Origin of the sequence: Pseudomonas sp. BTN1 (assembly GCF_001907715.1) — a bacterium.
Lineage (GTDB): Bacteria > Pseudomonadota > Gammaproteobacteria > Pseudomonadales > Pseudomonadaceae > Aquipseudomonas > Aquipseudomonas paracarnis.
On the sequence record NZ_MPBM01000039.1, the window covers coordinates 1 to 54,644 of the forward strand.

Sequence of the window (54,644 nt, forward strand, 5' to 3'; positions counted from 1 at the left end):
GTCTGTGGCGCTGTTTGGTCTCAACAGTGATCGCTTCCCGCCGGTCTCCAGCGTGGCGACGCTGACCCGGCGGCGCCATCAAGACGGCACCCAAAGCGACTACGACGATGCCAGCCATACCTTCAACTGGGCCAACGGCCCAACCACCGTCAGTGGCTCCCGTGAACAGGTCGACATTAAAGTCGGCGCTGCCAGCCTGACCATGAATGCCCAGAGCATCACCCTGCAAATCGGCGGTACCAGCCTGTTGCTGGATGCCGGCGGCGCGCACTTCAGCGGCCCGGTGGTGGACCATCAAGGACGCGTCATCAGCCCCCGATAAGGACACCCCATGCTCGGAATCGATAGGAACACCGGGGCGGCCGTCGACGACTGGCTGCAATTTGTGCAGCGCGCCACCCGAGCGCTGACCACCCCCATCGGAACGCGGCAAAAGCGCCCGCTGTACGGCTCACTGATCCCGCAATTGCTCGGCCAGAACCTGGGCGATGACTTGCTGATCCTCGCCCAAAGCCACGCCGCCCAAGCGTTCTACAACATTCATAACGGCATTGGCGATTTTGACCCTCAGGTCATTGTCGCTACCCGCCAGGGCGCCGGCCTGCTGCTGCGGTTTGCCGGCACCTGGAAAAACCGCCAACAATCCTTCGAGGTCGTGACATGAGTATGCTGATCCCCGGCCAGAACCAACTGGCGGAACCGGCCATCATTAAGGTCGATGAGTTCGAGCCGTTGCTGGCCGAATTCAAAGCGTTTGTCATCGACTACGTCGCCACTCGCGCGCCGCAAAGCGCAGCCAAACTCCAGGTCAGCCTCGACAACGAAAGCGAACTGCTGACCCTGGCCCTGGAAGCGTTTTGCGTGCGCCTGCAAACCCATGAGCGCAAATACAACGCCCGCATCAAGCAGATGCTGGCGTGGTGGGCCACCGGTAGCAACCTGGATGCGCGCCTGGCCGATATGGGCCTGGAACGCCAAGTGCTCGACCCAGGCGACCCGGCCGCTTTCCCGCCGGTGCCGCCCACCTTGGAAAGCGACGACGACGCCCGCCTGCGCTACTACCTGGCACCCCACGCCCCAGCGGCGGGCTCGCGCATGCAGTATCGCCGCGAAGTGTTCACCTTGGGCGAGCGCCCAGCAGTGAAAGTACAAAGCGCGACGCCCGGTGTGGTCACGGTCACCTACACCTTCGACCCCGACGGCTACGCGGCCCAGGTCAAGGACGGCAACGCTCGCCGCACCGCACCGGGGGAAGTCATGGTCACCGTGCTTTCCAGGGAGGGCGACGGCACGCCATCTGTCGACTTGCTTGACGGTGTACGTCGACATTTCGCACGGCCGGATGTACGGCCAGAAACCGATCTTGTCAGCGTCCAAGGCGCGCAGATTCAACCCTATAAAATTCGTGTGGTGGCCAAGATCAACGCCGGCCCGGACTCGGGGCTGACCCAAGTGGCCGCGCAGAAACTGCTGCAAGACTACGCCGAGTCCTGCCACCGTCTGGAAGGGCGGGTGGACCCCAGCTGGATCGACTACGCCATCCACAGTGCCGGGGCCGCGCAACTGCACATCCTCGAACCGCTGGCGCCGATTGTCAGCACGGCGTTCCAGGCCCCGTATTGCACGGGCGTCGAGGTGGAGGTGCGCACACTATGAGTGAACCCAAAGCGAGTTTGCTGCCCGCCAACAGCTCACCGCTGGAAAAGGCGTTGGACCTGGGCTTCGGCACATTGCTTGAGCGTGTCGCCCCGCCGTTTCCGGCGCTGATGAACCCGCTGTATACCCCTAGCGAGTTCCTGCCTTACCTGGCCGCCGACCGTGGCGTCAGCGAATGGGATGCCGAGGCCAGCGAAGCGGAAAAACGCCTGACCGTGGCCTTGTCCTGGCAGATCCAACGCCAGGCCGGCACACCCAAGGCACTGAGCCATGCGGTGGAGTCATTGGGCTTCACGCCGAATATCAGCGCCTGGTACCAGCAACGTCCGCTGGGCGTGCCTTACACCTTCGACGTGCAGGCGATCATCGGGCGCAGTTGGTCCAGCGGCGACCACAACCGGCTGATCCGTCGCATCAACGCGGCGAAAAGTGAGCGCGATCAGGCGACGATTACCATCGTGCATGAAACCGAAGGCCAGCTCGCGCTCACGCAAGTGCTCGACGCGCCTTTAAGCGACGGCGAGTTCTACCTGAACGGCGCATTGCCGGACCTGGCGCTGGTGGCTCGCCTAAACAGTGCCGGGGTTGCCCAGCACTACACCATTAACGATTACGACCTCAGGGCGCAGCCATGACAGATGAAATCACGCGCCTGGTGCGCTTCACCTCCAAAGGTTTGGATGAAGTGCTGCAGGCAAAGAACCAGGGCCTCAAAGGCGAAATCACCCACATCGGCGCCGGCACCGGCCGCTACAACCCCGACGGCACGGAAGTGGCCTTGCGTGACGAGCGCCAACGGGTGGCCATCGTCGATTACGAAGACCTGGGCGAGCGCCAACTCAGGATGGCCGCGCTGTTTGATGGCGACGGCGAATATGAGATTGGCGAGTTCGGGTTTTACCTCGCCAGCGGCACCTTGCTGGCGGTGTATTCCGTGGCGGGGAAGTTGCTGACGTATAAAGCGGCGGCGGCGCGGGTGCTGCAGAAGTTTACGCTGGATGTTTCGCCGTTGCCGGCGGATAGCGTGATGATTGTGGTGGGGGAGCACAATCTTAATTTGCTGTTGACAGAAGAACTGGCAACTATTGCCGCTGCTAATGTAAATAATATGTGGCGGCATCTAGACGTGTTGTTTCGAGTAATGGCGCTGGAAATAACAGCTCAATGAGGGTTCAAGGATGATTCGCGAAGCTCCCTTCGTATTTAATAAATCAGAGGTCAAGTATGGGTATTGAGCAAAAAATTGGTGACCTGGTCACTGCCGCGGACAACCTCACAACTGCGGTTAACGGAAAAATTTCTCAAATAGACAACCGTATGGACGTTGCACGCGCGGAATTTGATGATTTTCGCAGCAAAAAGGATATGGTTGGCGTAGTCGGTGCGGCAGGCTCAGTACAGCTCAACGTCTTCCAAGGCGGTGTGTGGGGTACGGGCGGCCCTCAAAAGACAGGCGCGTCAGGTGGGTTCTCCGTCGTCGATCTAGGAACGTCAGCTGAAGTTTACATGCACTTCAAGTTGCCGGTTAATATCAATACTCACGATCAGATGTTCTGGTTCAATATTCGTGGGTATAGCTATGGTAGTGCGAGCATAGTAGATGAGACCGTAGTGGGTTATTGCTATTCGCCTCAGCGTGCGGTGTTGAATAAGTCTGTATTTGGGAATATGTCTCCGGGTATTTATACGGATGCCAGTGGTAATGTGATTATGCGGCTGAAGTTTCCAAGTATCTATGTGACTACGATCCGTATTGACACTATGCAAGTCGGTATTGGTGGCTTGTTTGCGGTTGGTAGCATTGAGTCGAAGCTGTCGCTTACTGATAAGGTGGAGTTTTAAGTGAACGAAAAAGTTGAGCTGGATTATCAATATAAACCTAACCCCGAGTCTATTGCTCTTGCTGAATGGGCCTCTATTCGCACTCGTCGTCAACAGCTATTGGCTTCCACAGAGGCAATGCAGTCCTTAGACAGCTCACTGACTGAGCTGCAACGTAGTGAGCTTGCGCTTTATCGACAGGCAGTGCGCGACGTTCCACAAGACTCGGGCGATCCCTACAAAGTCGAATGGCCAGAGTTGCCTGATTTCCTGAAATAACCCACCGCGAAAGCGGTTTTTTTTCGCCTCCCCAAAGCCCCTCCCCGCAGGGGCTTTTGCATTTCCCACTCGGAGATTTCCACCCATGCCCACCCGCCAAACCTACACCGTCCTCATCCCATTCCCCATCGGCAACGGCCATTGGTCCACCGCCGGCGAGGAACTGGAACTGCTCGACGTCGAAGCATCCGCCCTGCGCACCGCTGGCCGTCTGGAACTGACCAGCGTCCTCAACTCCACCCCCAAGAAGGCTGAATAACCATGGCAGAAGTCCTGAACTTCGAGCACAACGGCATCACTGTGAATGCCACTGAATCCCCCGAGGCCATGGGTGGCCTTGGCGATAACGTCATCGGCCTGGTCGGCACTGCGCCGAATGCCCATGCGTCGATCCCCAAAAACGCCCCGTTTCGCATCAACAGCTTCACCGCCCAGGCGCTCCTGGACCCTACCGGCACTGAGTCGGGCACCTTGTTCCAGGCGGTGTACCAGATCCTCAAAGTGGTCAAGGTGCCGGTCTATGTGGTCATCGTCGAAGAAGGCGCCACCCCGGCCGATACGATCAATAATGTGATCGGCGGCAACGACCCGGTCACCGGTCGCAAGCTGGGCCTGGCGGCCCTGAGCAGCGTGCCTGAAGACCTGACCATCATCGGCGCTCCAGGCTTTACCGGCACCAAGGCCGTGGCTGGTGAGTTCGCCTCCTTCGGCAAGCGCATCAAGGCCCGTGTGGTACTGGATGGCAAGGACGCGTCCGTTGCCGACCAAGTGACCTACAGCGGCGAACTGGGCGGGGCCGACCTCGGCTTCGACCGTTGCCTGCTGGTGCACAACATGCCGTCGGTGTACTCCAAAGCCGCGAAGAAGAACGTGTTCCTGTCGCCATCCTCGCTGGCCATCGCCGCATTGGCCAAGGTCAAGCAGTGGGAGAGTCCAGGTAACCAGGTGACGTTCGCCGAGGACGTTTCCCGCGTGGTCGAGTACAACATCCTCGACACCTCCACCGAAGGCGACCTGCTCAACCGCTATGGCGTGAGCTACTACGCCCGCACCATCCTCGGCGGCTTCTCGCTGTTGGGCAACCGCTCCATCACCGGCAAGTTCATCAGCTACGTCGGCCTGGAAGATGCCATCAGCCGCAAGCTGGTCAAGGCCGGCCAAAAAGCCATGGCCAAGAACCTCACCAAGTCCTTCATGGACCAGGAGGTCAAGCGCATCAACGACTGGCTGCAAACCCTGGTGGCCGACGAAACCATCCCCGGCGGCAGCGTGTACCTGCACCCGGAACTGAACAGCGTCGAGAAGTACAAGAACGGCACCTGGTTCATCGTCATCGACTACGGCCGCTACGCGCCGAACGAACACATGGTTTATCAACTCAACGCCCGCGATGAAATCATCGAGCAGTTCCTGGAGGACGTTCTCTAATGTTTACCAACCGAGTCAGACAGGCCATTGCGGCCACCCTTCAAGGCCTGCCGTTGTCCGCAACCGTGGAAGAGTTCACCCCGCCGAAGATCGAGTTCGACATGGAGGCCATGTCCGGCGGGCGCTTTATCGCCGAGGAAATGGCCAAGAGCGGCAAGGTGCTCAATGCCAAGCTGGTGCTGCAAGGTGCCGGCCCGCAAATCATGCTGGCCCTGGGCGTGCGCATGGGCGACGACATTTTGCTGAACGTGCGTGAAGCCGGCCAGGATCAAGACGGCAAGACCTATTTCACCTACCACACCGTGGGCGGCAAGCTCAAATCCCTGGAGGAGGCGAAGCTGAAAATGGGCGACAAGGCCACCACCACGCTGGAGCTGTCCTGCCGTACCTACAACCGTCTGGAAAATGGCATTTCGGTGATCGATATCGATGTGCGCACCCAGAAGTTCGTGCTCAACGGCGTCGACATCCTTGGCGATGCCCGCCGCGCCGTGCTGATGCCTTAAGGGCCGGCGCAATCTGAAGCGAGCACGGTCAAGGTGGGAGCTGGCTTGCCTGCGATGCAGGCGACTCGGTATCTCTGGAGCATCGAGTGGATGCCATCGCAGGCAAGCCAGCTCCCGCAGGGGCCGTGCTCAGGTTTAGATTTTTTGCACTTTTCAACACCGCTCAACAAGGAATTCCCCATGGCCTGGATGCCACCGTTGCACATCCTGCTGTCCCCGATCACCGCCGACACCGGTGCAATGATCGAGCAGGTTCAACTCAAACCGTTGTTCTATGCCGCGCAAAAAGACGCGCTGGCCCGGGCCGGTGATGACGAGGACGACCAGTTCTTCGAACTGGCGAAACTCGCCACCGGCCTGTCGGAAAAAGAGCTCGACCAACTCAAGCGCCCGGACTACGTGAGCATTGCGCAGTACGTACACGAAATGTCGACACGCCCGGCCTCGTTCTTCCTGAAAGAACAGGACGTGACGACCCACGACCAGCCTGTCCACCTGCTATTACCCCTGGAAGCCGCCGGCCGAAACCTGTCGGAACTGCCCCTGGAAATGCCCGCCCTGCGCGCTACCAAGGTGATGAAAAAACTCGCCACTAACAAAGAGCGCGCCGAGTTCATCACCGCCCATTGCACGGGCCTGATGATTCCCGATCTTGCCGGCCTGACCGTGCCCGACTGGACCGAGCTGCAGGAGCGCATCGACGATTTTTTAAACAAACCGGCGGACTTCTTTCGGAGCGCGACATCGAAGTGATTCTCGATGTAGTGCCGCTGGTTTACTCGGTGAACGAAGCGGAAATCCTCGATTGGGAAGCCGGCAAAGCATTGCGCCGCTACGACATCGCAATCAGTCGTCTTGGCGTCAAACAGGAGTAGAGCGCAATGGCAGATAGTAATCATGGAGCAGGGTCAGCCATTGCCAAGGACGGCGTGATGACTCAGGGCGCCCTTCAGATGACAGGAATGCAGGCCAGTCTCAAACCTATCACCCAAGCGCTGCCGAGCCCGCTTGAGGTGGCCCCGGGGAGTGCGGCGAGTTTGGCCCTGGCATTGGCCGATGCCAGCTTGCAGATCAAGCATCTGGCGGACGGGCAGGTACGGTTGGTCGATACGCTGGAGCTGTTCAACGTCTCGTTGCTCAAGGTGATGGACGCCCGGCAAGCTCAAACTGCCGGGAACGCAGAGGGTACGAAGACCGTCGCGGCTACAGACAAGCGCACACCCTCGCAGGCGCTGGACGCCGCGATGACCGATATTGATCAACTGTTGATGTTTGCCCGGCATGAGCGCAAGGCATTGCGTGAAGCCAACCTTGCCATGGCGTCCGAGCCGGTGGTGGCTGCCAGTGGTGCCAGTGCCGTCGACCTCGCGAAGGTCGAGTATGCCGCCGCCCGTTCCGGTATCGGCAGTGATCGTAAGGACGCTTCGGGCAATATCGACCCCGTTGGGCGCCGGGCAGACCTGCAGCAGTTCGCTCGCGACGCTGCGATCATGGCGACGGCGTTCAAGATCGACGTCAAAAATGCCGGCGAAATCATGGGCGGCTGGCGCGAGTCAATGCACCTTGATCGCGCACAAGCCTTGGACCTTGCCGACGCAACAAACGTGCTGGGCACCCAGGTATCGCTCAAGGCCGAATCGGCGGATATCGGCGCTGTTGTGCAACTCCAGGGCGCTGCCGCGAAGGCTGCGGGCATGAGTCCCGAACAGGCTGCAGCGCTTTCGGCGGCGTTGTTGAGCGCAGGTAACAGCAAGGCTGTTGCTGGTGCCGGGCTGGAAAAAATCAGCACCGTCCTGGCTAAAGGCGACAACGCCTCTGCAGGGCAACGCAGTGCCTGGGCAGAGCTCAAGCTTGATCCAAAAGTACTCGCGGCGGGCATGAAACAGGACGGCCCACAGGCCGTGCTTACGGTGCTGGAGGCGCTCAAGTCGCAACCTGCCGAAAGGCAGGCGGTGCTGGCGACGCAGTTGTTCGACGGCAACCAGACGATTCTGAGCCTGGTACCGGTGATCGACAGCGTGAAACAGGCCTTTTCGCTGGTCGCAGAAAAATCCACCTACGCCACTTCGACGCTGGGCGACCAAGGTTCGGTGCTGCGTTCGGCCGCGGTTCGTGCGGACTCTACTTACGCGCGTCGGCAAGCCTACGAGGCCAGTACCACACGCTTGAGCACCGCCTCTGATACAGCGCTTGCCCCCGTTGTAGATGCCTCGCTGACCGCAATGAACGGCCTGGTCAGTGGCGTGGCTTGGCTCGCGGAAGGCCTGCCCAAGGCTGCCGCTGCCGTCGCCCTGGCGGGGGCGGTGCTGATCCCGGTGGTTTCTGGTGTTTTCGGTGCCGTGAAGGACAAGATTTTCGAAAAGGTCGCAGGGAAAGTGCTCGGAGAGGGGCCGGCAGCAGGGAATAAAACCACACCGCCGGACAGCCAGCGCAAAGCCCCGAGCAATGACGAGCACAGCGGTAATCGCCCGCCTGCTTCCGGCCCTGGCATCTCTGGCAAAGCGGCGAAGGTGAGCAAGCTGGCCAAAGGGGTCCCCCTGGGTTTGGTGGTGGCCCAGGCCGGTGTCGAGATGACGCAAGGCGCGATGACCGGAAACCTGGGTCAAGCGGTTGGCACTAGCGTGGGCTCTATCGGCGGCGGTGTTGCCGGCGGTGTCGTCGGTGATGTGGCTGGGATGGCGATAGGCCGAGCGGTCGGCACGCTGGCGGGAGCTGTTATCGGTTCGGTCGTTCCGGGTGCCGGCACAGTGTTGGGCGGTGTGATGGGCGGCGTCGCCGGGGGCGCAATCGGTAAGGTAGTCGGTGGTGCCGTGGGCACTTTCGTGGGCAGTGACGTCGGTGCGTGGCTGGCTGAAAAAGTGATGGGGGCGGGCGATCGCCTGCCATCCCCCACAGAGGTCAGCAAAAACCTCAACGCCCCTCAAGCCGACAACCGCCAAATCAACTTCGCCCCGCAAATCACCATCACCGCGCCTGAGCAAGCCAGCCATCAACAACTGGCGGCGCTCGTGGTGCAACAGATCGAAGCGCAATTTACCCCGCTGTCGATGGACAACCTGCTGGCGACCCGACGCGGCGCAGCACTCACCGATGGAGCTGTGTGATGCGACAACAGATGGTCTTGGGTACTTTTATTTTCGGGCTGTCCCGTGGGTTCGCCTACGACACGCTTGATCGTGGTAGCAGCGGGGGCTGGGTCAGTCTCGACATCATTGCCGGCAAACCTAAATCCAGCCAGGTCGGCCAGGGGCTCGAAACGCTGGCATTGGGCGGCAAGGCTGCGCGTGCCAATGGCATGGCGCGCCTGGATGAGTTGCGCACCCTGCAGGCCCTGCGTGCGCCGTTGCCTTTGGTGGACGGGTTAGGGCGTAACTGGGGGCTATGGACCATCCAGTCGATCAGTGAAAAACAAGCCAGCGTGATCGACGACGGGACGGCCATGGTGATCAATTGGACATTGTTACTGGAGGAGTTCGTCAATGCGTAGGGTTCGAAGTATTGCCGGCGACTCGGTGAACCTGTTGCTCTACCGTGAACTGGGGCGCAGTGATGATGCCGCAGAAGAAGCGTTGTGGCGCTTGAACCCGGAGTTGGCCGAACAGGGCGCGGTACTGCCGGCGGGCGTCAGCGTGCTGGTGCCCGAATTGGACGCGCAACCAGTTGCGAGCCGGCCGGTTTCCGCCTGGGATTAAGGAGCCATCATGGCACTCGGATTTACACCTGTAGTGGAGCTATACGGAGCCAATGCCGCGTTATTCAACGAGCGGCTCTTGGAGTGGGAGCATACCGACGCAGCGGGGTTTGTATCTGATCAACTGAAGCTGACTCTCGATATCGAGGGGCTTGAAGGGCTGCCCGATCTGGGCGGCAAAATTGGCCTGCGTATTGGGTACCTGGAATCGGGCCTGGTGGATAAGGGCGTGTTCAAGATCACCCAGCGCACGCCCTCGATGTTCCCATTGCGACTGGTGCTGGTGGCCACGGCGGCACCGTTCGACGAGCACGAATTCAAACAGCGCCGCACCGCCAGCCATGGGCCGATAACCCTGGGTGCGCTGTTTCGCCAACTGACCACCCGATACGGTTTTTCACCGCGTGTGGCGCCCGAACTCGACGGTGAGCCGATCGCGCACATCGATCAGACCAATGAAAGCGACATGGCCTTTCTGACGCGCCTGGCCAAGCGCTTCGATGCGGTGGCCAAGCCTGTCGATGAGCTGTATGTACTGGGGCGCAAAGGCCAGATCAAGACGCTGTCGGGCAAGGCATTGCCGGATGTACGGTTGTCGATCACCCACGACAATCGTCCAGGTGACCGCGCGTTCATTAGCGCCAGTTTCACCGAAACCAGCCGTGCCAAATACAACGGTGCGCAAACGTCATGGTGGGACGCGGCAGCCGGAAAACAGCGTGTCGTCAAGGTGGGCATCGCACCCTTCAAAGTGGTGACACAGCGCTACCAGAGCGAGGACGAAGCACGCTCGGCGGCGCAGGGAGAGATGCGGCGGGTGGGGCGCGAAGGGTTGCAGATCGATGTGGTCTGCCCTGGTAATCCTTCGTTGGCTGCTGAAGGCCTGTTGCTGCTGGATGAGTCGTGGCCGGGGTTTATGCAAGGGCGCTGGTCGATTAAAACGGTGAAATCCAAGGGCGAGCGAAAAGGTGGCTATCGGAGTACGGTCCAGGCCAGCGGTTTGTCGGTGTAGATCCTTCCTTAGAGTAAAACCCATGGTAATCACACATGCTCAGCTTCTGGGTGTCATGCCTGGAGCCCGCCTTCGCGCGGGCATTTTTTTAACCTTTCTAAATGCGGCCTTTGCGGGGCATCAGATCAATACGGCCCGTCGCGTCGCCGCCTTCCTCGCCCAAATCGGCCACGAGTCTGCCCAGTTGCAGTACGTGCGCGAATTGGGCAGTGATCAATACTTGAGCAAATATGACACCGGCGTCTTGGGCGCGCGCCTGGGCAACACCCCGGAAGCGGACGGAGATGGACAAAAGTATCGCGGCAGAGGGTTGATCCAGATAACCGGCCGCCGTAATTACCTTGCGTGCAGCCAAGCACTGTTCGGCGATGATCGCCTGCTGCTCCAGCCGCAACTGCTGGAACAACCGCAATGGGCCTGCGAGTCCGCCGCCTGGTTCTGGCAAAGCAACGGCCTTAACGAACTTGCCGACAACGATCAGTTCACCACCATCACCCGTCGGATCAACGGCGGCCTCAATGGCCTGGACGACCGTTTGCAGTTGTGGGCGCGGGCGAAGGCGGTGCTCTGCGTTTCTTAGGTGCGTTTCGCCTGATCGGTGCGCGCCTGCTCATGGCGCATGTGTGGCAGGTGCAGGCCGTCGCGCATTAGCCTCTTGATGCACTCTGTACCTTGCATGGCCGATAGGCTCCTGTAGGGTAGGCGAACCCCCGCCCACTCCTGGAGACGACTGTGAAGGAAATCACTCAACTGGCTGCCGAACTGGGTCGCCGTTTGCAGGTGCTCAGTGCTCACGTGACCACTGCCGAGTCCTGTACCGGCGGCGGCATTGCCGAAGCCATCACGCGAATTCCGGGCAGCTCGGCCTGGTTCGAGGCGGGCTATGTCACCTATTCCAACCGGCAGAAGACCCGACAGTTGAATGTGCCGGAAAAACTGATCGTCAAGGTCGGGGCTGTCAGCCAGGAAGTGGTGGAGGCGATGGCCCGCGGTGCGCAGGAAAAAAGCCTGGCGCGATTTGCCGTGGCGGTCAGCGGTGTGGCCGGCCCCGATGGCGGTTCGCCGGACAAGCCGGTGGGCACCGTTTGGCTGGCCTTTGCCGTGGGCGACGAGGTGACCGCCGAGCTTGCGCACTTCCCCGGCAACCGCGACGAGGTCCGCCGACAAACGGTAAAAGCCGCGCTGGAGGGCTTGTTGCGACGAGCTGCAGCAGAAATAGACAATCAGGGGTAGGCGATCACCGATCTTTGTGGAACAATACTGTCTACTTATACAGGTGTTGGCCGTCAGGCCTTATTGATTACGTGAGGACTTTAATGGACGACAACAAGAAGAAAGCCTTGGCTGCGGCCCTGGGTCAGATCGAACGTCAATTCGGCAAGGGTGCCGTAATGCGTATGGGCGATCACGACCGTCAGGCGATCCCGGCTATTTCCACTGGCTCTCTGGGTCTGGACATCGCGCTCGGCATTGGTGGCCTGCCAAAAGGCCGTATCGTTGAAATCTACGGTCCTGAATCTTCCGGTAAAACCACCCTGACCCTGTCGGTGATTGCCCAGGCGCAAAAGATGGGCGCTACCTGCGCGTTCGTCGACGCCGAGCACGCCCTGGATCCTGAATACGCCGGCAAGCTGGGCGTCAACGTCGATGACCTGCTGGTTTCCCAGCCGGACACCGGCGAGCAAGCCCTGGAAATCACCGACATGCTGGTGCGCTCCAACGCCATCGACGTGATCGTGGTCGACTCCGTGGCGGCCCTGGTGCCCAAGGCTGAAATCGAAGGCGAAATGGGCGACATGCACGTGGGCCTGCAAGCCCGCCTGATGTCCCAGGCGCTGCGTAAAATTACCGGTAACATCAAGAACGCCAACTGCCTGGTGATCTTCATCAACCAGATCCGTATGAAGATCGGCGTGATGTTCGGCAGCCCGGAAACCACCACCGGTGGTAACGCGCTGAAGTTCTACGCTTCGGTCCGTCTGGATATCCGTCGTACTGGCGCGGTGAAGGAAGGTGACGAGGTTGTCGGTAGCGAAACCCGCGTCAAGGTCGTGAAGAACAAAGTGGCCCCGCCATTCCGTCAGGCTGAGTTCCAGATTCTCTACGGCAAGGGTATCTACCTGAACGGCGAGATGATCGACCTGGGCGTACTGCACGGTTTTGTCGAGAAGTCCGGTGCCTGGTATGCCTACAACGGCAGCAAGATCGGTCAGGGCAAGGCCAACTCGGCCAAGTTCCTGGCAGACAATCCGGATATCGCTGCCACGCTTGAGAAGCAGATCCGCGACAAGCTGCTGACCGCAGCGCCGGACGTGAAAGCGGCTGCCAACCGCGAGCCGGTAGATGAAATGGAAGAAGCCGATACTGACGTCTGAAGCAAACGATGACTGTTGTACTGGATACACTCGTCGCCGTTCGGCGCACTGCGATGGACCTGCTCGCTCGCCGCGAGCATGGTCGAGTCGAGCTGACACGTAAGTTGCGTCAGCGCGGCGCAGAGCCAGAGATGATCGAAACAGCCCTCGACCGGTTAACGGAAGAAGGGCTGTTGTCGGAAGCCCGTTACCTTGAAAGCTTTGTGTCTTACCGCGCACGTTCCGGTTACGGCCCTGCGCGGATTCGCGAGGAGTTAAGCCAACGTGGACTGCAACGTGCCGATATTGACCTTGCGCTACGTGAGTGCGGTATCAATTGGCAGTCGCAGTTGGAAGACACCTGGCGTCGCAAATTTGCGGGGCATCTTCCGATTGATGTCAAAGAACGTGCGAAGCAAGGTCGCTTCTTGAGTTATCGCGGGTTTTCGATGGACATGATCAACCGCTTGTTGAGCGGCCGGGATATGGACGACTGAACGCCAAAAAACAAAAGGCCCACTATGAAAATAGTGGGCCTTTTTTTTGCCTGCAAAAAATCACGCTGTCTCTGGCGTCATCCGTTGCTGGGCCTTGCCCTGAGCCTCTGCCCAGTTCTCCGGCAGGTTGATGTAATCCACCAACTCCCGCAATCGCCCCTGATCGCGACCGTTGAAATTGAACACCAGGCGCGTCAAATGGCTGAATCTCGGCTCGTCATGGTCTTCGCCCGTATAGGCGAGTTGCTGGAATTCGCCACTGAGCCGCAGGCTGGCAAACGCTTGCTGCATATGGGCGAGGGCGCGCTCACTCAGGGGATGATTCATGCGCACCACAAACTCACGCTTAAGCCAGCGGGTGGAGTGGAAGTTGGCGTAGAACTGGTTGATTTCGTCTACGGCCTCTTCGGCGCTGTAGACCAGGCGGACCAGTTTGAGGTCGGTGGGCAGGATATAGCGATTGGCTTCCAACTGACTGCGGATGAAATCCAGGGCGCCTTGCCAGAACCCACCGCCCGGCGCATCCAGTAGCACTACCGGCACCAGTGGGCTCTTGCCGGTCTGGATCAGGGTCAGCACTTCCAATGCCTCGTCGAGGGTGCCGAAACCGCCAGGGCACAACACCAGCGCGTCGGCTTCCTTGACGAAGAACAGCTTGCGGGTAAAGAAGAAGTGGAATGACAGCAGGTTGTCGGTGCCATCAATGGTTGGGTTGGCATGCTGTTCAAAGGGCAGGGTGATATTGAACCCTAGGCTGTGCTCCAGGCCCGCACCTTCGTGGGCCGCGGCCATGATGCCGCCACCGCCACCGGTGATGACCATCAGGTCGGACCGTGCCAACGCCGCACCTACCTCTCGGGCTAGCGCATACAGCGGGCTTTCCACTGGCGTACGCGCCGAGCCAAATACCGTGACTTTGCGCCGGCCCTTGAATTGTTCGAGCACCCGAAAGGCATGGTCCAGTTCGCGGATAGCCCGCAGGGTGATCTTGGCGTTCCAGCGATCACGGTCGTCCTGGGCCATGCGCAGGACGGTGAGGATCATGTCTCGATAAAGGGAGATATTCGGGCTGTTGGGGGCGATCAACTGAATTTGTGCGTCGACCTGCTGGGTGAGGTCGGTCCCGTTTTCTTCAAAATGACGAAGCAACAAATCATTCGATTCATAAGGCATTCAATTTCTCCTTCTCTACAGGGCCTGGGTAGTCGACGAGAACGTCGCCTGGGCCACGACACTGCTTGTGTCGCGGCATGCCGCAGGAGGGCAGGCCTTTTTTGCCCTGAAAATGTGACAGAACAGCGTTAAAAACTGTGGTGGGCGGGCATCTGGGATGAGCTGATCATGGGCCGAAAAACCCTTGGCTGGCAACCGCTTATTGATGGCTCATTAGGCAGTTTAGTCGTTGACAGCAAACGCAGCGGGGGCGTGCGCGCCGCTGGGGAGCGGCGCGGGAGGGGCAAGCAAAGGTTACTTTTTCTTCTTCGTCGGAGCCGGGCAATCGGCCTCTGCGAACTTGACCGAGGCCACCGGGCGATTGGTCTTGTTCTCGGTGATTTCATAGCGCATCACTGCGCCCTTGGCCATCAGCTCGCGGTAGCCCGGGTTGGTGCATACACTGCGGCCCAGCTGGAAATACACAGCCTTGGGGTTGGCGCGCATCTGTTCGGCACGGTCAGGCAACACGCTGAGGTGATCGATCAGTTGCATCCCTTCAACGGTGTAGGCGACTTCCAGGGTTTTTTCGTCGATTTCCCGGGGCAGGTCCTTGTTGCTTTCGGCCGCGACGCTTTGCAGCTTCTTGTTCATTTGAGCCTCCAGCAGCGAGGCCGCGTGGGCGCCCATAGGCAAGACCAGCGCAAGGGCGACGGATGGGGCAACAAGGCGCAGCATGGAACGCAGCATGAAACTCTCCTGATTCGGTTACTGGTGCATAGACCAGCCACTGGGCTGTGCGTTCAGTGGCGCGCAATTATAGGTGAGCCCTTGCCACTACAGCCAGGCGTATCGCTGGTAAACTGCGGGACTTCTGTTTTTCATGAGTTTGTTCCGTGTCGATTTCTTCTACTTCGCCGCGTGCCCGATGAGTCACGCCGTCTCCCGTTTGCGTACCCAGCGTCTGGCGCGTGCCGTCAGGCCGTTTCTCAATCGGGGTTCCCGTGCTGAGCGCTGTCCCGGCTGTCGGGTCATTCCTGAGTACTGCCTGTGTGCCTGGCGGCCTCAGGTAGAAGCCAAGTCCGCCATGTGCCTGTTGATGCATGACGTTGAACCGATGAAGCCCAGTAACACGGGCTGGCTGATCGCCGATGTCATACACGACACCACCGCGTTTGCCTGGTCGCGTACCGAAGTCGACCCCGAGTTGCTCAGGTTGCTGGCCGACCCGCAGTGGCAACCCTACATCGTATTTCCCGGTGAATTCGTGGCGCCGCAACGGGTGGTCAGTGAAGTGCGCGTGGAGGAGGGCAAGCGCCCACTGTTCATCCTGTTGGACGGCACCTGGAGCGAAGCGCGCAAGATGTTTCGCAAAAGTCCCTATCTGGAACATTTACCGGTGCTGAGCCTGGCGCCCGAACAGTTGTCACGCTACAAACTACGGCGCTCAAAGCGCGATGACCATTTCTGCACCGCCGAGGTGGCGGCGCTGTGCCTGGAGCTGGCCGATGACCTGGCCGCCAGCGAAGTGCTGGATGCCTACCTTGATGTGTTCAGCACCCATTACCTGGCTGCCAAATTCCAACTGTCATTGGATGCGGAGGACACCGTGCATACCCGCCTTGCACCCTACATCCCGGCGGGATAACCAGACGACGTTTGCATGATGGCACTGTAAGCCCGCAACCCGCTAAAATCCCCACGGGCGTAGTGCTTGACCCTCCAGGCTACGCTGGGCATGCTGTGCGCCGATTGGGCGCAACCGTGAATTATCGACGTCGTTTCATGTGTTTTTGACGTTGAGCGGGCCCTGTGGCGATCGCTGCCTGGCCGTCGCCTCGTGTATTGGTGAACCCTGAACCCATCAGGGCTCCCATAAAAAACAGGATCATTTAACCAATGGCCACATACGAAATCCTGATTGCCGATGACCACCCGCTGTTTCGCAGCGCACTGCATCAGGCCGTAACCCTGGGCCTTGGCCCCGATGTACGTCTGGTCGAAGTGGCCAGCATTGCCGAACTGGAAGCCCGCCTGACTGAAAAATCCGACTGGGATCTGGTGTTGCTCGACCTGAATATGCCGGGCGCGTACGGTTTCTCCGGGCTGGTGCTGCTGCGCGGCCAATACCCGCAGATCCCCGTGGTGATGGTGTCGGCCCAGGAAGAAGCCGACGTGGTGGTGCGCTCCAAAGAGTTTGGCGCCAGCGGCTTCATTCCCAAGTCCAGCGCGATGGAGGATATCCAGAAAGCCGTGCGCACGGTGTTGGACGGCGATGTGTCCTGGCCACCCCAGGCGTTTGAAGAAATCAATGTGTCCGATGAAGCCAAGGCCGCCCGCGATGGCCTGGCCAGCTTGACGCCCCAGCAGTTCCGAGTATTGACCATGGTCTGCGAAGGGTTGTTGAACAAGCAGATTGCTTACGAATTGAGTGTGTCGGAAGCGACCATCAAGGCCCACGTTACGGCGATTTTCCGTAAGTTGGGCGTGCGTACGCGCACTCAGGCGGCGTTGCTTTTGCAGCAACTCGAGTCCATCTCGCAACATTAAGTTACAGCCGCTTCACGCTTTTTTGACTTTGCGTGATCTAGCTTCCCCACTTCTTTGGTTCAGTTGCCTACATCTATGTCGCCTTTCAAGGGTCAAACCGGTATCAAACGTATCTTCAATGCAGGGGGCTATTCCCTGGATGGCCTGCGTGCGGCTTTCACTGGCGAGGCGGCATTCCGCCAACTGGTATTGCTGAATGTCATCCTGATTCCCGTGAGCTTTTTCCTGCAGATCAGCCGGGTTGAACGGGCGCTGCTGATTGCAGTGTGTTTGTTGGCGCTGATCGTCGAATTGCTCAACTCAGCGGTAGAAGCGGCCATTGACCGTATTTCCCTGGACCGCCACCCGCTGTCGAAAAACGCCAAGGACATGGGCAGCGCCGCGCAATTCGTGGCCCTGACCATGATCACACTGGTATGGGCGGTGATCCTGATCTGACGATCACGCGATACTCGGCAGCACGATCTCGTCGCTGCGCTGCACCCCAGCGGTGAAGGCGCGGCACAGTTCGAGAAACTCGCGCATCGCCGAGGTCTGGTACTTCTGCTTGTGCCAGATGAAGTAGAACTGCCGGGCCAGGTCCAGGTCCGGGGTTTCTACCGGCACCAGGCTGCCACGGCGGAAGGCATCGCGCAGCGCCAGCCGCGAAATGCAGCCAATCCCCAAGCCCGACTCCACTGCCCGTTTGATCGCCTCGGTGTGTTCCAGCTCCAGGCGGATATTCAGCGCGCTGCGGTGATGACGCATTGCCTGATCAAAGGTCAGTCGCGTGCCCGAGCCCTGTTCCCGCAGGATCCACGCTTCGTGGGTCAACTCGTCCATGGTGGCCACGCCACGCTTGGCCAAATGATGCTGGGGCGCACAGAACACCACCAGCTCATCTTCTACCCACGTCTGCACCTCGATATCCGGGTGGCTGCAGTCGCCTTCAATTAGACCCAGGTCAATTTCGTAGTGGGCAACCTGATGCACGATATGGGCAGTGTTCTGCACATGCAGCTTTACCTGGCTCTCGGGGTGTTGCTGCATAAAGCTGCCAATCAGCAGTGTCGCCAGGTAATTGCCTATGGTCAGCGTGGCGCCGACCGCCAGGGAACCGAAGCCTGACTTGCCGTTGAGCAGGTCTTCGATCTCCTTGGCCTGGTCCAGCAATGCCACCGCCTGGGGCAACAGCTGGTGACCGAGGGCGTTGAGGCTCAGGCGTTTACCGGCGCGGTCGAATAATTGACAGCTGGATTGACGCTCCAGCTCGGTGATTGAGGTGCTGGCGGCGGATTGAGATAAGGCCAGAAGGCCAGCAGCGCGCGAGACGCTTTCCTGCTGGGCGACGGCGACGAAAACTTGCAGTTGACGGAGAGTAAATCGCATATCGATATAACCGATAACCCTTATCTTAATAATCCAGTTAACAGATATTGTCGCCGCCATTAGAATGCTGTGCAATTGCGCATCCTTACCTTTGGCGCAGACCCATTTCCAGGAGTCCCCCGTACATGAGCAACATGAACCACGAGCGTGTCCTCAGTGTTCATCACTGGAACGACACTCTGTTCAGCTTCAAGTGCACCCGCGATCCGGGCCTGCGCTTCGAGAACGGTCAGTTCGTGATGATCGGCCTGCAACAGCCCAACGGCCGCCCGCTCATGCGCGCTTACTCCATTGCCAGCCCGAACTGGGAAGAGCATCTGGAGTTCTTCAGCATCAAGGTGCCCGATGGCCCGCTCACTTCCCAGTTGCAGCATCTGAAGGAAGGCGACGAGATCATCATCAGCAAAAAACCGACAGGCACCCTGGTGCTTGACGATTTGAAGCCGGGCAAGCATCTGTATCTGCTCAGCACCGGTACTGGCCTCGCCCCGTTCATGAGTGTGATCCAGGACCCGGAGACCTATGAGCGTTTCGAAAAAGTCATCCTGTGCCACGGCGTGCGTTACGTCAACGAAGTTGCCTACCGCGAATTCATCACCGAGCACCTGCCGCAGAACGAGTTCTTCGGTGAGGCCCTGCGTGACAAGTTGATCTACTACCCGACCGTGACCCGCGAGCCGTTCGAAAACGAAGGCCGCCTGACCGACCTGATGCGCAGCGGCAAGCTGTTCAGCGACATCGGCCTGCCGCCAATCAATCCCGAGGACGACCGCGCCATGCTGTGCGGCAGCCCAAGCATGTTGGACGAGACCAGCGAAGTGTTGAACAGCTTTGGCCTAAAGGTTTCGCCACGGATGCGTGAGCCGGGTGACTACCTGATCGAGCGTGCGTTCGTCGAGAAGTGACTTCGGGTCACTTGTAGGAGCGAGCTTGCTCGCGAAGGACGTCAACGATAACGCTGGCATCTTGACTCAACGCGGTGCCTGTTCGTTTTTCGCGAGCAAGCTCGCTCCTACAGTTGAATGCGTTTGCAAAGAAAAGCCCGCGTTGCCTGTGAAGGCAACGCGGGCTTTTGCGTTTGTGCGATTTACTGTGCCGAAACCACTTCCAGCACACAAATCATCCCCGGCTCCGGGTAGTGCCAGCGCACATCCACATCCCAGAACCGCACACCGTATTCCCGTTCTGAGGTAGGAACCTGATACGCCGGCCGCGGATCCTGTGCCAGACACTGTTCAATCAACTCCACCAACGGTTCACCAAGGCGCTGTGCATGGCCTTGCGCCTGTTGCAGTGCAGCCTTGAGCCATTGCACGCCGATCAGCGCGGGCGCATTGCTGGCGATGTCGTTGGTGGCCGCATCCACGATATCGGCATACGGCACATACGGCTTGATATCCAGCACCGGCGTGCCATCGAGCAAATCTATGCCCGATATCCACAACCGCCCCGGTTCCACCTTGTCCAGCTTCACCACCGACTGGCCGATGCCATTGGGACGATGGGTTGCGCGGGTGGCAAACACACCCATGGACGTATTGCCGCCCAGGCGTGGCGGGCGCACTTTCAGGCGTGGCTTGTCTTCCAGGGCCTGATGAAACAGAAACAGCAGCCACACATGGCTGACCTGCTCCAGCCCCTGCACCGCCTCACCCTGGTCGAACGGCGCCACCAGCTCCAGCACGCCACGGGCAGCCGGTGCCAGTTGCGGTTGGCGCGGGATGGCGAACTTCTCCTTGAAACAGGAGCGTACGAAGCCGACGGGCGAGACCTGGTAACTCATGGGCTTAGGCACGGACCCGCAAGGTCAGGCCCTTGAGGAAGTTACGCAGCAGCTGATCGCCACAGGTGCGGTAGTTGGTATGACCAAACTTGCGAAACAGCGCGCTCAGCTCTGGCTTGGACACCGGGAACTCCGCCGCCTTGAGGATTGCATGCATGTCGTCTTCCTTCAGTTCGAAGGCCACGCGCAGCTTTTTCAGGATGATGTTGTTGGTCACCGGGGTTTCGATCGGCTGCGGCGGGCGGCTTTCGTCCTTGCCGCGCTTGAAGATCACCAGACCATCGAGGAAGTGGGCCATGACTTCATCCGGGCAGAACACAAAGCCTTCTTCCTCATCTTTCTTGAGGTAGGTCAGCAGGTCTTCCTTGGTCACGTCCATGCCGCCGAGCTTGATGATCTCGACCATCTTGTTGTCGCTGATGTCGAGCATGTAGCGCACGCTGCGCAGTACGTCGTTGTGAATCATGGTGGGCAATCCTGGTATTCAACTGATGACACCGCCGGAATCAGGCGGTGTCGGGAAAAGGGAACGGCTTAAAACTTTTCTTTGCCGGACAGGTAACGCCATTGGCCCACTGGCACCTTGCCAATGGACACGCCGCCGATGCGGATGCGGCGGATGGCGATGACTTTCAGGCCAACGGCTTCGCAGAACAGCGCGATCACGCCGGGTTGCGGGTTTTTCATCGCAAAGCGCAGGCGGTTCTCGTTCTGCCAACTGGCTTTGACGGCAGGCAGCTCTTTGCCTTTGTAGGTCAAGCCGTGGTTCAGGCGGTTAAGGCCGTGGGCAACCATGTCGCCTTCGACTTCCACCACGTATTCCTGCTCGATCTTGGCGGCATCGGCGGTCAACTTGCGCAGAATCTTCCAGTCCTGGGTAAACACCAGCAGGCCACTGGCTTTGGCTTGCAGGTCGGCGCTGGCGCTCAGGCGCAGAAAGTGCCCCTTGAGCGGACGCTTGCCGAAGCGGTGTTCTTCAGAGAGGGTTTCGGCGCTGATCGAGGCCATGGCGGTTTCAGCATCCATGCCTGCGGGGGCGTGCATCAGGATGGTCACCGGCTCTGGCGCGGTGGCTTTAGCTTCCGGGTCCAGCTCGACCTTCTCGTCAGTGACCTTGAACTGCGGCTCGTCGATCACTTCGCCGTCCACCGAGACCCAGCCGCCTTCGATAAACAGCTCAGCCTCCCGACGGGAGCAACCGACCAGTTCGATAAGGCGTTTGGAGAGGCGTATGGGGTCAGTCATGACAAGGGCCGTAACAAAAGGGGGCCACTATTGTACCTGCCTGGCGCCGGTTAATCCCGGCCCCATTTCAGCCCATGTGCCATAACAATTACTTAACTGACGCAACACGGGTCAAATGTGGGAGTTGGCTTGCCTGCGAAGGCGGTATACCAGCACCGGATGGGTAGACTGACCCGACGCCTTCGCAGGCAAGCCAGCTCCCACAGTTCAGGCATTACGGGCCTGTTGCTGCTGGCGCAGACGCAGGTGCAGCAACGGATAAGGCTGCCCAAGCCCATCATGGTCCGTTCGCCCGATCACCTCGAAGCCTTGCTTGAGGTAAAAACCCAGGGCCTGGGGGTTCTGTTCGTTGACGTCCAGTTCATCGGCGTTCATGTGTTCGATCGCGTAGCCCAGCAATTGCCGGCCCAGCCCCTGGCCACGGTAGCGCGGGTCGATAAACAGCATTTCCACCTTGCCCGCCGACACCCCGGCGAAGCCGGTAATGTGCTGGCGCACGTCCTTGGTGCAGATCAGCATGACCGCATCGAGGTAGCGGCTCAGCACCAGGTTTTTCAACATGTCGATATAGCTGTCCGGGAGGAAGTCATGGGTGGCGCGTACCGAGTCCTCCCAGATCTGCACCAGGCGTGCGTAGTCGCTGGTTTTAGGTGTGTGAATCACCGAATGCTGACGCATACCCGCTGTCCTTTGCTGTATTCGGGGTTGATGGACAATACGATAGACCTAAAAAAGCCCCGCATCTTCTCAGAGGCGAGGCTTTTTTATCACCGTGCGATCAGTCGCGTTTTTCAGCCCACAAGTCGTACTCGTCGGCGTCGGTCACGGTGCACCACACTTTGTCACCCGGCTTCAGGCCGCTGGCATCGTCGATAAACACGTTACCGTCAATTTCAGGGGCGTCGAAGAAGCAACGACCCACCGCGCCTTGCTCGTCGACTTCATCGATCAGCACTTCGATTTCCTTGCCGATGCGCAGTTGCAGGCGTGCCGAGCTGATGGCCTGCTGGTGCGCCATGAAGCGCTCCCAACGGTCTTGCTTGACGTCGTCCGGCACCACGGCCAGGTCCAGCAGGTTGGCCGGAGCACCTTCCACCGGCGAGTACTGGAAGCAACCGACGCGGTCCAGCTGCGCTTCGGTCAGCCAGTCCAGCAGGTACTGGAAGTCTTCCTCGGTCTCGCCGGGGAAACCGACGATGAAGGTGGAGCGGATGATCAGCTCCGGGCAGATCTCGCGCCAGTTCTTGATGCGTGCCAGGGTCTTGTCTTCAAACGCCGGACGTTTCATCGCCTTGAGCACTTTCGGGCTGGCGTGCTGGAATGGGATGTCCAGGTACGGCAGGATCTTGCCGGCGGCCATCAACGGGATCAACTCGTCCACATGCGGGTAAGGGTAAACATAGTGCAGGCGCACCCACACGCCCAGGCTGCTGAGGGCTTCGCACAGCTCGGTCATGCGGGTTTTCACCGGCGCGCCGTTCCAGAAACCGGTGCGGTATTTCACATCGACGCCGTAGGCGCTGGTGTCCTGGGAGATCACCAGCAGCTCCTTGACGCCAGACTTGACCAGACGCTGGGCCTCGTCGAGCACATCACCCACCGGGCGGCTTACCAGTTTGCCGCGCATCGACGGGATGATGCAGAAGCTGCAGCTGTGGTTGCAGCCTTCGGAAATCTTCAGATACGCGTAGTGGCGTGGGGTCAGCTTGATGCCTTGAGGCGGCACCAGGTCGATCAGCGGGTTGTGATCCTGGCGTGGCGGCACCACCTCGTGCACAGCGTTGACCACTTGCTCGTACTGCTGCGGGCCGGTCACCGCCAGCACACTCGGGTGCACGTTACGGATATTGCCTTCTTCCACCCCCATGCAGCCGGTCACGATGACCTTGCCGTTTTCCTTGATGGCTTCGCCGATCACTTCCAGGGATTCGGCCTTGGCCGAGTCGATGAAGCCGCAGGTGTTGACCACCACCACATCGGCGTCCTGGTAAGTGGACACGACGTCGTAGCCTTCCATACGCAATTGCGTGAGGATGCGCTCGGAGTCGACAAGCGCCTTCGGGCAACCCAGGGAAACAAAGCCAACCTTGGGGTTGGCTTTTGCGATGGTGGTGGACATGTCTAACCTCGGTATTGAATGACGCTGCCGGTCGTGCACGACAAGGCAACGGATGGGCGCTTGGTGCGCCTCTGATCAAAAAGTGCGCAATTCTATCGGTGGGCAACGCACTTGACCAGCTTTATGCAGGGAAATACGACGAGTGCTGCGCCGGGTCATCCCCATAGCCACTGGCGCGCGCTTAAGCCTGGACGTCTTGTTCTGTTCGGTGCGATACCACTTTAGACATGCCCACACCTAACGCCTGGAGGACTTTAAGCAAAGTGGAGAGCTTAGGATCGCCGCCGACGCCGATGGACCTGTAGAGGTTTGCTCTATTGAGTCCTGTGTTCTGCGACAAGCTGAGCATCCCACCACGGGCTTCCGCCACTCGACGGATAGCGACAAGGAATGCGTCCTCGCCACCGGCTTCATCTATTTCCTCAAGCGCGACAGATAAATATTCGAGGGCGAATGCTTCGTCGTTGCGAAGCATTTCCAGAACGCTATCTTCGTGCGGGCGGGTACGAATGGTCATTTTTGCTGCACCTTGTAAGATTTCCAGAGAGCCTTGGCCTGATCGATATCGTTCTGCTGTCTGGCCTTCGAACCACCGCCCAATAGGAAAATTATTTTTCGATCCTGGACTGCCTAATACACGCGAAACCCTGGGCCGAAGTCGAGCTTCATCTCAAAGACCCCATCACCCACTGGCTCGGTAACGCCAAAGTGACCAAGGGACGCCCGATCCACTCTGGTGGTGATTCTTGCTTTCGAACGCGTGTCCTGCACTGTATCCAGCCAAGCCTGGTAGATATCCACGCCGTTGATTGACAGTACGTGTTTCACTTCGTACATGAGGAGTGTACCTTAAAAGAGACAGTCCGATAGTTGAGTTTTTATATCGACTGCGCGCCCTGCGAGTGCACGATTGACTGATCAGGTAATCCGGCCAAGGCGCTCCTGCTCACACCACCCAGGCAGCACGACTGAGCCGGGCCAGGAATATACGGTTGGCCGTAAATGTGATCAATGCAGGCAAAAAGGCGCCAAAGTGCTGCTGTGCCCGCTATGACTGATTGCCTAAAACGACACCCCGTTCACTTGAACGGGGAAATACGACGAGTGCTGCGCTATGCTTCGCGCCGTTGCGCACGGGTAAAGCCCTTGGGTCAATAAAACGTCTGTTACGAGAAGTAAAACAGCGCATGCTAGGGTCAGCTTAGAAGCGCTGTTTATAAAAGACCTCAGGTCAAAGGGCAGGAGTGGTTGATGGGTCAGGCAAGTAGTCAGGCAGCAGGTGCCGAGCATTCAAAAGCCAAGCCGATTGGCATGCTAGTGGCGGCGGTCGGGGTGGTTTATGGCGATATCGGGACCAGCCCGCTCTACACCCTTAAAGAGGTGTTCAACGGCGGTTATGGGGTGCAGGTCAACCATGACGGTGTCTTGGGGATCCTTGCGCTGATCTTCTGGTCGCTGATCTGGGTGGTGTCGATCAAGTACGTGCTGTTCGTGCTGCGTGCCGACAACCAGGGCGAGGGCGGCATCATGGCCCTCACCGCGTTGGCCCGGCGAGCTGCCGGGAAGCACACGAAATTGCGCAGTTTCCTGGTGGTGTGTGGCCTGTGTGGCGCGGCGTTGTTCTACGGCGACAGCATGATCACCCCGGCAATTTCGGTGTTGTCGGCCATCGAAGGCTTGGAACTGGCGTTCGACGGCCTGGAAAAATGGGTGGTGCCCATTGCCCTGGTGGTGCTGGTGGCGCTGTTCCTGATCCAGAAACACGGCACCGACCGCATCGGCAAGCTGTTTGGCCCGGTGATGGTGACCTGGTTCCTGGTGTTGGGCGGCCTGGGGGTGTACGGCATCCTGCAGCAACCCGAAGTGCTCAATGCACTGAACCCGGCATGGGGTGTGCGCTTCTTCATGGTTCACCCCGGTATTGGCGTGGCGATCCTCGGCGCGGTGGTGCTGGCATTGACCGGCGCTGAAGCGTTGTACGCCGACATGGGCCACTTCGGCCGCAAACCCATCGCCCGCGCCTGGTTCCTGCTGGTGCTGCCGGCGCTGGTGCTCAACTATTTTGGCCAGGGCGCGATGCTGCTGGGCGATCCGGAGGCGGCGCGCAACCCGTTCTACCTGCTGGCGCCGAGCTGGGCCCTGGTCCCGTTGGTGGGCTTGTCCACCATGGCCACGGTGATTGCTTCCCAGGCGGTGATTTCCGGCGCGTTTTCGTTGACCCGTCAGGCGATCCAGTTGGGTTACATCCCGCGCATGCATATCCAGCACACCTCCAGTGCCGAACAGGGCCAGATCTACATCGGTGCGGTGAACTGGTCGTTGATGGTCGGTGTGATCCTGCTGGTCCTAGGCTTCGAATCCTCCGGTGCCCTGGCCTCGGCCTACGGCGTAGCTGTGACGGGCACCATGCTGATGACCACCATCCTGGTGTCGGCGGTGATGCTGCTGCTGTGGAAATGGCCACCGGTGCTGGCCGTGCCGCTGTTGCTCTGCTGCCTGTTGGTGGATGGCCTGTTCTTCGCAGCCAACGCGCCGAAGATCCTCCAGGGCGGCGCCTTCCCGGTACTGGCGGGGATCGTGTTGTTTGTGCTGATGACCACCTGGAAGCGCGGCAAGCAATTGCTCGTCGGCCGTCTCGACGAGGGTGGCCTGCCGTTGCCGATCTTCATCAGCAGCATCCGCGTACAGCCGCCCCATCGCGTTCAGGGTACGGCAGTGTTCCTCACCGCGCGGCCCGACGCCGTGCCCCATGCTCTATTGCATAACCTGCTGCATAACCAAGTGCTGCATGAGCAGGTGGTACTGTTGACCGTGGTTTACGAAGACATTCCACGGGTGCCAGCGGCGCGACGCTTCGAGGTGGATGCCTACGGCGAAGGCTTCTTCCGCGTGATCCTGCACTTCGGTTTCACCGATGAGCCGGATGTGCCTGAAGCGCTGAAACTGTGCCATCTGGATGACCTGGACTTCAGCCCGATGCGCACCACTTACTTCCTCAGCCGTGAAACGGTGATTGCCTCGCGCATCAAAGGCATGGCCCGTTGGCGCGAAGTGTTGTTTGCCTTCATGTTGAAAAACGCCAACGGCAACCTGCGGTTCTTCAAACTGCCGGTCAACCGTGTGATCGAGCTGGGTACCCAGGTCGAGATGTAAGGCGCTGCCTACCGGGAGCCGGCAATCGGCTCCCGCTTTCCTTCTGAACCCTGTGCAAACGATGGTTGTCGACTAGGCTGGTAGGAGCGAGCTCGCTCCTACAAAAATGCCTATGAAGCCCAGAAGAGGTGCGCCATGAGTCAGCTGCTCGAACCTTACACCCTGCGCCAATTGACCCTGCTCAACCGCATCGCGGTTTCACCCATGTGCCAATACTCCAGCGACGATGGCCTGGCCAATGACTGGCACCTGGTGCATCTCGGCAGCCGGGCCGTGGGTGGCGCCGGGCTGATTTTTACCGAGGCCACGGCGGTGACCGCCGATGGCCGTATCACCGCCCAGGACCTGGGCCTGTGGAACGACGCCCAGATCGAACCGTTGCGGCGCATCACCCGTTTTATCGCGGCCCAGGGCGCGGTGGCTGGGATCCAGCTGGCCCATGCCGGGCGCAAGGCCAGCACCCATCGGCCATGGATCGGCAAACACGGTAGCGTCAAGCCGGAGGAGGGCGGCTGGGTGCCGGTGGGGCCCTCGCCGATTGCCTTCGACCCCAATCACACCCAGCCCAAGCCACTGGACGAAGGGCAGATCCAGCAAGTGATCGCTGACTTTGTCGCCGCCGCCAAGCGCGCCTTGACCGCAGGCTTTGAGGTGGTGGAAATCCACGCCGCCCACGGGTATCTGCTGCACCAGTTCCTCTCGCCGATCAGCAACCAGCGTCAGGACCACTATGGCGGCTCCTTCGAAAACCGCATTCGCCTGGTGCTGGAAGTGACCAGGGCCGTGCGTGCCGTGTGGCCAGAGGAGCTGCCGCTGTTTGTGCGCGTGTCGGCCACCGACTGGGTGGAAGATGGTTGGAACCCGGATGAAACCGTGGAGTTGGCGCGCCGCCTGAAAGACTTGGGCGTTGACTTGATCGACGTGTCCTCTGGCGGCACCGCTGCCAATGCCGAGATTCCCACCGGCCCCGGCTATCAGACGCGCTTCGCCGAGCGAGTGCGCAAGGAGTCGGACATCGCCACCGGCACGGTTGGCATGATTACCGAACCGGCCCAGGCCGAGCATATCCTGCGCACTTGCCAGGCCGACATCATCTTCCTGGCCCGGGAACTGCTCCGCGACCCGTACTGGCCTTTGCATGCCGACGATGATCTGGGTGGGCGCAAGGCCATCTGGCCCGCGCAATACCAGCGCGCCACCCACCGCGACCAGCCGATTCATGAGTCGGATCTGCGCGATTGATCCTGCACACGGCCCTACCGGACCCACCCTGACACGGTGGGTTTTTTCTTGCTCGCGTTTATAGGAAGGCTGATCCTTGGCGGTTGTTAAGCAGGAGAAGCTTATGCTGGTGGAACGCGCGTTAACCGAAGACGATATCCCTTTGCTGGCAACCATCGATCGTACGGAGCTGATCCCGGCGTGCTATCGCATGGACTGCGGCGAACTGGTGTTGTATGCCACACATCATGATATGCGCGGCTGGCCTGAAGGCGAGGCTGAACAGGATGCGGTGGCGCTGCATGCCTGCCTCCAGCGCGGCGGGTGGTTGTGGGGCGTATTCGACGGCCCGGTGCTGGTCGCCGCAGTGGTGGTGGACAATCGGTCCTTCCATCACCAGGGCTTGCTGATGCGGCAGTTGAAATTCCTGCATGTCAGCCATAGTGCCCGCGGTACTGGCCTGGGCGGTCGGTTGTTGGCGCTGGCTTGCGAGCACGGCCGGCAAGTGGAGGTCCAAGCGCTCTATATCTCGGCGACGGAGTCGCGTAACACCGTGGACTTTTACCTGCGCCATGGTTGCCATTTGTTGCAGCAACCCCACGCTGAGCTTTATGCGCAAGAACCGCTAGACATCCACCTGTATCGACCCCTGCGTGAGTAATGGCTGTAGGCTTTTATTACCGACGTTATTTTTTTAAGTTAATACTCTAAAAAAATCCCACGAATGGTGAGATAGTTTCTACGCTAAGGGTAAGCCCGACTCCTGGCCCAGGGAGACAGGCGGTTGGTCCGCGAAGCCGTTGCGCTTCCCGGGAGTTGGGAAATGGGCACCAGGAGTGTTTGACTGATATCAGGAGTAGCGGTCCATGGCCAAGTCCTATGGCGTAGCGGGTGCGGTGGCGTCTTTTCTGAGTCGCCGGATGTCCTTGCGGGGTCGAAGGTTGAGTTCAGATGAGATGGAGTTGCTGGTGCAATACCGGGCGCTGACCGAGAGCGATCAGGTGGCGATGCGCTATCTGATTGGCGCGATGAAAAGCGTGTCGCGATTCTGAGCCAAATCCGATCATTCCCACGTTATTGCGTGGGAATGATCGTGCAGTGTGGCATCAGGTGTATTTGCGTTGCTCTGGGGCAGGTGGGAAGTACTGATACAGCCAGGTTTCACTGAGGGTGCGGTCCTGGGTTCGTATAAACAGGCGCAATTCGACGGGTTCCACGCTGTCGCTGGTGGGGTACCAGTCGAACAGGATGCGGTAGCCCTTGATGTTGTCCAGCACCAGCACACTGAAGTCCTTCACCTCACCATGGGAACAGGTCACCACGGGCTCGATGCCGGTGCCCGCTGGCAGGCGATCCAGGCCGCCGCCCTTGAAGTCCACGGCGAAACGCCGCGCCCATACCTTCGGATAATGCTCGCCGGGTGCCCAGCCTTCGGTAAAGCCGCCCATGCCGGAACGGGTCGCATCGACCTGTGCCAGCGGCGTGCTCACTGGCGGCAGTGCGCTCCAGTACAGCTTGTAGCCGTAGTTGAGCGAATCACCGGCGGCCACAGGCTTTTTCGGGGTCCAGAAGGCCACGATATTGTCCAGGGTTTCGCCAGTGGTGGGGATTTCCAGCAAGTCGATGGAGCCTTCGCCCCAGGCCGTGGTCGGTTCAACCCACAGGCTTGGGCGTTTGCTGTACCAGTCGACGGTGTCCTGGTAGCTGGCGAACTCATGGTCGGTCTGCACCAGGCCGAAGCCTTTGGGGTTGGTGTCGGCGAACGCGTTGAATTGCAACTTGGCCGGGTTGTTCAGGGGGCGGCAGATCCACTCGCCGTTGCCGCGCCACATGGCCAGGCGGTCCGAGTCGTGGATTTGCGGGTGGATGGTGTCGCACATGCGGCGCTCATGGGTGCCGCAGCTGAACATACTGGTCATGGGCGCGATGCCCAGTTGCTCGATGGCGGTGCGCGCATTGATGTGCGCGTCGATCGCCATCACCACTTGGTTGGCCTGGCAGTCGATGTCGAAGCGGTAGGCACCGGTGGCGCTTGGCGAGTCGAGCAGGGCGTAGACCACAAAGCGCGTGGCGTCCTTGTCCGGAGTTTCGAACCAGAACTGCGTGAAATCGGGGAACTCCTCGCGTTTTTTCGCGTAGGTATCAATCGCCAGGCCACGCGCCGAGAGGCCGTACTGGCCGGTGGAATCCACCGCACGGAAGTAGCTGGCGCCCAGAAACGACAGCACGTCATGGCGGTCCAGCTCCGGCGCCTTGAACAGCTTGAAACCGGAGAAACCCAGGTCGCCGGTCAATTGCTGGGTGTCCACCGTGGTTTTTTCATAGTTGAACAACGAAGGGCGAAAATGCACTTCGCGGGCTTCACGGGTCTTGGGGTCGACGCTGTGCATGCGCACCGGCGTCTTGAAGCCCATGCCGACGTGGAAGAAATGCACGTCCAGTTGGCCGTTCAACTCTTTCCACAGCGAATGGTTACGGTCATAGCCGATGGCGTTGAAATTCTGCGGGGTCATGGTAGCCAGGGTTGGCGGCAGCACCTGCTTAGTGTCCTGGTAGCCACGGGTGGCCAATTGCTTGGCCTGGGCCTTGAGCGCTTCGAAATCGAACGCCACGGCCTTGCCATCGGCAGCCCGATTCCCGGCCCAGGCCTGCGCGGCCAGCAGGCCACTGGCCGACAAACCGGTGTAAGCCGCAATGGCCATGGATGCTTTGAGCAAATTCCTGCGGTGCATAGAGACAACCTGTCGTGAGCAAATCCCGCGCCGTTCCTGGCACGTAGCGGATCAGAAATAACGGTTCGGACATGCCTTCGGCCAAACGCAACGGACAATAAACAGACGCCGGATAGCTTAAGCGGTTCGATGAACAAGGCAAATTGATTGATGGCGGGATGATGGCGTTGCATATGCAACAAGACATTTCCAGCATCGCAGTAGAACGTTACATCTGGAAGCACTCTAGATCGCGGCTTTTTGGCACTTAGTTTTACGCTGGAGGCCTATTGGTCCTACGAACCCAAGTGTCTGGAGGCTACGAATGAATACCCGTGGATTGCTCGATCAACTGCTTAAGTCTGGCCAGGATATGTTGCAAAACAAGGCGGGTGGGCAGCCTAAGTCGAATGACAAGGGCGCCCTCGGCGGCTTGCTCAGCGGTGGCGGGCTCGGCAGCATGCTCGGCGGTGCAGGCGGCGGGGCCCTGGCGGCGGGGGCCATGGGCTTGCTGCTGGGCAACAAGAAGGCGCGTAAATTCGGTGGCAAAGCGCTCACCTACGGCGGCCTGGCCGCACTGGGTGTGATTGCCTACAAGGCTTACGGCAACTGGCAGTCCCAGCAAGCCAGCGCGCCCCAAGGCGAGCCGCAAACCATCGACCGCCTGCCAGCGGCCCAGGTCGAACAACACAGCCAAGGCATTCTCAAGGCATTGGTGGCCGCGGCCAAGGCTGACGGCCATGTGGATGAGCGCGAGCGTGCCTTGATCGAAGGCGAGTTTACCAAGCTGGACAACGATCAGGAGCTGCAGCACTGGCTACACGCCGAACTCAACAAACCCCTGGACCCCACCGACGTCGCCCGCGCCGCAAGCACCCCGGAAATGGCCGCCGAAATGTACATCGCCAGCGTGATGCTGGTGGACGAAGAAAACTTCATGGAAAAAGCCTACCTGGACGAACTGGCACGCCAACTGAAACTTGAGCCCGGCTTGAAGCTTGAGTTGGAAAAACAAGTACGGCTTAACGCATAAACAAGGCCACACGCTCATCAAAAATGTGGGAGCGGGCTTGCTCGCGAATGCGGTAGACCAGTCACTCTATTTCTGGCTGACTCACCGCATCCGCGAGCAAGCCCGCTCCCACTTTTGCATTCTGTGCACTGCACATCAAAAGCCTTGATAAAAGCGCGCAGCCGCTCAGCTATACTCCCCTCCATTTGAATGGCCCTGCGAGGAATTACTGTGAAGAACTGGACCCTGCGCCAAAGGATTTTGGCGAGCTTTGCGGTAATTATCGCGATCATGCTGCTGATGGTCGTGGTCTCGTATTCGCGCTTGCTGAAAATCGAAATCAGCGAAAACTCAGTGCGGGACGATGCGGTGCCCGGGGTGTTTTTCAGCTCGATGATTCGCAGCGCCTGGGTCGACAGCTACCTGCAAACCCAGGAGTTGGTCGGAATCCACGAGAACCAGGGCATTTCCGAAACCGACAAACAGGATTACAAGTCTTTCGAAGCTCGGCTTGAGCAGCATATGGCCAGCTACGCGGGGACGATCAATATCACCCAGGATCGCACCGAATTCGATGCCTTCGAAAAACTGCACCAGAGCTACAACCAGATTCTCGCCCAGGTTTTGGCGGCCCATCAGAGCAATAACGCCGCCGAAGCACTGAGGTTGTTCAACGAGCAACTGACCCCCGCCTGGACAGCAGGCCGCATGAAGCTCAATGACATTATCAATGAGAACAAGCAGGTCGCCGACAACGCCACCGCCGCCATCGATGATGCGGTAGCGGCCGCGAAGATCAGCATGGGCGTCTCGCTGTTGCTGGCGATTCTCGCCGCCGCGCTGTGTGGCCTGTTGCTGATGCGCGCGATCATGGCGCCGATGCAGCGCATCGTTCAAATCCTCGAAGTCATGCGCACCGGTGACCTGAGCAAGCGCCTGAACCTGGAGCGCAAGGACGAATTCAACGCGGTTGAAACCGGCTTCAACGACATGATGACCGAGCTGACTGCCCTGGTGTCCCAGGCGCAGCGTTCATCGGTGCAGGTCACCACCTCGGTCACCGAGATTGCCGCGACCTCCAAGCAGCAACAGGCGACCGCGACAGAAACCGCAGCCACCACCACCGAAATCGGCGCCACTTCCCGCGAGATTGCCGCCACGTCCAAGGACTTGGTCCGCACCATGACCGAAGTGTCCACCGCCGCCGACCAGGCCTCGGTGGCTGCCGGCTCCGGCCAGCAGGGCCTGGCCCGCATGGAAGAAACCATGCACTCGGTGATGGGCGCCGCCGACCTGGTCAACGCCAAGCTGGCGATCCTCAATGAGAAGGCCGGCAATATCAACCAGGTGGTGGTGACCATCGTCAAGGTGGCCGACCAGACCAACCTGTTGTCCCTGAATGCTGCGATCGAGGCTGAGAAAGCCGGTGAGTACGGGCGCGGCTTTGCCGTGGTTGCCACCGAAGTGCGCCGCCTGGCCGACCAGACCGCTGTGGCGACCTACGACATTGAGCAGATGGTGCGTGAGATCCAGTCGGCGGTGTCGGCAGGGGTGATGGGCATGGACAAATTCTCCGAGGAGGTGCGCCGTGGCATGTCGGAGGTGCAGCAAGTGGGCGAGCAACTGTCGCAGATCATCCATCAGGTACAGGCCCTGGCGCCGCGGGTGCTGATGGTCAACGAAGGCATGCAGGCCCAGGCCACCGGTGCCGAGCAGATCAACCACGCGCTGGTGCAATTGGGCGATGCCAGCAGCCAGACCGTCGAATCCCTGCGCCAGGCCAGCTTTGCCATTGATGAACTGAGCCAGGTTGCGGTCGGTCTGCGCAGCGGCGTCTCGCGTTTCAAAGTCTGATGAGCGAACTCGCGGCTAAACGCGGTGCCGTCCCGGCAGCGAAAAAGGCATTGTTTCTGGTGTTTCGCATCGGCAACGAACGCTTTGCCCTCAAGGCCACGGAAGTGGCCGAGGTGCTGCCGCGCCTGGCGCTTAAACCTATCGCCCAAGCGCCCTTATGGGTGGCGGGTATCTTCGCCCATCGTGGGGCGCTGGTGCCGGTCATCGACTTGAGCGCCCTGACGTTCGGCACTTCGGCCCAGGCGCGTACCAGTACGCGCCTGGTGTTGGTCAATTATCAGCCGCAGCCTTGGAGTGAGGCGCGTTGGCTAGGGCTGATCCTGGAACAGGCCACCGACACCCTGCGTTGCGACCCCGCCGAATTTCAGCCCTATGGCCTGGACAATCAGCAGGCGCCATACCTGGGGCCGGTGCGCGAGGACGCACAGGGCTTGATGCAGTGGATTGGCGTCGCCGATCTGTTGACCGCGCCAGTGCGTGCCTTGCTGTTTTCCGCCGAGTTGAGCCTATGAGCAATGACCCGCGGTTTTTCGCGTTCTTGAAAGAACGCATCGGCCTGGACGTCGCTTCGGTGGGCGAGGCGATCATCGAGCGCGCGGTGCGCCAGCGCTGCCAGTCGTCCCAGTCGCCGTCGGCGGAGGCTTACTGGCAACACCTGCAAACCTCCCATGACGAGCAGCAGGCGCTGATCGAAGCGGTGATCGTCCCCGAAACCTGGTTTTTCCGCTATCCCGAATCCTTTGCAACCCTGGCTCGCCTGGCCCAGGCACGCTTGGCCGAGATCAACCAGATGCGCGCCCTGCGTATTCTCAGTCTGCCGTGTTCGACCGGCGAAGAGCCCTATTCGATTGCCATGGCCTTGCTCGATGCGGGGTTGGCGCCCCACCAGTTCAAAGTGCAAGGCATGGACGTCAGCCCGCTGTCGGTGGAGCGCGCGCGGCGGGGCGTGTATGGCAAGAACTCGTTTCGCGGCGCCGATCTTGAATTTCGCGACCGCCACTTCACTGAAGACGCAGGCGTTTACCGCATCGCCGACCGGGTGCGTGAACAAGTGCGCCTGCAAGTCGGCAACTTGCTGGACCCGGCACTGCTGGCGAACGAGCCGACCTACGATTTTGTGTTCTGCCGCAACTTGCTGATCTACTTCGACCAGCCGACCCAGAAACAGGTCTTTGATGTGCTCAAGGCATTGACTCACGTGGACGGCGTGCTGTTTATCGGCCCGGCCGAGGGCAGCCTGCTGGGGCGCCACGGCATGCGCTCCATCGGCGTGCCGCAGTCCTTTGCCTTCAGTCGGCATGTAGAACCGGCCGCGCCGGCTGCACCTGTGGTCAAACCGACGCCCGCGCCGCTACCGCAGCGCAGGGCGGCGCCGATACCGCCCAAGCCGCGACCGTTCAGCTCGGTCACCCCCCACGTGCCACCGGTCAAAGCTACGCATACCGATGCAGGGGATCTGCTCAGCCAGATCGCAACCCTGGCCAACGAGGGCAAAAGTGCCGAGGCCCGAGCGGCCTGCGAGCGGTATTTGAGCAGTCACCCGCCGGCCGCCCAGGTGTTTTACTGGTTGGGGCTGCTCAGCGATGTGGCTGGCAGTGCCCTGGAGGCCCAGGGGTATTACCGAAAAGCTCTGTATCTGGAACCGCAGCATCCCCAGGCCCTGATGCACCTGGCCGCGTTGCTCGAGTCCCAGGGTGACAGTGTCGGCGCGCGTCGTCTTCAGGCACGCGCCGCCCGTAGCGAGCGAGCTGACAGTGAGACCAAACGATGAGTAGCCCTGACGCGCTCGACACCGCAGGCCTGGACCTGACGCTGACCGATACCCAAGCCATTGACGACTGTTGGAACCGCATCGGTATTCATGGCGACAAGTCCTGCCCGCTGTTGGCCGAGCATATCCACTGCCGCAATTGCTTGGTGTATTCCGCCGCCGCCACACGCCTGCTCGACCGCTACGCACTGCAACAAGACGACCATCACGCGCAGGCAGCTGCCGAAGCGGATAGCGATGTGGTCACCCGTTCGCTGTTGATGTTCCGCCTCGGCGAAGAATGGCTCGGTATCGCCACCCGCTGCCTGGTGGAAGTGGCGCCGTTGCACCCGATCCACTCGCTGCCGCACCAGCGCTCCCGAGCGCTGCTGGGCGTGGCCAACGTACGCGGGGCGCTGGTGGCGTGCCTGTCGCTGGTGGAACTGCTGGGCCTGGACAGCACCAGTGCCGGCGCCAGCGGCGGGCGGATCATGCCGCGCATGCTGATCATCGCTGCCCAGGACGGCCCGGTCGTCGTACCGGTAGATGAAGTAGACGGCATCCACGCCATCGATGAGCGCACCTTGAAGGCTGCGTCGGTGTCCGGCACCCAGGCCAGCGCACGCTACACCCAAGGCGTGTTGCAGTGGAAAGGCCGCAGTCTGCGCTGGCTGGACGAAGCGCAATTGTTGTCCGCCGTGACCCGGAGCCTCGCATGACCCCCGACCAGATGCGCGATGCCTCGCTGTTGGAACTGTTCAGCCTGGAAGCCGATGCGCAGACCCAGGTGTTGAGCGCGGGCCTGCTGGCGCTGGAACGCAACCCGACCCAGGCCGACCAGCTCGAAGCCTGCATGCGCGCCGCGCATTCACTTAAAGGGGCGGCGCGGATTGTCGGCGTGGATGCCGGGGTCAGCGTGGCCCACGTCATGGAAGACTGCCTGGTCAGTGCCCAGGAAGGCCGCCTGTACCTGCAACCTGAACATATCGACGCGTTGCTGCAAGGCACCGACCTGCTGATGCGAATCGCCACGCCGGGCAATGACGTGGGGCCGGCGGATATCGAGGCGTACGTAGCGCTGATGGAGCGCTTGCTCGATCCCTCGCAGCCGATTGCCACGCCCGTGCCAAATCCCGAGCCCATCCCCGCGCCGCGGGTTGACGCATTGCTGCTGGAGCCCGAGCTGGAGCCCGCGCCGGTCAGCAGTGAAGCGCCGCGCCAGAGCAAACGCATGACAGAAGGCGGCGAGCGTGTGCTGCGGGTGACGGCTGAGCGCTTGAACAGCCTGTTGGACTTGTCCAGCAAATCCCTGGTGGAAACCCAGCGGCTCAAGCCGTACCTGGCCAGCCTGCAACGCCTCAAGCGCATTCAGAGCAACAGCTTGCGTGCACTGGATGCCCTGGATGGCCAGCTAAAATCCCTGGATCTGAACCTGGAAGCTCAGGAAGCCCTGGCCGATACCCGTCGCCTGCTGAGTGAAGCTCAGGCCCTGCTGGCGGAAAAAAACGCCGAGCTGGATGAGTTCGGCTGGCAGGCCGGCCAGCGCGCCCAGGTGCTCTACGACACCGCATTGGCCTGCCGCATGCGGCCGTTTGCCGATGTGCTGGCCGGGCAGGTGCGTATGGTGCGTGACCTCGGTCGCAGCCTGGGCAAGCAAGTGCGCCTGGAGATTGAAGGCGAAAAGACCCAGGTCGACCGTGACGTGCTGGAAAAACTCGAAGCGCCGCTCACCCATTTATTGCGCAATGCCGTCGACCACGGCATCGAAACCCCTGAGCAGCGCGTGCTGGCGGGCAAGCCGGCGGAGGGCTTGATTCGCCTGCGCGCGTCCCATCAGGCCGGGTTGCTGGTGCTGGAATTGAGCGATGACGGCAACGGTGTCGACCTCGAGCGCCTGCGCGGCACTATTGTCGACCGGAATTTGTCTCCGGTGGAAACGGCTCTGCGCCTGAGCGAAGAGGAGCTACTGACCTTCCTGTTCCTGCCGGGGTTCAGCCTGCGGGACAAAGTCACCGAAGTGTCCGGGCGCGGTGTGGGCCTGGACGCGGTGCAGCATATGGTTCGCCAGTTGCGCGGCGCAGTGGTGCTGGAACAGACGGCGGGGCAGGGCAGTCGCTTCCATCTTGAGGTGCCGCTGACCCTGTCGGTGGTGCGCAGCCTGGTGGTGGAAGTCGGCGAAGAAGCCTATGCGTTTCCCCTGGCGCATATCGAACGCATGTGCGACCTGGCCCCCGACGACATCGTGCAGTTGGAAGGCCGCCAGCACTTCTGGCATGAAGGCCGACACGTCGGCCTGGTTGCCGCCAGCCAGTTGCTGCAGCGCCCGCCGGGGCAGACCCCTTCAGATACCTTGAAAGTGGTGGTGATCCGCGAACGCGATGCCGTGTACGGGATTGCCGTGGAGCGCTTTATCGGCGAGCGCACGCTGGTGGTGTTGCCGCTGGATGATCGCCTGGGCAAGGTCCAGGACATTTCTGCCGGGGCCTTGCTCGATGACGGCTCGGTGGTGTTGATCGTCGATGTCGAAGACATGCTGCGTTCAGTGGACAAGCTGCTCAATACCGGCCGCCTGGAGCGCATCGCCCGGCGCAACCAGCAGGCCACCGAAGCGCCGCGCAAGCGCGTGCTGGTGGTGGACGACTCACTGACGGTGCGCGAGCTGCAACGCAAATTGTTACTCAACCGGGGTTATGAAGTTGCCGTGGCGGTCGATGGCATGGATGGCTGGAACGCATTGCGCTCCGAGGACTTCGACCTGCTTATCACGGATATTGATATGCCTCGCATGGACGGTATTGAATTGGTCACACTTTTGCGCCGTGACAGTCGCCTGCAATCATTGCCGGTGATGGTGGTTTCCTACAAGGATCGTGAAGAAGACCGCCGCCGTGGCCTCGACGCCGGGGCCGACTATTATCTAGCCAAAGCCAGTTTCCATGACGACGCCTTGCTCGACGCCGTGGTTGAACTGATTGGAGGCGCCCGGGCATGAGGATTGCGATCGTCAATGACATGCCCCTGGCCGTAGAGGCCTTGCGCCGTGCCTTGAGTTACGAGCCCGCCCACGAGGTGGTGTGGGTGGCCAGCAATGGCCTGGAAGCGGTGCAGCGTTGCGCCGAGCTGACCCCGGACCTGATCCTGATGGACTTGATCATGCCGGTGATGGATGGCGTGGAAGCTACCCGCCAGATCATGGCCGACACGCCATGCCCGATCGTGATCGTCACCGTTGACCGCCAGGCCAACGTCAGCCGTGTATTCGAAGCCATGGGCCACGGCGCCCTGGATGTGGTGGACACCCCGGCACTGGGCGTGGGCAACCCCAAGGATGCGGCGGCGCCCCTGTTGCGCAAGATCCTCAATATTGGCTGGCTGATCGGCCAGCGCGGCACGCGGGTGCGTGCCGAAACCCCGCCGCAGCGGGTCACCGGCAAGCGTCAACGGCTGGTGGCGATTGGTTCTTCGGCCGGTGGGCCGGCGGCCCTGGAAGTTCTGCTCAAGGGGTTGCCCCGGGATTTCCCTGCCGCCATCGTGCTAGTGCAGCATGTGGACCAGGTGTTTGCCGCTGGCATGGCCGAGTGGCTGAGCAGCGCTTCCGGCCTGCCGGTGCGCCTGGCCTGTGAAGGCGAGCCGCCTCAACCCGGCGTGGTATTGCTGGCCGGCACCAACCACCATATTCGCTTGTTGAAAAATGGCACGCTAGCCTATACCGCAGAGCCGGTGAACGAGATTTACCGGCCGTCGATCGACGTGTTTTTCGAAAGCGTCGCCAGCCACTGGAACGGTGACGCCGTCGGCGTCTTGCTCACGGGCATGGGGCGCGACGGCGCCCAGGGCCTCAAGCTGATGCGGGAACAAGGATATTTGACCATCGCCCAGGACCAACAGAGTTCGGCGGTGTATGGCATGCCCAAAGCGGCGGCGGCGATTGATGCTGCTGTTGAAATTCGCCCACTGGATAGAATTGCGCCCCGATTGCTGGAGGTCTTTGCAAAATGAACAAAAATCTCCCGCCGTGCTGGCTTGCAGGTAGTAATTCAGGTGACTGCACATGAATGATTTACAGCTCGACGACTTCAAGACCGACGAAAACGCCGCCATGGTGTTGCTGGTCGACGACCAGGCCATGATCGGTGAAGCCGTGCGGCGTGGCCTGGCCCATGAAGAAAACATCGACTTCCACTTTTGTGCCGACCCGCACCAGGCGATTGCCCAGGCGATCCGCATCAAGCCCACAGTGATCTTGCAGGACCTAGTGATGCCGGGCCTGGACGGCCTCACTCTGGTGCGCGAATACCGCAATCACCCGGCCACCGCGAATATTCCGATCATCGTGCTGTCCACCAAAGAAGACCCGCTGATCAAGAGCGCGGCCTTTGCGGCCGGGGCCAACGATTACCTGGTCAAGCTACCGGACAACATCGAGTTGGTGGCGCGCATCCGCTACCACTCGCGCTCCTACATGACCCTGTTGCAGCGCGACGCGGCCTACCGCGCGTTGCGCGTCAGCCAGCAACAGTTGCTGGACACCAACCTGGTGCTGCAACGCCTGATGAACTCCGATGGCCTGACCGGGCTGTCCAACCGCCGCCACTTCGACGAATACCTGGAGTTGGAATGGCGCCGCGCCATGCGCGACCAGACCCAACTGTCGCTGCTGATGATCGACGTGGATTTCTTCAAGACCTTCAACGACAGCTTCGGCCACGTCGAGGGCGACGAAGCCTTGCGCAAAGTCGCCAACACCATCCGTGAAGCCAGCAGCCGCCCTTCGGATTTGCCGGCGCGCTACGGCGGCGAGGAGTTCGCGCTGGTCCTGCCCAACACCTCACCGGGCGGCGCACGCCTGGTCGCGGAAAAGCTGCGCATGGCGGTAGCGGCGTTGAAAATCCCGCACATCGCCCCGGCTGAAGGTGCCAGCCTGACCATCAGTATTGGGCTGTCGACGTTGACGCCGGTCCAGGGTACCGATTGTCGGCAGTTGATCATGGCGGCGGACAAGGGGTTATACACGGCCAAGAATAATGGGCGTAATCAGGTGGGCATCGAATAATCCCAAGCGCCGGGCGCCTCTGTGGGAGCAGGTAAGCCAGCTCCCACATTTGATCGCTATCTGGCTATGGATCCTGTACAAACCACCGCCTTTTCGGCCAAGCGGACTGCCGTTCGCAGCCGTTTGCCGTTATACTCGCCGGCTTTCAAAAGTTCGCCAACGAGTGCTGCCCGCCATGGAAATCAACCCGATCCTTAACACCATCAAGGACCTGTCCGAGCGCTCCGAAACTATTCGGGGGTATCTTTGACTACGATCAAAAGCATGAGCGTCTGACCGAGGTCAATCGCGAGCTTGAAGATCCGAGTGTCTGGAACAAACCTGAGTACGCCCAGGAACTGGGGCGCGAGCGCGCTGCGCTGGCACAGATCGTCGATACCCTCGACGAACTGAACACCGGCCTGGGTGATTGCCGCGACCTGCTGGACATGGCCGTCGAAGAAAACGACGAAGGCGCAGTGGGCGATGTCGTCGCCGAGCTGGCCCGTCTCGAGGAAAACCTCGCCAAGCTTGAATTCCGCCGCATGTTCAGCCATGAAATGGACCCGAACAACGCCTATCTGGATATCCAGGCCGGTTCCGGTGGCACCGAGGCCCAGGACTGGGCCAACATCCTGCTGCGCATGTACCTGCGCTGGGCCGACAAACGCGGTTTCGACGCGACCATCATGGAACTGTCCGCCGGTGAAGTGGCCGGTATCAAGGGCGCGACCGTGCACATCAAGGGCGAATATGCCTTTGGCTGGCTGCGCACCGAGATCGGCGTGCACCGCCTGGTGCGCAAGAGCCCGTTTGACTCCGGCAATCGTCGCCACACCTCATTCTCTGCGGTGTTCGTCTCGCCAGAGATCGACGACAAAGTGGAAATCGAGATCAACCCGGCCGACCTGCGGATCGACACCTACCGTTCCTCCGGCGCCGGTGGCCAGCACGTAAACACCACCGACTCGGCCGTACGTATTACCCACGTACCGACCAACACCGTGGTCAGCTGCCAGAACGAACGTTCCCAGCACGCCAACAAGGACACCGCCATGAAAATGCTGCGGGCCAAGTTGTACGAGCAGGAAATGCAGAAGCGCAACGCGGCTTCCCAGGCGCTGGAAGACACCAAGTCGGATATCGGCTGGGGCCACCAGATCCGTTCGTACGTGCTCGATGCCTCGCGGATCAAGGATCTGCGCACTAACATCGAACGCAGCGACTGCGACAAGGTACTCGACGGCGATATCGACGAATACCTGGAAGCCAGCCTGAAATCCGGCCTCTAATACCCTCTGTGGGAGCGGGCTTGCCCGCGATCCCCCGCCGAAGGCTGGGGGCAACGAACCTGATGGAATATTTAAAGACATGAGCGACCAACAACTCGACCCGCAAGCCCTGCAACAGGAAGAAAACTCCCTGATCGCCCTGCGCAAGGAAAAGCTTGCTGCCGAGCGCGCCAAGGGTAACGCCTTCCCCAACGACTTCCGTCGCGACAACTACTGCGATGCCTTGCAGAAGCAATACGCGGACAAGACCAAGGAAGAACTGGCAGAGGCTGCGATCCCGGTCAAGGTGGCAGGTCGCATCATGCTCAACCGTGGCTCGTTCATGGTGATCCAGGACATGACCGGTCGCATCCAGGTCTACGTCAACCGCAAGACCCTGTCCGAAGAAACCCTGGCCTCGGTGAAAACCTGGGACATGGGCGACATCATCGCAGCCGAAGGCACCCTGGCCCGTTCCGGCAAGGGCGACCTGTACGTCGAGATGACCAATGTGCGCCTGCTGACCAAGTCCCTGCGCCCGCTGCCAGACAAACACCACGGCCTGACCGACACCGAACAGCGCTATCGCCAGCGCTACGTTGACCTGATCGTCAACGAAGACGTGCGCCAGACCTTCCGCGTACGCTCGCAAGTCATTGCTCACATCCGCAGCTTCCTGATGCAGCGTGACTTCCTGGAAGTGGAAACCCCGATGCTGCAGACCATCCCGGGTGGTGCCGCAGCCAAACCGTTCGAAACCCACCACAACGCGCTGGACATGGAAATGTTCCTGCGTATCGCGCCGGAGCTGTACCTCAAGCGCTTGGTGGTGGGCGGCTTTGAAAAGGTGTTCGAGATCAACCGCAACTTCCGTAACGAAGGCGTCTCGACCCGTCACAACCCTGAATTCACCATGTTGGAGTTCTACCAGGCCTACGCCGACTACGAAGACAACATGGACCTGACCGAAGAACTGTTCCGCGAGCTGGCACAGCTGGTGCTGGGCAGCACTGACGTGCCGTACGGCGACAAGGTGTTCCACTTCGGCGAGCCATTCGTGCGCCTGTCGGTGTTCGACTCGATCCTCAAGTACAACCCCGAGCTGACCGCTGACGACCTCAACGACATCGACAAGGCCCGTGCCATTGCCAAGAAAGCCGGCGCCAAGGTGCTGGGCTTCGAAGGCCTGGGCAAGCTGCAGGTGATGATTTTCGAAGAACTGGTGGAGCACAAGCTGGAGCAGCCGCACTTCATTACCCAGTACCCGTTCGAAGTGTCGCCGCTGGCCCGTCGCAACGACGACAACCCCAACGTCACCGACCGTTTCGAGCTGTTCATCGGTGGCCGCGAAATCGCCAACGCCTATTCCGAGCTTAACGACGCGGAAGACCAGGCCGAGCGCTTCATGGCCCAGGTGGCCGACAAGGACGCCGGTGATGACGAAGCCATGCACTACGATGCCGACTTCGTTCGGGCCCTGGAATACGGCATGCCGCCCACCGCCGGTGAAGGTATCGGCATTGACCGTCTGGTGATGTTGTTGACCAACTCGCCGTCGATCCGCGACGTGATCCTGTTCCCGCACATGCGGCCGCAAGCGTAACCGTAGCGAAATCCGAAGCCGCCTTTTATAAGGCGGCTTTTTTATGTGGCCTGTTCAAGTGGTGCTCGTCAGTGATCATTCCCACGCTCCGCGTGGGAATGCACCCTGTGACGCTCCGCGTCACCTCTAAAGGAAGAAGTGTGGTGAACCGCGTAATAGCTCAAGAAGGTGCCGCCGGCATTGCTGCTGCCGTGGCTGAAAGCGTTCAGTACCAGGGCCGCAAGGCCAGCCGACGGGGCAGCGAGCAACGCCGGCAAGACATCCTCGATGCGGCCATGCGTATCGTCGTGCGCGATGGCGTGCGGGCCGTACGTCACCGGGCAGTGGCGGCGGAGGCGGGGGTGCCGCTGTCGGCCACCACCTATTACTTCAAAGACATCGACGACCTGCTCACCGATACCTTCGCCCAGTACGTGGAACGCAGCGCCGCTTTCATGGGCAAACTGTGGGTGCGCAACGAAGGCCTGTTGCGCGAGATGGTCGCCTATGGCGATGGCAGTCCGGAGTCGCGCTCGCAACTGGCCGATGATATCGCGCGCCTGACCGCTGACTATGTGCTGCGCCAGCTGACCAACCGGCGCGAATACCTGATGGCTGAGCAGGCTTTTCGCCAGGAAGCCCTATTGAACCCGCGGCTGGCCGAACTGGTACGCTCCCATCAACAGATCCTGTTGCAGGGTACCGGGCAGTTTTTCCAGGTATTGGGCTCCCGTGAGCCGCAGCAGGATGCCAAGGTGTTGACGGCTATCATCAGTCGGATGGAATATCAGGGCCTGTTGGGCGGCGCAGAGCCTCTGACCGGTGACGAGATGCTTGAAATTCTCAAGCGTTACATGCACCTGGTATTGGCCTCGGTCTAGCCCTGTGCGCAATCTGCTTTGGGGGAGCTGGGCTTGCTGCTGAAGCCGTGCGCTACCTGCGCGTGGGCCAATAACGTTTAAAGAGGAAACACCGGGTGGACGATTACCAGCAGACGATACGCACCTTGTCCGATCGCATTGTGCTGGCGCAAACACCGATCCGCGTTCTCGATGCGGTGAAATGGGACGAAAACATTCGCCAGGGATTTCTCAAGGCCAAGGGCAAGGCGATGCCTGCCGTAGACCGTGATTACTACCTGAACCGACCGCTGTCGTTCGACTCCAGCGCGGTGAAGCTGGAATTCCAGAACATCGAGCGCGACATCACCCGTCGCCTTGGACAATTCAGCCCGGTGGGGCAGATCATGCGGCGCATGTGCCGCGAATACCGCATGGTGGTGCGCATGCTTGAAGCGCGCGGCACCGAGGACTTCGGTCTGATTTCCCAAGAGCTGTACGGCGCCGCCTCCGATGCGTTCCACGCCGGCGACCCGACCCTGGCCGACCTTGGCCTGATGCTCTCCGATTACCTCAACAACATCGACGGTAGGGGTGACCTCAAGGACGAAGCCAAGACCCTCACCGCCAAAGATGCGGTCAGCCTGCTGCAAACCCGTCTGAACAAGGTATTTGGCGAGGCGGAAGAAACCATCCGCGTATTCGAGTCCGATGGCATTGTCGCCGACGCAGCGGCGGGCGCTGACTACATCAAGATCCGCGCCGACGCGATGTTCAACGACCGCGACGTGCGCGCTTTGGAGGTGCATGAAGGCCTGGTGCATGTGGGCACCACCCTCAACGGCCAGAACCAGCCGATCTGCACGTTCCTGTCCAAGGGCCCGCCGTCGTCCACCGTTACCCAGGAAGGCCTGGCGATCCTGATGGAAATCATCACGTTTGCCTCCTACCCCAGCCGCCTGCGCAAACTCACCAACCGGACACGCGCCATCCATATGGTGGAGGAGGGTGCCGACTTCCTGCAGGTGTTCGAGTTCTTCCGCGAGCAAGGCTTTGAAATGGCCGAAAGCTATGGGAATGCCAGCCGGGTATTCCGTGGTTCGGTGCCCACCGGTCTGCCGTTTACCAAGGATTTGTCCTACCTCAAGGGCTTTATCATGGTTTACAACTACATCCAGCTCGCTGTACGTAAAGGCAAGCTGGAGCAGGTGCCGCTGCTGTTCTGCGGCAAGACCACCCTTGAAGACATGCGTACCCTGCGCCAGTTGGTCGACGAAGGCCTGGTGGTGCCGCCCAAGTACCTGCCGGAGCAGTTTCGCGACATGAACGCGCTGGCGGCCTGGATGTGCTTCTCCAACTTCCTCAACCACTTGAGCCTGGACCGGATCGAGGCGGATTACTCCAATATCCTTTAACTGACGAAACCGGATCAAATGTGGGAGCAGGCAAGCCAGCTCCCACATTTGATCTGCACGTGTCTTCAGAACTTTCGCGAGGCTTCAACGGATGAGAATCCTCGGCATTTTATGCCTGCTACTCACACTGAACGGCTGCAGCTCCTTGCTGTTCTACCCCGAGCCCGGCCTGCCCTTCACGCCGGAAAAAGCCCATCTTCCCTACCGCGACGTCACGCTCACCACTGCAGATGGCGTGAAACTGCACGCCTGGTGGCTGCCGGCCAAACCCGGTGTACCGCTCAAGGGCACCGTCCTGCATTTGCACGGCAATGGCGGTAACCTCGCCTGGCACCTGGGGGGCAGTTGGTGGTTGCCGGAACAGGGCTATCAAGTGCTGTTGCTGGACTATCGTGGCTATGGGCTGTCGGAAGGCAAGCCATCGTTGCCGGCGATCTACCAGGATATCGACGCCGCTTTCAGCTGGATCGACAAGGCGCCTGAAACCCAGGGTCAACCGCTGATTATCCTCGGCCAAAGCCTGGGTGGTGCACTGGCAGTGCATTACCTGGCAGCCCACCCGGAGCGCCAATCCCAACTCAAGGCGCTGGTATTGGACGGCGTACCCGCCAGTTATCGTGACGTAGGACAATTCGCCTTGAGCACTTCCTGGTTAACCTGGCCGTTGCAGGTGCCGCTGTCATGGCTGGTGCCTGACGGCGATAGTGCGATCAAGGCCATGCCAGGGCTGACCGGCGTGCCCAAGTTGCTGTTCCACAGCCTGGATGACCCTATCGTGCCGGTGTCCAATGGCATCCGCTTGTATCAGGCCGCCCCCCCGCCCAGGGTGTTGCAACTGACCCGTGGCGGCCATGTGCAGACCTTTGCCGACAAAACCTGGCAAACCGTCATGCTGCGTTATCTGGACGACCCGCAGCACTTCAACGGCTTGCGCCGCCTGGGAGAAATCCCGAATTACCCTGTTCCTAAAGTTGATTCATCAGAGAGCCCGCAATGAGCGAAGAACGCAATATGATCCCGCTGATTCTCACCGGCATCGGCACCATCATCGGCACCGTAGGCTGCCTGTGGTACTACGGCTACCTGCACTTCGCCAAGCCCGAAGATGCGTTGCTGCTCAGCGATTTCACCATGCTCAAGACAGTGCCGGGCGAGGATTACAAGATCTCCCTGACCCCGGCTGCACAAGTGGCGCAGTGCGTTGACGGCGTGTTGGTGATGTTTGATACCGAACAGAAAGGCTTGAGCGGCGTGCTGGTCAATAACAAGAAGCAGGCCGTGCGTTGCATGGGGCAGGAAACCCCGCAGTTGCAACAGTGAGCCCAAAAACCATCCGGTGTGCAGCTTAGTTGCTCAAGGGCTTTCGAGCCTTTACAGATTGGAACCATCTTCATTCGTACGCCACAGATGAGGTACTGATTGGCCTGGCTGATCAGCGCACTTTATTTCATCAATCTGGAGTACGAGTTTTATGAATGGTATTGGCGCAGCACCTTCAATTGGCGTCGGCAATTCGGGAGGTTCTCAGGGGGCTTCGCAAGGTCTTGATCAGCAAATCCAGCAACTTCAAGAGCAAATCCGCGCTAAGCGCGGTGAAGGTTCGCAAGGTTCTGGTTCCGGTGGTTCCCAGGGGGGTGGAGGCGCTCAAGGTTCCGGAGCAAGCCAAGGCGCTGGTGGGGGAGAAAGCATTGAAGAGCTGCTTGAAATGCTGAAGCAACTGCTGGAAAAAAAAGCGGCTCAAAGTGGCCAAGCCGGTGAAGGTGGCTCAGCTGGCCAAGGCCAGATTCAGGCCGGCGGTGGCGAGAATCAAGGCTCAGTCACCTACTGATAGGCAACCCTTAAAAACCTGTCAGTTATCGACAGGTTTTTCATGTCAGCGGCATTGCACTTATCGGCGTACCGGGGGCGTGTAACGAAATTGTTTGGAACCTAATTGCGTCAGGTACCACAAAGGGCGATGTAACTTACGCACAGTGGGGGCGGGAAGGCAGTGATAAGAATTGATGCGATATGCAATATGCTGGCTATGGCCAGGGCGCATCAGGCGTTGGAGCGGGCGGATGCGCAAGAACAGGCGCGTAATCAGTTGGCAGGTTGCTCATCTGATACCTCCCGTCATAACAAAAAGATAACGCCGCCGGATGAAGATACTGATCGCATGATCAAGTTTCCCTAGTCAAAAAAACCACCGTTTCTGGTGGTTTTTTTGTGGCAATCGCATCACCTTCGGATACCTCAATGACTAAAGCTTGAATACGCTTTCATGAATGGCAACGAAAAAGCCCCGCCTGAAGGCGGGGCTTTTTACCAGACCAATGATCAGTTAGCGACGGAAGACCGTGGCTTGACCGGCTGGTTGTCGTTGGAGATTGTCACCTCAACGCGACGGTTCATGGCGCGGCCGGAAACGCTGCCGTTATCGGCAACCGGATATTCCTTGCCATAGCCCTGGGTCACGATGCGCGAGATATCCACGCCTTGTTGAGCCAGTGCACGTTGAACGGAAGCGGCACGACGCTCCGACAGGCTCTGGTTGTACGAGTCAGAACCGGTGCTGTCGGTGTAGCCTTCGACGATCACTTTACGGTCTGGGTTGTCGCGCAGGAACTGAGCCAGCTTGGTGATGTTCACCAGGCCGCTGGATTTCAGGTCGGACTTGTTGGTGGCGAACAGCACGTCACCGAAAGTCACCAGGGTGCCACGATCGGTTTGCTTGGCGTTCAAGCTGTTTTGCAGTTGCTTGATCTGCGCATCACGCGCGTCCAGCAGGGCACGGGCGCGTTCGTCACCGGCGTTTTTCAGCTTGGCTTCTGATTCGCGCAGGACGATGGTGTCCTTGGCCACTTCAACGCGCTGGTTGGTCAGGTATGCGAGTTGGTCGACTTTCTTCTCGTCTTCTTTGTCGCGGTAGGCCTTGTCAGCCTTGTCCAGCCAGTCGCTGGCGTCTTTGGTTTCCAGCGCAGCCAGCTTGGTGGCTTGTGGGTTGGTTTGCAGGGACGAGAAATTGGTCCGCGCATTTTCCAGGTTCGCGTTCGGCGGGGTGGAGCAGGCCGCCAAGGCAACGCTCATCGCCAGCAGGGCAGGGATCATCAATTGTTTACGCATAGTCGTGTCGTCCTTTCAATTCGATATCAGGTGCGATGCAGTCAAGTGGCAGCGGCTTACTTCTGCATGATTGCAGCTGGGCGCATGCCTTCTTTACGCAGTTCGTCAACAGCCTTCTGGGAATCCTTCACAGCCTGTTGAGCCTTGGCAGCCTGGGCTTTACGCTCAGCGACGCGAGCATCCCACTCGGCTTGTTCAGCCAGTTGGCGAGCTTTGTCGTAGTTCTTGTCGTGCATGGCAATCTCAGCTTCTTTGAGCTTGTCCTGGGCCGACTTCATTTCCACCGCCGCATACTCGGTACCGCCGGCGCTGACTGCGCTGTTGACGGCCGATTGGGTTACGGCGTACTGCTCGGTTGGAGGGTTGCCGGCGCAGCCCGCCAGAACGAAGCTGGTGCCGATTGCCAGCGCGGCCAATTTGAGCCCGCGCAGGTGGTTAAACGAGGATTTGGCAGTGCTGGTGTTCATCGTCTTCAACTCCATTGGATAACTCCTGAAAAACATCAAAATCCATCGGGGCGTATCGATTTCGGGCCCGTCGGTAAAGCACATGGCGTCCGTTCAAACGACCGTTCCACAAGTGATGGCTACTGGCTGTGACCGGAGGCTTTTTTCAAAAGTTCAGCGGATATGGCGATTTGCCTAAAAAAATATCTGACTGACTGGTCAATGTTTAAAAAATGGAACTTTCGCGGCGGGCAGCGGTACCTCCGGGCCTGTAAAAGACCCGGAATACGTGGGTTTAATTGACGTCAATAAATGTTTATCAGTGTTTTTGTTCGTCAGCAACGGCTGATAAATCATGCAAATGGCGACGGGATAACGTGAGAAAACGTGGGGTGGGGCCGACGTCTTCATACAGCGGATCACCCTCTTCGTCGGTGGCAATCACCTGCTGGCCCTGGATGTAGGGAAAGCTGGCTTCCAGCTCTTCCAGTGCGGCGCCGATCAGCTCGCCGAGCAGTTCTTCGACGTGGCGCTTGGGGTACATCTCGGCAATGGCCGCCAGCCGGGCAGCGGCTTCTACATCCAGATGAATGGCGTATTCAGTCTTGGTCAAACGACCCTTGGCGGTTTCTTCCCAATGCTGGGCCAGTTCTCGAATTTTCATGGCTACCTCAATAAAGCCTGCGATGGCAGGCGGTGATGAGTGACCAGCCGCCTGCGTGAAAATAACGCGGCGACTCATCGTTGAGACTAGCTGTAAGCGCCAAGGTTTAAAGTCGTTCGCGTTCGGCCTTGTCAGAAACCGACGTCGGCGGCACTCTGAAGCACCTGCGCGTCCCGGATTTCTGGCTGGAGATTGGCTGATGAGTGATATCGATGCACGCTTGCGTGAGGATGTTCACCTGCTGGGTGAGCTGTTGGGCAACACCATTCGAGAGCAGTACGGCGAGGCTTTCCTCGATAAGATCGAGCAGATCCGCAAAGGCGCCAAGGCCGACCGCCGTGGAGCCGTTTCGCAAAATGCCGCTGGTGATGAACTGAGCGCCAGCCTCAATCAGTTGCAGGAGGAGGAGTTGCTGCCCGTGGCGCGGGCCTTCAACCAGTTCCTCAACCTGGCCAACATTGCCGAGCAATATCAGTTGATTCATCGGCGCGATGAATCGCAATCTGCGCCGTTCGAATCCCGCGTCTTGCCAGAATTGCTGGCCCGTCTGCAAAGCGAAGGGCACAGCAATGAATCCTTGGCCCGGCAGCTGGCGCGGCTGGACATCGAGCTGGTGCTTACCGCCCACCCCACCGAAGTGGCCCGCCGCACGCTGATTCAGAAATACGATGCCATTGCCGCGCAACTGGCCTTGCAGGATCACCGCGATCTCACCACCGCCGAGCGCGAGCAGATTCGCGAGCGTTTGCAACGCTTGATCGCCGAAGCCTGGCACACCGAAGAAATCCGGCGCGTGCGCCCCACGCCGGTAGATGAAGCCAAATGGGGCTTTGCGGTGATCGAGCATTCGCTGTGGCACGCCATTCCCAATTACCTGCGCAAGGCCGACCAGGCCCTGCACGCCGCCACCGGCTTGCGCCTGCCCCTGGAGGCTGCGCCGATTCGCTTTGCTTCGTGGATGGGCGGCGACCGTGACGGCAACCCGAACGTCACCGCGCCGGTCACCCGCGAAGTGCTGCTGCTGGCGCGTTGGATGGCGGCGGATTTGTATCTGCGTGACATTGATCAACTGGCTTCCGAGCTGTCGATGCAACAGGCCAGCCCGGCGTTGCAAGCCAAAGTCGGCGACAGCGTCGAACCTTATCGTGCCTTGCTCAAGCAACTGCGCGAACGCCTGCGCGCCACGCGCCAGTGGGCCCACACCTCGTTGACCAGCACCACCCCGGCGCCGGCCGAGGTGTTGCAGGACAACCGCGACCTACTCGACCCTCTGCAACTGTGCTACCAATCGCTGCACGAATGCGGCATGGGCGTGATCGCCGATGGCCCGCTGCTCGACTGCCTGCGCCGTGCCGTAACGTTCGGCCTGTTCCTGGTGCGCCTGGATGTGCGTCAGGACTCCAGCCGTCACTCGGCGGCCATGACCGAAATCACCGATTACCTGGGCCTGGGGCGTTATGAGGACTGGGATGAGGATGCGCGTATCAGCTTCCTGACCCAGGAACTGACCAATCGGCGGCCCTTGCTGTCGGGTTACTTCAAACCCTCGGCGGACACTGCCGAGGTATTGAATACCTGCAAGGAAATCGCCGCCGCACCGGCGGCGTCATTAGGTTCGTATGTCATCTCTATGGCGGGCGCCGCGTCGGATGTATTGGCGGTGCAACTGCTGTTGAAAGAGTCGGGCGTACAACGGCCGATGCGCGTAGTGCCGTTGTTCGAGACCCTGGCCGACCTGGACAACGCCGGACCGGTGATGGAGCGCCTGCTGCAATTGCCGGGTTACCGCGCACGCTTGCAGGGCCCGCAGGAAGTGATGATTGGCTACTCGGACTCGGCCAAGGACGCGGGCACCACGGCCGCCGCCTGGGCGCAGTACCGGGCGCAGGAACGTCTGGTGGATATCTGCCGCGAGCAACAGGTGGAGCTATTGTTGTTCCATGGTCGCGGCGGCACCGTTGGTCGTGGCGGTGGCCCGGCACACGCGGCTATCCTGTCGCAGCCGCCGGGCTCGGTGGCGGGGCGTTTCCGTACCACTGAGCAGGGCGAGATGATTCGCTTCAAATTCGGTCTGCCGGATATCGCTGAGCAGAACCTCAATCTCTACCTGGCGGCGGTACTGGAAGCGACCCTGTTACCGCCGCCCCCTCCCGAGCCTGCCTGGCGTCATCTGATGGACGAACTGGCGGCAGACGGTGTCAGCGCTTACCGGGCCGTGGTGCGGGAAAATCCGCAGTTCGTCGAGTACTTCCGCCAGTCCACGCCGGAGCAGGAGTTGGGCCGTTTGCCCTTGGGCAGTCGCCCGGCCAAGCGCCGTGCGGGCGGGATAGAAAGCTTGCGCGCCATCCCATGGATCTTTGGCTGGACCCAGACGCGTCTGATGCTACCCGCCTGGCTCGGCTGGGAAGCGGCACTGAGCAAGGCGCTGGAGCGTGGTGAAGGTCAATTGCTGGGGCAGATGCGCGAGCAGTGGCCATTCTTTCGCACGCGCATCGACATGCTGGAAATGGTGCTGGCCAAGGCCGATGCCGATATCGCCCGTCTTTATGATGAGCGTCTGGTGCAGCCGGACCTGCTGGCATTGGGTGCGCACTTACGCGACCTATTGTCGCAGGCGTGTGACGTGGTGCTTGGCCTGACCGGCCAGTCGCAGCTGCTGGCCCATAGCCCCGACACCCTGGAGTTCATCCGCCTGCGCAACACCTACCTGGACCCCTTGCACCTGTTGCAGGCCGAGTTGTTGGCACGTTCCCGTCAGCAGGAGGCTGCGCAAGACAGCCCTCTGGAACAGGCGCTGCTGGTGTCCGTGGCTGGTATTGCGGCCGGTTTGCGCAACACCGGTTGAGGTTTTTTGCGTGTACTCAATGGCTTGCGGATAAACCACGACGACCGCCCGGAAACGGGCGGTCGTCTTTTGAGCAGGCGGGTTGCGCTCAGGCACACCCTGGCGCTGACGCATGTGCGGCGCGGGTTTCTCCTACTTTTGGCGGCTTGTATGGTGAGGGCCCGCTGTGTATCTTGATCAGCCTTTGGCCGTTTGATCGGCCTAGAACCACATTTTTACGAGATTGGCCCCACGCGGCGAATCCGAGCGTCATCTCTATAAAAAATTGAGGAGCACATCGATGCGCGTCATTCTGCTGGGAGCTCCCGGGGCCGGTAAAGGTACTCAGGCAAAGTTCATCACTGAAAAATTCGGCATTCCACAAATCTCCACCGGCGACATGCTGCGTGCGGCCGTCAAGGCTGGCACCGAGCTGGGCCTGATCGCCAAGAGCGTGATGGACAGCGGCGGCCTGGTCTCCGATGACCTGATCATCAACCTGGTCAAGGAACGCATCAGCCAGGAAGACTGCAAGAACGGTTTCCTGTTCGACGGCTTCCCACGCACCATTCCCCAGGCTGAAGCCTTGGTGAAGGCGGGCGTGGAGTTGGACGCCGTGGTCGAGATCGCAGTTGAAGACGAAGAGATCGTCCAGCGTATCGCTGGCCGTCGCGTTCACGAAGGCTCGGGCCGCGTGTACCACATCGTCTACAACCCGCCGAAAGTCGAAGGCAAGGACGATGTCACTGGCGAAGACCTGGTGCAGCGTAAAGACGACACCGAAGAAACTGTGCGTCATCGCCTGTCGGTCTACCATTCCCAGACCAAGCCCCTGGTGGACTTCTACCAGAAGCTGTCCGCAGCCCAGGGCAAGCCGAAATACAGCCACATCCCTGGTGTGGGCTCGGTAGAGGCCATCACCGCCAAGGTGCTGCAAGCACTGAGCTGATCCTGTGATCGGCGGCACAGACAACGGCCCGCTTGCGGGCCGTTGTTGTTTATACTGGCGCACTTTTTTCCGACTTGGACACCCACACCGATGAGTACCCTGCTGGCCCTGGACACCGCGACTGAAGCTTGCTCCGTTGCCTTGCTGCACGATGGCAAGGTCACGAGCCACTACGAGGTGATCCCGCGCCTGCACGCGCAGAAATTGTTGCCGATGATCAAGCAACTGCTTGAAGACGCCGGTACCACCCTGGCTGCCGTGGATGCCATCGCGTTCGGCCGTGGCCCCGGTGCATTCACTGGCGTGCGCATTGCCATTGGCGTGGTGCAGGGCCTGGCCTTTGCGCTGGAGCGCCCGGTGTTGCCGGTGTCCAACCTGGCGGTACTGGCCCAGCGTGCGTTGCGTGAGCACGGGGCATCGCAGGTGGCAGCGGCAATTGATGCGCGCATGGATGAGGTTTACTGGGGTTGCTACCGTGAGACCGCAGGCGAAATGCGCCTGGTCGGTGCGGAAGCGGTGCTTGCCCCCGAAGCTGCGCAGTTGCCCGCTGACGCCAGCGGTGATTGGTTCGGTGCCGGCACGGGCTGGGGTTATGGCGAGCGCATCAAGGTGTCGTGTGCCGAGCAGGACGCAGCGATGTTGCCCCACGCCGAAGACCTGCTGGCGTTGGCACGTTTCGCATTCGAGCGCGGCGAGGCGATTGCGGCGGACCAGGCAGCACCGGTGTACCTGCGCGATAAAGTCGCGCAGACCAAGGCCGAACGCGGGATTATTTGACGTCAAAAATGTGGGCGTTACGCGGCAAATTTCGCCAATCGTCAGAATTTGCCTGGGTTTTTAAACCTTTTACAAATTATGTGTTCTAGTTATCACCAGAGCATTTGCGCGCCATGGAAAGTGCCGCTAAATTGCCATCATTGATACCGAGTCTGCATGTATGCGTATAGACGGTTTTTCCTCACAGTCGTACCCCCTCAAGCGTAAGCCGCGCAAGGCGAGCGTGACGGTAGACGAGTCCGTCGAGGATTCACCGGACTTCATCGAAGTACACACCGATACGCCTTCCAAAGCTCAAGGCGCCTCGAGCGCACGTATCAGCGGCGTTCCTGCCCGTCAGCAAGACATGGTCTTTCCCCGTTCCATGAGCAAAAGCGTTGCCACCGCCCTGGCCAGCTACCTGACCACTGCCGGCTTTGTCGAATGGGATATGGAAGTGCTGGGTCTCGATATCCATATCTGATGCGTTTGCCTTATTACATCGGCTGCCCGTCCTGGAGTGAAAACGCCTGGCGCGAGTACCTGTATCCCGTTGAGGCACGTTCCAGCGATTACCTCGGGCTCTATTCCCAGGTCTT

At 60.1% G+C, this 54,644-nt stretch carries 60 protein-coding genes and 2 pseudogenes (1 of these 62 running past the window's edge); 48 read left to right on the forward strand and 14 right to left on the reverse strand.

Annotated features, from left to right (window positions below):
• From BMH52_RS20170 to recX, 20 genes and pseudogenes are all read left to right on the forward strand, one after another.
• A pseudogene (locus BMH52_RS20170) lies at positions 1 to 322 on the forward strand (phage baseplate assembly protein V); the annotation flags it as partial.
• Between the two features lie 9 nt (positions 323 to 331).
• Positions 332 to 664 (forward strand): phage baseplate protein, encoded by a 333-nt coding sequence (locus tag BMH52_RS20175; RefSeq protein ID WP_014717160.1) that lies wholly within the window; start codon positions 332 to 334, stop codon positions 662 to 664.
• Complete coding sequence (locus tag BMH52_RS20180) at positions 661 to 1,656, forward strand: baseplate J/gp47 family protein (protein ID WP_014717161.1); 996 nt, start codon at positions 661 to 663, stop codon at positions 1,654 to 1,656. Before BMH52_RS20175 ends, BMH52_RS20180 begins: the two co-directional genes overlap by 4 nt.
• Positions 1,653 to 2,291: a phage tail protein I gene (locus BMH52_RS20185; RefSeq protein WP_014717162.1), complete on the forward strand. Its 639-nt coding sequence runs from the start codon at positions 1,653 to 1,655 to the stop codon at positions 2,289 to 2,291. The genes BMH52_RS20180 and BMH52_RS20185 overlap by 4 nt, the downstream gene beginning before the upstream one ends.
• On the forward strand, positions 2,288 to 2,824 hold the full coding sequence (locus tag BMH52_RS20190; RefSeq protein WP_073844848.1) for a phage tail protein: 537 nt from the start codon (positions 2,288 to 2,290) through the stop codon (positions 2,822 to 2,824). The genes BMH52_RS20185 and BMH52_RS20190 overlap by 4 nt, the downstream gene beginning before the upstream one ends.
• A gap of 56 nt (positions 2,825 to 2,880) precedes the next feature.
• Complete coding sequence (locus BMH52_RS20195; protein ID WP_073844850.1) at positions 2,881 to 3,498, forward strand: hypothetical protein; 618 nt, start codon at positions 2,881 to 2,883, stop codon at positions 3,496 to 3,498.
• Positions 3,499 to 3,756, forward strand: coding sequence for a phage tail assembly chaperone (locus BMH52_RS20200; protein WP_083610651.1), 258 nt, complete (start codon positions 3,499 to 3,501; stop codon positions 3,754 to 3,756).
• Positions 3,757 to 3,841: 85 nt separating this feature from the next.
• A complete protein-coding gene (locus tag BMH52_RS29330; RefSeq protein ID WP_003189022.1) occupies positions 3,842 to 4,015 on the forward strand; it encodes a hypothetical protein in 174 nt (57 codons plus the stop codon).
• Positions 4,016 to 4,017: 2 nt separating this feature from the next.
• Entirely contained in the window at positions 4,018 to 5,184 is a 1,167-nt protein-coding gene (locus BMH52_RS20205; protein ID WP_014717166.1) for a tail protein, read from the forward strand.
• Entirely contained in the window at positions 5,184 to 5,690 is a 507-nt protein-coding gene (locus BMH52_RS20210) for a phage major tail tube protein (protein WP_014717167.1), read from the forward strand. The genes BMH52_RS20205 and BMH52_RS20210 overlap by 1 nt, the downstream gene beginning before the upstream one ends.
• Before the next feature lie 180 nt (positions 5,691 to 5,870).
• Positions 5,871 to 6,443, forward strand: coding sequence for a phage tail assembly protein (locus tag BMH52_RS20215; RefSeq protein ID WP_014717168.1), 573 nt, complete (start codon positions 5,871 to 5,873; stop codon positions 6,441 to 6,443).
• On the forward strand, positions 6,440 to 6,565 hold the full coding sequence (locus tag BMH52_RS29670) for a hypothetical protein (protein WP_014717169.1): 126 nt from the start codon (positions 6,440 to 6,442) through the stop codon (positions 6,563 to 6,565). Before BMH52_RS20215 ends, BMH52_RS29670 begins: the two co-directional genes overlap by 4 nt.
• 6 nt (positions 6,566 to 6,571) lie before the next feature.
• The gene (locus BMH52_RS20220) at positions 6,572 to 8,794 is read left to right on the forward strand and encodes a phage tail tape measure protein (RefSeq protein ID WP_073844852.1); all 2,223 of its coding nucleotides are present in this window, start codon (positions 6,572 to 6,574) and stop codon (positions 8,792 to 8,794) included.
• Positions 8,794 to 9,177, forward strand: a complete 384-nt coding sequence (locus BMH52_RS20225; RefSeq protein ID WP_014717171.1) for a phage tail protein — start codon at positions 8,794 to 8,796, stop codon at positions 9,175 to 9,177. The genes BMH52_RS20220 and BMH52_RS20225 overlap by 1 nt, the downstream gene beginning before the upstream one ends.
• Positions 9,170 to 9,382, forward strand: a complete 213-nt coding sequence (locus BMH52_RS20230; RefSeq protein ID WP_014717172.1) for a tail protein X — start codon at positions 9,170 to 9,172, stop codon at positions 9,380 to 9,382. The genes BMH52_RS20225 and BMH52_RS20230 overlap by 8 nt, the downstream gene beginning before the upstream one ends.
• 9 nt (positions 9,383 to 9,391) lie before the next feature.
• Entirely contained in the window at positions 9,392 to 10,393 is a 1,002-nt protein-coding gene (locus BMH52_RS20235) for a contractile injection system protein, VgrG/Pvc8 family (RefSeq protein WP_073844854.1), read from the forward strand.
• A 22-nt stretch (positions 10,394 to 10,415) separates the two neighbouring features.
• Positions 10,416 to 10,973, forward strand: coding sequence for a glycoside hydrolase family 19 protein (locus tag BMH52_RS20240; protein ID WP_014717174.1), 558 nt, complete (start codon positions 10,416 to 10,418; stop codon positions 10,971 to 10,973).
• Positions 10,974 to 11,125: 152 nt separating this feature from the next.
• Positions 11,126 to 11,626, forward strand: coding sequence for a CinA family protein (locus BMH52_RS20250; RefSeq protein ID WP_073844856.1), 501 nt, complete (start codon positions 11,126 to 11,128; stop codon positions 11,624 to 11,626).
• A gap of 83 nt (positions 11,627 to 11,709) precedes the next feature.
• A complete protein-coding gene (gene recA, locus BMH52_RS20255; protein ID WP_014717176.1) occupies positions 11,710 to 12,768 on the forward strand; it encodes a recombinase RecA in 1,059 nt (352 codons plus the stop codon).
• A gap of 8 nt (positions 12,769 to 12,776) precedes the next feature.
• Positions 12,777 to 13,244 (forward strand): recombination regulator RecX, encoded by a 468-nt coding sequence (gene recX, locus BMH52_RS20260; RefSeq protein WP_073844858.1) that lies wholly within the window; start codon positions 12,777 to 12,779, stop codon positions 13,242 to 13,244.
• Positions 13,245 to 13,304: 60 nt separating this feature from the next.
• Here recX and BMH52_RS20265 read toward each other — a convergent pair whose 3' ends face one another.
• Entirely contained in the window at positions 13,305 to 14,417 is a 1,113-nt protein-coding gene (locus BMH52_RS20265) for a TIGR00730 family Rossman fold protein (protein WP_014717178.1), read from the reverse strand.
• Between the two features lie 294 nt (positions 14,418 to 14,711).
• Positions 14,712 to 15,146, reverse strand: coding sequence for a PA3611 family quorum-sensing-regulated virulence factor (locus BMH52_RS20270; protein WP_014717179.1), 435 nt, complete (start codon positions 15,144 to 15,146; stop codon positions 14,712 to 14,714).
• A 178-nt stretch (positions 15,147 to 15,324) separates the two neighbouring features.
• Between BMH52_RS20270 and BMH52_RS20275 the strand changes: the two genes are divergently transcribed.
• The 3 genes from BMH52_RS20275 (at position 15,325) to BMH52_RS20285 (ending at position 17,384) form a co-directional block, all read left to right on the forward strand.
• Complete coding sequence (locus BMH52_RS20275) at positions 15,325 to 16,044, forward strand: tRNA-uridine aminocarboxypropyltransferase (protein ID WP_014717180.1); 720 nt, start codon at positions 15,325 to 15,327, stop codon at positions 16,042 to 16,044.
• A gap of 251 nt (positions 16,045 to 16,295) precedes the next feature.
• Positions 16,296 to 16,946, forward strand: a complete 651-nt coding sequence (gene erdR / locus BMH52_RS20280; protein WP_003189050.1) for a response regulator transcription factor ErdR — start codon at positions 16,296 to 16,298, stop codon at positions 16,944 to 16,946.
• A gap of 75 nt (positions 16,947 to 17,021) precedes the next feature.
• A complete protein-coding gene (locus BMH52_RS20285; RefSeq protein ID WP_014717181.1) occupies positions 17,022 to 17,384 on the forward strand; it encodes a diacylglycerol kinase in 363 nt (120 codons plus the stop codon).
• Between the two features lie 3 nt (positions 17,385 to 17,387).
• On the opposite strand, the gene BMH52_RS20290 is transcribed toward BMH52_RS20285, so the two are convergent.
• On the reverse strand, positions 17,388 to 18,314 hold the full coding sequence (locus BMH52_RS20290; protein ID WP_003189054.1) for a LysR family transcriptional regulator: 927 nt from the start codon (positions 18,312 to 18,314) through the stop codon (positions 17,388 to 17,390).
• 125 nt (positions 18,315 to 18,439) lie between these two features.
• On the opposite strand from BMH52_RS20290, the gene fpr reads away from it, so the two are divergent.
• Positions 18,440 to 19,219, forward strand: coding sequence for a ferredoxin-NADP reductase (fpr, locus tag BMH52_RS20295; RefSeq protein ID WP_003189055.1), 780 nt, complete (start codon positions 18,440 to 18,442; stop codon positions 19,217 to 19,219).
• A gap of 182 nt (positions 19,220 to 19,401) precedes the next feature.
• Here fpr and tsaA read toward each other — a convergent pair whose 3' ends face one another.
• The 7 genes and pseudogenes from tsaA to BMH52_RS30020 form a co-directional block, all read right to left on the reverse strand.
• On the reverse strand, positions 19,402 to 20,097 hold the full coding sequence (tsaA, locus tag BMH52_RS20305; RefSeq protein ID WP_073844862.1) for a tRNA (N6-threonylcarbamoyladenosine(37)-N6)-methyltransferase TrmO: 696 nt from the start codon (positions 20,095 to 20,097) through the stop codon (positions 19,402 to 19,404).
• 4 nt (positions 20,098 to 20,101) lie between these two features.
• Positions 20,102 to 20,563, reverse strand: coding sequence for a DUF1456 family protein (locus BMH52_RS20310; protein WP_005785469.1), 462 nt, complete (start codon positions 20,561 to 20,563; stop codon positions 20,102 to 20,104).
• A 68-nt stretch (positions 20,564 to 20,631) separates the two neighbouring features.
• Complete coding sequence (locus tag BMH52_RS20315; RefSeq protein WP_014717183.1) at positions 20,632 to 21,342, reverse strand: rRNA pseudouridine synthase; 711 nt, start codon at positions 21,340 to 21,342, stop codon at positions 20,632 to 20,634.
• A 207-nt stretch (positions 21,343 to 21,549) separates the two neighbouring features.
• Positions 21,550 to 22,020, reverse strand: a complete 471-nt coding sequence (locus BMH52_RS20320) for a GNAT family N-acetyltransferase (RefSeq protein ID WP_072447648.1) — start codon at positions 22,018 to 22,020, stop codon at positions 21,550 to 21,552.
• A 100-nt stretch (positions 22,021 to 22,120) separates the two neighbouring features.
• Positions 22,121 to 23,461 carry a 30S ribosomal protein S12 methylthiotransferase RimO gene (gene rimO, locus BMH52_RS20325; protein WP_003231334.1) on the reverse strand — a complete coding sequence of 447 codons (1,341 nt, stop codon included), beginning with the start codon at positions 23,459 to 23,461 and terminating at the stop codon, positions 22,121 to 22,123.
• Positions 23,462 to 23,642: 181 nt separating this feature from the next.
• The gene (locus BMH52_RS20330) at positions 23,643 to 23,978 is read right to left on the reverse strand and encodes an addiction module antidote protein (RefSeq protein ID WP_034126496.1); all 336 of its coding nucleotides are present in this window, start codon (positions 23,976 to 23,978) and stop codon (positions 23,643 to 23,645) included.
• Positions 23,975 to 24,298 (reverse strand): annotated as a pseudogene (locus BMH52_RS30020) (type II toxin-antitoxin system RelE/ParE family toxin). The gene BMH52_RS20330 and the pseudogene BMH52_RS30020 overlap by 4 nt, the downstream one beginning before the upstream one ends.
• Positions 24,299 to 24,712: 414 nt before the next feature.
• Here BMH52_RS30020 and BMH52_RS20340 point away from each other — a divergent pair.
• The 4 genes from BMH52_RS20340 (at position 24,713) to BMH52_RS20355 (ending at position 28,887) form a co-directional block, all read left to right on the forward strand.
• Positions 24,713 to 26,614 carry a potassium transporter Kup gene (locus BMH52_RS20340; protein WP_014717187.1) on the forward strand — a complete coding sequence of 634 codons (1,902 nt, stop codon included), beginning with the start codon at positions 24,713 to 24,715 and terminating at the stop codon, positions 26,612 to 26,614.
• Positions 26,615 to 26,749: 135 nt separating this feature from the next.
• Positions 26,750 to 27,856, forward strand: a complete 1,107-nt coding sequence (locus tag BMH52_RS20345; RefSeq protein ID WP_072434290.1) for an NADH:flavin oxidoreductase/NADH oxidase — start codon at positions 26,750 to 26,752, stop codon at positions 27,854 to 27,856.
• A gap of 103 nt (positions 27,857 to 27,959) precedes the next feature.
• Positions 27,960 to 28,496: a GNAT family N-acetyltransferase gene (locus BMH52_RS20350; RefSeq protein WP_014717189.1), complete on the forward strand. Its 537-nt coding sequence runs from the start codon at positions 27,960 to 27,962 to the stop codon at positions 28,494 to 28,496.
• Between the two features lie 205 nt (positions 28,497 to 28,701).
• A complete protein-coding gene (locus tag BMH52_RS20355) occupies positions 28,702 to 28,887 on the forward strand; it encodes a hypothetical protein (protein ID WP_014717190.1) in 186 nt (61 codons plus the stop codon).
• 54 nt (positions 28,888 to 28,941) lie between these two features.
• Here BMH52_RS20355 and BMH52_RS20360 read toward each other — a convergent pair whose 3' ends face one another.
• Complete coding sequence (locus BMH52_RS20360) at positions 28,942 to 30,567, reverse strand: glucan biosynthesis protein D (protein WP_014717191.1); 1,626 nt, start codon at positions 30,565 to 30,567, stop codon at positions 28,942 to 28,944.
• 304 nt (positions 30,568 to 30,871) lie between these two features.
• On the opposite strand from BMH52_RS20360, the gene BMH52_RS20365 reads away from it, so the two are divergent.
• The 15 genes from BMH52_RS20365 (at position 30,872) to BMH52_RS20435 (ending at position 47,129) form a co-directional block, all read left to right on the forward strand.
• Complete coding sequence (locus BMH52_RS20365; protein ID WP_014717192.1) at positions 30,872 to 31,579, forward strand: tellurite resistance TerB family protein; 708 nt, start codon at positions 30,872 to 30,874, stop codon at positions 31,577 to 31,579.
• Positions 31,580 to 31,789: 210 nt separating this feature from the next.
• Positions 31,790 to 33,412, forward strand: coding sequence for a methyl-accepting chemotaxis protein (locus BMH52_RS20370; RefSeq protein ID WP_014717193.1), 1,623 nt, complete (start codon positions 31,790 to 31,792; stop codon positions 33,410 to 33,412).
• Positions 33,412 to 33,924, forward strand: a complete 513-nt coding sequence (locus BMH52_RS20375) for a chemotaxis protein CheW (protein ID WP_014717194.1) — start codon at positions 33,412 to 33,414, stop codon at positions 33,922 to 33,924. The genes BMH52_RS20370 and BMH52_RS20375 overlap by 1 nt, the downstream gene beginning before the upstream one ends.
• Positions 33,921 to 35,183: a protein-glutamate O-methyltransferase CheR gene (locus BMH52_RS20380; protein ID WP_072434292.1), complete on the forward strand. Its 1,263-nt coding sequence runs from the start codon at positions 33,921 to 33,923 to the stop codon at positions 35,181 to 35,183. Before BMH52_RS20375 ends, BMH52_RS20380 begins: the two co-directional genes overlap by 4 nt.
• On the forward strand, positions 35,180 to 35,881 hold the full coding sequence (locus BMH52_RS20385) for a chemotaxis protein CheW (protein WP_072434293.1): 702 nt from the start codon (positions 35,180 to 35,182) through the stop codon (positions 35,879 to 35,881). Before BMH52_RS20380 ends, BMH52_RS20385 begins: the two co-directional genes overlap by 4 nt.
• The gene (locus BMH52_RS20390) at positions 35,878 to 38,154 is read left to right on the forward strand and encodes a hybrid sensor histidine kinase/response regulator (protein ID WP_032903262.1); all 2,277 of its coding nucleotides are present in this window, start codon (positions 35,878 to 35,880) and stop codon (positions 38,152 to 38,154) included. The genes BMH52_RS20385 and BMH52_RS20390 overlap by 4 nt, the downstream gene beginning before the upstream one ends.
• A complete protein-coding gene (locus BMH52_RS20395) occupies positions 38,151 to 39,161 on the forward strand; it encodes a chemotaxis response regulator protein-glutamate methylesterase (protein ID WP_003189079.1) in 1,011 nt (336 codons plus the stop codon). The genes BMH52_RS20390 and BMH52_RS20395 overlap by 4 nt, the downstream gene beginning before the upstream one ends.
• Before the next feature lie 52 nt (positions 39,162 to 39,213).
• Positions 39,214 to 40,215 carry a PleD family two-component system response regulator gene (locus BMH52_RS20400; RefSeq protein WP_014717198.1) on the forward strand — a complete coding sequence of 334 codons (1,002 nt, stop codon included), beginning with the start codon at positions 39,214 to 39,216 and terminating at the stop codon, positions 40,213 to 40,215.
• Between the two features lie 175 nt (positions 40,216 to 40,390).
• Positions 40,391 to 41,486, forward strand: a protein-coding gene (prfB, locus tag BMH52_RS20405; protein WP_096001736.1) for a peptide chain release factor 2 whose coding sequence is annotated in 2 segments (ribosomal slippage) — positions 40,391 to 40,462 and positions 40,464 to 41,486 — 1,095 coding nt in all. Because the reading frame shifts where the segments join, the coding sequence is not laid out codon by codon here.
• Between the two features lie 79 nt (positions 41,487 to 41,565).
• Entirely contained in the window at positions 41,566 to 43,068 is a 1,503-nt protein-coding gene (lysS, locus tag BMH52_RS20410; RefSeq protein WP_003189082.1) for a lysine--tRNA ligase, read from the forward strand.
• A gap of 143 nt (positions 43,069 to 43,211) precedes the next feature.
• Positions 43,212 to 43,928, forward strand: coding sequence for a TetR/AcrR family transcriptional regulator (locus tag BMH52_RS20415; protein WP_014717200.1), 717 nt, complete (start codon positions 43,212 to 43,214; stop codon positions 43,926 to 43,928).
• Between the two features lie 95 nt (positions 43,929 to 44,023).
• Complete coding sequence (locus BMH52_RS20420) at positions 44,024 to 45,301, forward strand: flavohemoglobin expression-modulating QEGLA motif protein (RefSeq protein WP_014717201.1); 1,278 nt, start codon at positions 44,024 to 44,026, stop codon at positions 45,299 to 45,301.
• Positions 45,302 to 45,392: 91 nt separating this feature from the next.
• Positions 45,393 to 46,298: an alpha/beta hydrolase gene (locus tag BMH52_RS20425; protein WP_014717202.1), complete on the forward strand. Its 906-nt coding sequence runs from the start codon at positions 45,393 to 45,395 to the stop codon at positions 46,296 to 46,298.
• Positions 46,295 to 46,621, forward strand: a complete 327-nt coding sequence (locus BMH52_RS20430) for a hypothetical protein (protein ID WP_003172217.1) — start codon at positions 46,295 to 46,297, stop codon at positions 46,619 to 46,621. Before BMH52_RS20425 ends, BMH52_RS20430 begins: the two co-directional genes overlap by 4 nt.
• A gap of 151 nt (positions 46,622 to 46,772) precedes the next feature.
• Positions 46,773 to 47,129 (forward strand): hypothetical protein, encoded by a 357-nt coding sequence (locus BMH52_RS20435; protein WP_014717203.1) that lies wholly within the window; start codon positions 46,773 to 46,775, stop codon positions 47,127 to 47,129.
• Positions 47,130 to 47,620: 491 nt separating this feature from the next.
• Here the strand turns inward: BMH52_RS20435 and BMH52_RS20445 are convergent, their stop codons facing one another.
• From BMH52_RS20445 to BMH52_RS20455, 3 genes are all read right to left on the reverse strand, one after another.
• Complete coding sequence (locus BMH52_RS20445; protein ID WP_003189093.1) at positions 47,621 to 48,406, reverse strand: OmpA family protein; 786 nt, start codon at positions 48,404 to 48,406, stop codon at positions 47,621 to 47,623.
• Positions 48,407 to 48,462: 56 nt separating this feature from the next.
• Positions 48,463 to 48,888, reverse strand: coding sequence for a DUF4398 domain-containing protein (locus BMH52_RS20450; RefSeq protein WP_003189094.1), 426 nt, complete (start codon positions 48,886 to 48,888; stop codon positions 48,463 to 48,465).
• A 283-nt stretch (positions 48,889 to 49,171) separates the two neighbouring features.
• Positions 49,172 to 49,516 carry a hypothetical protein gene (locus BMH52_RS20455; RefSeq protein ID WP_014717206.1) on the reverse strand — a complete coding sequence of 115 codons (345 nt, stop codon included), beginning with the start codon at positions 49,514 to 49,516 and terminating at the stop codon, positions 49,172 to 49,174.
• A gap of 199 nt (positions 49,517 to 49,715) precedes the next feature.
• Here BMH52_RS20455 and ppc point away from each other — a divergent pair, with 199 nt between their 5' ends.
• From ppc to BMH52_RS20480, 5 genes are all read left to right on the forward strand, one after another.
• A complete protein-coding gene (gene ppc / locus BMH52_RS20460) occupies positions 49,716 to 52,361 on the forward strand; it encodes a phosphoenolpyruvate carboxylase (RefSeq protein ID WP_073844867.1) in 2,646 nt (881 codons plus the stop codon).
• Between the two features lie 280 nt (positions 52,362 to 52,641).
• Complete coding sequence (adk, locus tag BMH52_RS20465; protein ID WP_003189104.1) at positions 52,642 to 53,289, forward strand: adenylate kinase; 648 nt, start codon at positions 52,642 to 52,644, stop codon at positions 53,287 to 53,289.
• 90 nt (positions 53,290 to 53,379) lie between these two features.
• Positions 53,380 to 54,066 (forward strand): tRNA (adenosine(37)-N6)-threonylcarbamoyltransferase complex dimerization subunit type 1 TsaB, encoded by a 687-nt coding sequence (gene tsaB, locus BMH52_RS20470; RefSeq protein ID WP_019817729.1) that lies wholly within the window; start codon positions 53,380 to 53,382, stop codon positions 54,064 to 54,066.
• 160 nt (positions 54,067 to 54,226) lie between these two features.
• Entirely contained in the window at positions 54,227 to 54,529 is a 303-nt protein-coding gene (locus BMH52_RS20475; protein WP_034126521.1) for a hypothetical protein, read from the forward strand.
• Positions 54,529 to 54,644, forward strand: partial view of a DUF72 domain-containing protein gene (locus tag BMH52_RS20480; protein ID WP_038449171.1) — the 5' end (the start) only. The gene runs 745 nt beyond the window's last position; only the first 116 of its 861 coding nucleotides appear in the window; the start codon lies at positions 54,529 to 54,531; its stop codon lies off the right edge, out of view. Before BMH52_RS20475 ends, BMH52_RS20480 begins: the two co-directional genes overlap by 1 nt.

Excerpts from the sequence above, each read along its gene's own strand:
- BMH52_RS20390 (WP_032903262.1), top strand. The coding sequence starts at position 35,878 with ATGACCCCCGACCAGATGCGCGATGCCTCGCTGTTGGAACTGTTCAGC.
- BMH52_RS20215 (WP_014717168.1), top strand. The coding sequence starts at position 5,871 with ATGGCCTGGATGCCACCGTTGCACATCCTGCTGTCCCCGATCACCGCC.
- BMH52_RS20235 (WP_073844854.1), top strand. The coding sequence starts at position 9,392 with ATGGCACTCGGATTTACACCTGTAGTGGAGCTATACGGAGCCAATGCC.
- BMH52_RS20385 (WP_072434293.1), top strand. The coding sequence starts at position 35,180 with ATGAGTAGCCCTGACGCGCTCGACACCGCAGGCCTGGACCTGACGCTG.
- BMH52_RS20265 (WP_014717178.1), bottom strand. The coding sequence starts at position 14,417 with ATGCCTTATGAATCGAATGATTTGTTGCTTCGTCATTTTGAAGAAAAC.
- recA (WP_014717176.1), top strand. The coding sequence starts at position 11,710 with ATGGACGACAACAAGAAGAAAGCCTTGGCTGCGGCCCTGGGTCAGATC.
- BMH52_RS20475 (WP_034126521.1), top strand. The coding sequence starts at position 54,227 with ATGCGTATAGACGGTTTTTCCTCACAGTCGTACCCCCTCAAGCGTAAG.
- erdR (WP_003189050.1), top strand. The coding sequence starts at position 16,296 with ATGGCCACATACGAAATCCTGATTGCCGATGACCACCCGCTGTTTCGC.
- BMH52_RS20275 (WP_014717180.1), top strand. The coding sequence starts at position 15,325 with ATGAGTCACGCCGTCTCCCGTTTGCGTACCCAGCGTCTGGCGCGTGCC.
- BMH52_RS20320 (WP_072447648.1), bottom strand. The coding sequence starts at position 22,020 with ATGCGTCAGCATTCGGTGATTCACACACCTAAAACCAGCGACTACGCA.
- tsaA (WP_073844862.1), bottom strand. The coding sequence starts at position 20,097 with ATGAGTTACCAGGTCTCGCCCGTCGGCTTCGTACGCTCCTGTTTCAAG.
- BMH52_RS20180 (WP_014717161.1), top strand. The coding sequence starts at position 661 with ATGAGTATGCTGATCCCCGGCCAGAACCAACTGGCGGAACCGGCCATC.
- BMH52_RS20285 (WP_014717181.1), top strand. The coding sequence starts at position 17,022 with ATGTCGCCTTTCAAGGGTCAAACCGGTATCAAACGTATCTTCAATGCA.
- BMH52_RS20455 (WP_014717206.1), bottom strand. The coding sequence starts at position 49,516 with ATGAAAATTCGAGAACTGGCCCAGCATTGGGAAGAAACCGCCAAGGGT.
- lysS (WP_003189082.1), top strand. The coding sequence starts at position 41,566 with ATGAGCGACCAACAACTCGACCCGCAAGCCCTGCAACAGGAAGAAAAC.
- BMH52_RS20425 (WP_014717202.1), top strand. The coding sequence starts at position 45,393 with ATGAGAATCCTCGGCATTTTATGCCTGCTACTCACACTGAACGGCTGC.
- BMH52_RS20345 (WP_072434290.1), top strand. The coding sequence starts at position 26,750 with ATGAGTCAGCTGCTCGAACCTTACACCCTGCGCCAATTGACCCTGCTC.
- BMH52_RS20310 (WP_005785469.1), bottom strand. The coding sequence starts at position 20,563 with ATGATTCACAACGACGTACTGCGCAGCGTGCGCTACATGCTCGACATC.
- BMH52_RS20445 (WP_003189093.1), bottom strand. The coding sequence starts at position 48,406 with ATGCGTAAACAATTGATGATCCCTGCCCTGCTGGCGATGAGCGTTGCC.
- BMH52_RS20340 (WP_014717187.1), top strand. The coding sequence starts at position 24,713 with ATGGGTCAGGCAAGTAGTCAGGCAGCAGGTGCCGAGCATTCAAAAGCC.
- BMH52_RS20210 (WP_014717167.1), top strand. The coding sequence starts at position 5,184 with ATGTTTACCAACCGAGTCAGACAGGCCATTGCGGCCACCCTTCAAGGC.
- BMH52_RS20290 (WP_003189054.1), bottom strand. The coding sequence starts at position 18,314 with ATGCGATTTACTCTCCGTCAACTGCAAGTTTTCGTCGCCGTCGCCCAG.
- BMH52_RS20205 (WP_014717166.1), top strand. The coding sequence starts at position 4,018 with ATGGCAGAAGTCCTGAACTTCGAGCACAACGGCATCACTGTGAATGCC.
- BMH52_RS20395 (WP_003189079.1), top strand. The coding sequence starts at position 38,151 with ATGAGGATTGCGATCGTCAATGACATGCCCCTGGCCGTAGAGGCCTTG.
- BMH52_RS20175 (WP_014717160.1), top strand. The coding sequence starts at position 332 with ATGCTCGGAATCGATAGGAACACCGGGGCGGCCGTCGACGACTGGCTG.
- tsaB (WP_019817729.1), top strand. The coding sequence starts at position 53,380 with ATGAGTACCCTGCTGGCCCTGGACACCGCGACTGAAGCTTGCTCCGTT.
- adk (WP_003189104.1), top strand. The coding sequence starts at position 52,642 with ATGCGCGTCATTCTGCTGGGAGCTCCCGGGGCCGGTAAAGGTACTCAG.
- BMH52_RS20185 (WP_014717162.1), top strand. The coding sequence starts at position 1,653 with ATGAGTGAACCCAAAGCGAGTTTGCTGCCCGCCAACAGCTCACCGCTG.
- BMH52_RS20230 (WP_014717172.1), top strand. The coding sequence starts at position 9,170 with ATGCGTAGGGTTCGAAGTATTGCCGGCGACTCGGTGAACCTGTTGCTC.
- BMH52_RS20220 (WP_073844852.1), top strand. The coding sequence starts at position 6,572 with ATGGCAGATAGTAATCATGGAGCAGGGTCAGCCATTGCCAAGGACGGC.
- BMH52_RS20195 (WP_073844850.1), top strand. The coding sequence starts at position 2,881 with ATGGGTATTGAGCAAAAAATTGGTGACCTGGTCACTGCCGCGGACAAC.
- BMH52_RS20225 (WP_014717171.1), top strand. The coding sequence starts at position 8,794 with ATGCGACAACAGATGGTCTTGGGTACTTTTATTTTCGGGCTGTCCCGT.
- BMH52_RS20360 (WP_014717191.1), bottom strand. The coding sequence starts at position 30,567 with ATGCACCGCAGGAATTTGCTCAAAGCATCCATGGCCATTGCGGCTTAC.
- BMH52_RS20330 (WP_034126496.1), bottom strand. The coding sequence starts at position 23,978 with ATGACCATTCGTACCCGCCCGCACGAAGATAGCGTTCTGGAAATGCTT.
- BMH52_RS29330 (WP_003189022.1), top strand. The coding sequence starts at position 3,842 with ATGCCCACCCGCCAAACCTACACCGTCCTCATCCCATTCCCCATCGGC.
- BMH52_RS20380 (WP_072434292.1), top strand. The coding sequence starts at position 33,921 with ATGAGCAATGACCCGCGGTTTTTCGCGTTCTTGAAAGAACGCATCGGC.
- BMH52_RS20365 (WP_014717192.1), top strand. The coding sequence starts at position 30,872 with ATGAATACCCGTGGATTGCTCGATCAACTGCTTAAGTCTGGCCAGGAT.
- BMH52_RS20315 (WP_014717183.1), bottom strand. The coding sequence starts at position 21,342 with ATGACTGACCCCATACGCCTCTCCAAACGCCTTATCGAACTGGTCGGT.
- recX (WP_073844858.1), top strand. The coding sequence starts at position 12,777 with ATGACTGTTGTACTGGATACACTCGTCGCCGTTCGGCGCACTGCGATG.
- BMH52_RS20190 (WP_073844848.1), top strand. The coding sequence starts at position 2,288 with ATGACAGATGAAATCACGCGCCTGGTGCGCTTCACCTCCAAAGGTTTG.
- BMH52_RS20430 (WP_003172217.1), top strand. The coding sequence starts at position 46,295 with ATGAGCGAAGAACGCAATATGATCCCGCTGATTCTCACCGGCATCGGC.
- BMH52_RS20350 (WP_014717189.1), top strand. The coding sequence starts at position 27,960 with ATGCTGGTGGAACGCGCGTTAACCGAAGACGATATCCCTTTGCTGGCA.
- BMH52_RS20435 (WP_014717203.1), top strand. The coding sequence starts at position 46,773 with ATGAATGGTATTGGCGCAGCACCTTCAATTGGCGTCGGCAATTCGGGA.
- BMH52_RS20400 (WP_014717198.1), top strand. The coding sequence starts at position 39,214 with ATGAATGATTTACAGCTCGACGACTTCAAGACCGACGAAAACGCCGCC.
- BMH52_RS20270 (WP_014717179.1), bottom strand. The coding sequence starts at position 15,146 with ATGCTGCGTTCCATGCTGCGCCTTGTTGCCCCATCCGTCGCCCTTGCG.
- fpr (WP_003189055.1), top strand. The coding sequence starts at position 18,440 with ATGAGCAACATGAACCACGAGCGTGTCCTCAGTGTTCATCACTGGAAC.
- rimO (WP_003231334.1), bottom strand. The coding sequence starts at position 23,461 with ATGTCCACCACCATCGCAAAAGCCAACCCCAAGGTTGGCTTTGTTTCC.
- ppc (WP_073844867.1), top strand. The coding sequence starts at position 49,716 with ATGAGTGATATCGATGCACGCTTGCGTGAGGATGTTCACCTGCTGGGT.
- BMH52_RS20355 (WP_014717190.1), top strand. The coding sequence starts at position 28,702 with ATGGCCAAGTCCTATGGCGTAGCGGGTGCGGTGGCGTCTTTTCTGAGT.
- BMH52_RS20375 (WP_014717194.1), top strand. The coding sequence starts at position 33,412 with ATGAGCGAACTCGCGGCTAAACGCGGTGCCGTCCCGGCAGCGAAAAAG.
- BMH52_RS20240 (WP_014717174.1), top strand. The coding sequence starts at position 10,416 with ATGGTAATCACACATGCTCAGCTTCTGGGTGTCATGCCTGGAGCCCGC.
- BMH52_RS20450 (WP_003189094.1), bottom strand. The coding sequence starts at position 48,888 with ATGGAGTTGAAGACGATGAACACCAGCACTGCCAAATCCTCGTTTAAC.